Annotated in this window: 54 protein-coding genes; 32 read left to right on the top strand and 22 right to left on the bottom strand. The window is 37.1% G+C overall.

All coding sequences use genetic code 11. The features are described from left to right. Positions 1-8 precede the first annotated feature (8 nt). The 8 genes from ACR1PO_RS00270 to ACR1PO_RS00235 all read left to right on the top strand — a co-directional run bounded on the left by ACR1PO_RS00270 (position 9) and on the right by ACR1PO_RS00235 (position 7,990). A complete protein-coding gene (locus ACR1PO_RS00270) occupies positions 9-1,724 on the top strand; it encodes a phospho-sugar mutase (RefSeq protein WP_433985420.1) in 1,716 nt (571 codons plus the stop codon). A 16-nt stretch (positions 1,725-1,740) separates the two neighbouring features. Further along, entirely contained in the window at positions 1,741-2,652 is a 912-nt protein-coding gene (locus ACR1PO_RS00265) for a hypothetical protein (RefSeq protein ID WP_433985419.1), read from the top strand. Between the two features lie 22 nt (positions 2,653-2,674). Beyond that, positions 2,675-3,928 carry a pyridoxal phosphate-dependent aminotransferase gene (locus ACR1PO_RS00260; RefSeq protein ID WP_332386648.1) on the top strand — a complete coding sequence of 418 codons (1,254 nt, stop codon included), beginning with the start codon at positions 2,675-2,677 and terminating at the stop codon, positions 3,926-3,928. Between the two features lie 111 nt (positions 3,929-4,039). Then, positions 4,040-4,630 carry a hypothetical protein gene (locus ACR1PO_RS00255; RefSeq protein ID WP_332386649.1) on the top strand — a complete coding sequence of 197 codons (591 nt, stop codon included), beginning with the start codon at positions 4,040-4,042 and terminating at the stop codon, positions 4,628-4,630. Between the two features lie 358 nt (positions 4,631-4,988). Next, the gene (gene kdsB / locus ACR1PO_RS00250; RefSeq protein ID WP_332386650.1) at positions 4,989-5,711 is read left to right on the top strand and encodes a 3-deoxy-manno-octulosonate cytidylyltransferase; all 723 of its coding nucleotides are present in this window, start codon (positions 4,989-4,991) and stop codon (positions 5,709-5,711) included. A 95-nt stretch (positions 5,712-5,806) separates the two neighbouring features. Continuing rightward, positions 5,807-6,469 (top strand): histidine kinase, encoded by a 663-nt coding sequence (locus tag ACR1PO_RS00245; RefSeq protein WP_332386651.1) that lies wholly within the window; start codon positions 5,807-5,809, stop codon positions 6,467-6,469. 33 nt (positions 6,470-6,502) lie between these two features. Beyond that, positions 6,503-7,078 (top strand): glutathione peroxidase, encoded by a 576-nt coding sequence (locus ACR1PO_RS00240; protein WP_131434190.1) that lies wholly within the window; start codon positions 6,503-6,505, stop codon positions 7,076-7,078. 9 nt (positions 7,079-7,087) lie between these two features. Beyond that, positions 7,088-7,990 carry an ADP-ribosylglycohydrolase family protein gene (locus ACR1PO_RS00235; protein ID WP_433985418.1) on the top strand — a complete coding sequence of 301 codons (903 nt, stop codon included), beginning with the start codon at positions 7,088-7,090 and terminating at the stop codon, positions 7,988-7,990. Between the two features lie 4 nt (positions 7,991-7,994). Here the strand turns inward: ACR1PO_RS00235 and ACR1PO_RS00230 are convergent, their stop codons facing one another. Further along, positions 7,995-8,651 carry an NAD(P)H-binding protein gene (locus tag ACR1PO_RS00230; RefSeq protein WP_332386654.1) on the bottom strand — a complete coding sequence of 219 codons (657 nt, stop codon included), beginning with the start codon at positions 8,649-8,651 and terminating at the stop codon, positions 7,995-7,997. Positions 8,652-8,765: 114 nt separating this feature from the next. Between ACR1PO_RS00230 and ACR1PO_RS00225 the strand changes: the two genes are divergently transcribed. Together ACR1PO_RS00225 and ACR1PO_RS00220 are read left to right on the top strand one after the other, a co-directional pair. Continuing rightward, positions 8,766-9,119, top strand: coding sequence for an MmcQ/YjbR family DNA-binding protein (locus ACR1PO_RS00225; protein ID WP_433985417.1), 354 nt, complete (start codon positions 8,766-8,768; stop codon positions 9,117-9,119). Between the two features lie 84 nt (positions 9,120-9,203). Next, positions 9,204-9,695 carry a hypothetical protein gene (locus ACR1PO_RS00220; protein ID WP_433985416.1) on the top strand — a complete coding sequence of 164 codons (492 nt, stop codon included), beginning with the start codon at positions 9,204-9,206 and terminating at the stop codon, positions 9,693-9,695. A gap of 9 nt (positions 9,696-9,704) precedes the next feature. Here the strand turns inward: ACR1PO_RS00220 and ACR1PO_RS00215 are convergent, their stop codons facing one another. Continuing rightward, positions 9,705-10,754 carry an acyltransferase family protein gene (locus tag ACR1PO_RS00215; RefSeq protein ID WP_433985415.1) on the bottom strand — a complete coding sequence of 350 codons (1,050 nt, stop codon included), beginning with the start codon at positions 10,752-10,754 and terminating at the stop codon, positions 9,705-9,707. Next, positions 10,735-11,664: a bifunctional riboflavin kinase/FAD synthetase gene (locus tag ACR1PO_RS00210; RefSeq protein WP_433985414.1), complete on the bottom strand. Its 930-nt coding sequence runs from the start codon at positions 11,662-11,664 to the stop codon at positions 10,735-10,737. The genes ACR1PO_RS00215 and ACR1PO_RS00210 overlap by 20 nt, the downstream gene beginning before the upstream one ends. 207 nt (positions 11,665-11,871) lie before the next feature. Between ACR1PO_RS00210 and atpD the strand changes: the two genes are divergently transcribed. From atpD to ACR1PO_RS00195, 3 genes are all read left to right on the top strand, one after another. Further along, positions 11,872-13,380, top strand: coding sequence for a F0F1 ATP synthase subunit beta (gene atpD / locus ACR1PO_RS00205; protein WP_002979246.1), 1,509 nt, complete (start codon positions 11,872-11,874; stop codon positions 13,378-13,380). An 88-nt stretch (positions 13,381-13,468) separates the two neighbouring features. Next, complete coding sequence (locus tag ACR1PO_RS00200; protein WP_041461756.1) at positions 13,469-13,750, top strand: FoF1 ATP synthase subunit delta/epsilon; 282 nt, start codon at positions 13,469-13,471, stop codon at positions 13,748-13,750. Positions 13,751-13,830: 80 nt separating this feature from the next. Further along, a complete protein-coding gene (locus ACR1PO_RS00195) occupies positions 13,831-14,649 on the top strand; it encodes a hypothetical protein (RefSeq protein WP_433985413.1) in 819 nt (272 codons plus the stop codon). Positions 14,650-15,048: 399 nt separating this feature from the next. Here ACR1PO_RS00195 and ACR1PO_RS00190 read toward each other — a convergent pair whose 3' ends face one another. The 5 genes from ACR1PO_RS00190 to ACR1PO_RS00170 all read right to left on the bottom strand — a co-directional run bounded on the left by ACR1PO_RS00190 (position 15,049) and on the right by ACR1PO_RS00170 (position 21,656). After that, the gene (locus ACR1PO_RS00190; RefSeq protein ID WP_433985412.1) at positions 15,049-17,238 is read right to left on the bottom strand and encodes a B12-binding domain-containing radical SAM protein; all 2,190 of its coding nucleotides are present in this window, start codon (positions 17,236-17,238) and stop codon (positions 15,049-15,051) included. 111 nt (positions 17,239-17,349) lie between these two features. Then, a complete protein-coding gene (locus ACR1PO_RS00185) occupies positions 17,350-18,111 on the bottom strand; it encodes a polymer-forming cytoskeletal protein (RefSeq protein WP_433985411.1) in 762 nt (253 codons plus the stop codon). Positions 18,112-18,317: 206 nt separating this feature from the next. Continuing rightward, positions 18,318-19,196 (bottom strand): DMT family transporter, encoded by an 879-nt coding sequence (locus ACR1PO_RS00180; protein WP_433985410.1) that lies wholly within the window; start codon positions 19,194-19,196, stop codon positions 18,318-18,320. Positions 19,197-19,263: 67 nt separating this feature from the next. Beyond that, positions 19,264-20,535, bottom strand: coding sequence for an aminotransferase class I/II-fold pyridoxal phosphate-dependent enzyme (locus tag ACR1PO_RS00175; RefSeq protein ID WP_172617008.1), 1,272 nt, complete (start codon positions 20,533-20,535; stop codon positions 19,264-19,266). An 83-nt stretch (positions 20,536-20,618) separates the two neighbouring features. Next, complete coding sequence (locus tag ACR1PO_RS00170) at positions 20,619-21,656, bottom strand: PLP-dependent cysteine synthase family protein (protein ID WP_002979259.1); 1,038 nt, start codon at positions 21,654-21,656, stop codon at positions 20,619-20,621. Between the two features lie 222 nt (positions 21,657-21,878). Here ACR1PO_RS00170 and ACR1PO_RS00165 point away from each other — a divergent pair, with 222 nt between their 5' ends. From ACR1PO_RS00165 to ACR1PO_RS00120, 10 genes are all read left to right on the top strand, one after another. After that, positions 21,879-25,364 carry a glycosyltransferase family 117 protein gene (locus ACR1PO_RS00165; RefSeq protein WP_433985409.1) on the top strand — a complete coding sequence of 1,162 codons (3,486 nt, stop codon included), beginning with the start codon at positions 21,879-21,881 and terminating at the stop codon, positions 25,362-25,364. 89 nt (positions 25,365-25,453) lie between these two features. Next, positions 25,454-26,947 carry a DUF8728 domain-containing protein gene (locus ACR1PO_RS00160; RefSeq protein WP_433985408.1) on the top strand — a complete coding sequence of 498 codons (1,494 nt, stop codon included), beginning with the start codon at positions 25,454-25,456 and terminating at the stop codon, positions 26,945-26,947. Between the two features lie 135 nt (positions 26,948-27,082). Next, the gene (locus ACR1PO_RS00155; protein WP_332386666.1) at positions 27,083-27,610 is read left to right on the top strand and encodes a DUF1697 domain-containing protein; all 528 of its coding nucleotides are present in this window, start codon (positions 27,083-27,085) and stop codon (positions 27,608-27,610) included. A 386-nt stretch (positions 27,611-27,996) separates the two neighbouring features. Continuing rightward, positions 27,997-28,806 carry a 3-deoxy-8-phosphooctulonate synthase gene (gene kdsA / locus ACR1PO_RS00150; RefSeq protein ID WP_047429997.1) on the top strand — a complete coding sequence of 270 codons (810 nt, stop codon included), beginning with the start codon at positions 27,997-27,999 and terminating at the stop codon, positions 28,804-28,806. Positions 28,807-28,849: 43 nt separating this feature from the next. After that, complete coding sequence (locus tag ACR1PO_RS00145) at positions 28,850-31,087, top strand: TonB-dependent receptor plug domain-containing protein (RefSeq protein ID WP_433985407.1); 2,238 nt, start codon at positions 28,850-28,852, stop codon at positions 31,085-31,087. A 152-nt stretch (positions 31,088-31,239) separates the two neighbouring features. Continuing rightward, positions 31,240-31,620, top strand: a complete 381-nt coding sequence (locus ACR1PO_RS00140) for an HYC_CC_PP family protein (RefSeq protein ID WP_332386668.1) — start codon at positions 31,240-31,242, stop codon at positions 31,618-31,620. A gap of 118 nt (positions 31,621-31,738) precedes the next feature. Then, positions 31,739-32,212, top strand: coding sequence for a DUF3347 domain-containing protein (locus ACR1PO_RS00135; protein ID WP_433985406.1), 474 nt, complete (start codon positions 31,739-31,741; stop codon positions 32,210-32,212). A gap of 88 nt (positions 32,213-32,300) precedes the next feature. Continuing rightward, positions 32,301-35,045 (top strand): multicopper oxidase domain-containing protein, encoded by a 2,745-nt coding sequence (locus tag ACR1PO_RS00130; protein ID WP_433985405.1) that lies wholly within the window; start codon positions 32,301-32,303, stop codon positions 35,043-35,045. Between the two features lie 30 nt (positions 35,046-35,075). Continuing rightward, the gene (locus ACR1PO_RS00125; protein ID WP_433985404.1) at positions 35,076-35,702 is read left to right on the top strand and encodes a DUF3347 domain-containing protein; all 627 of its coding nucleotides are present in this window, start codon (positions 35,076-35,078) and stop codon (positions 35,700-35,702) included. A 13-nt stretch (positions 35,703-35,715) separates the two neighbouring features. After that, a complete protein-coding gene (locus ACR1PO_RS00120; protein ID WP_433985403.1) occupies positions 35,716-36,192 on the top strand; it encodes a heme-binding domain-containing protein in 477 nt (158 codons plus the stop codon). Positions 36,193-36,268: 76 nt separating this feature from the next. Here ACR1PO_RS00120 and ACR1PO_RS00115 read toward each other — a convergent pair whose 3' ends face one another. From ACR1PO_RS00115 to ACR1PO_RS00100, 4 genes are all read right to left on the bottom strand, one after another. Further along, a complete protein-coding gene (locus ACR1PO_RS00115) occupies positions 36,269-36,769 on the bottom strand; it encodes a GNAT family N-acetyltransferase (protein ID WP_332386672.1) in 501 nt (166 codons plus the stop codon). Between the two features lie 15 nt (positions 36,770-36,784). Then, positions 36,785-37,375, bottom strand: coding sequence for a hypothetical protein (locus ACR1PO_RS00110; protein WP_433985402.1), 591 nt, complete (start codon positions 37,373-37,375; stop codon positions 36,785-36,787). 176 nt (positions 37,376-37,551) lie between these two features. Then, positions 37,552-38,418, bottom strand: coding sequence for a sigma-70 family RNA polymerase sigma factor (locus ACR1PO_RS00105; RefSeq protein WP_002979276.1), 867 nt, complete (start codon positions 38,416-38,418; stop codon positions 37,552-37,554). Positions 38,419-38,823: 405 nt separating this feature from the next. Continuing rightward, on the bottom strand, positions 38,824-39,615 hold the full coding sequence (locus tag ACR1PO_RS00100; protein ID WP_047374592.1) for a S1/P1 nuclease: 792 nt from the start codon (positions 39,613-39,615) through the stop codon (positions 38,824-38,826). A gap of 448 nt (positions 39,616-40,063) precedes the next feature. On the opposite strand from ACR1PO_RS00100, the gene ACR1PO_RS00095 reads away from it, so the two are divergent. The 4 genes from ACR1PO_RS00095 to ACR1PO_RS00080 all read left to right on the top strand — a co-directional run bounded on the left by ACR1PO_RS00095 (position 40,064) and on the right by ACR1PO_RS00080 (position 44,403). Further along, complete coding sequence (locus ACR1PO_RS00095; RefSeq protein ID WP_433985401.1) at positions 40,064-41,005, top strand: type VI secretion system baseplate subunit TssG; 942 nt, start codon at positions 40,064-40,066, stop codon at positions 41,003-41,005. A 54-nt stretch (positions 41,006-41,059) separates the two neighbouring features. Next, complete coding sequence (locus tag ACR1PO_RS00090) at positions 41,060-41,962, top strand: TssN family type VI secretion system protein (protein WP_332386676.1); 903 nt, start codon at positions 41,060-41,062, stop codon at positions 41,960-41,962. Positions 41,963-41,989: 27 nt separating this feature from the next. Continuing rightward, positions 41,990-43,129: a hypothetical protein gene (locus ACR1PO_RS00085; protein ID WP_002979280.1), complete on the top strand. Its 1,140-nt coding sequence runs from the start codon at positions 41,990-41,992 to the stop codon at positions 43,127-43,129. 98 nt (positions 43,130-43,227) lie between these two features. Next, entirely contained in the window at positions 43,228-44,403 is a 1,176-nt protein-coding gene (locus ACR1PO_RS00080; RefSeq protein WP_433985400.1) for an aminotransferase class V-fold PLP-dependent enzyme, read from the top strand. Between the two features lie 51 nt (positions 44,404-44,454). Here the strand turns inward: ACR1PO_RS00080 and blaIND are convergent, their stop codons facing one another. Continuing rightward, a complete protein-coding gene (gene blaIND, locus ACR1PO_RS00075) occupies positions 44,455-45,183 on the bottom strand; it encodes an IND family subclass B1 metallo-beta-lactamase (RefSeq protein WP_433985399.1) in 729 nt (242 codons plus the stop codon). Positions 45,184-45,399: 216 nt separating this feature from the next. Beyond that, positions 45,400-46,053 carry a metal-dependent transcriptional regulator gene (locus ACR1PO_RS00070; RefSeq protein WP_433985398.1) on the bottom strand — a complete coding sequence of 218 codons (654 nt, stop codon included), beginning with the start codon at positions 46,051-46,053 and terminating at the stop codon, positions 45,400-45,402. A gap of 343 nt (positions 46,054-46,396) precedes the next feature. On the opposite strand from ACR1PO_RS00070, the gene ACR1PO_RS00065 reads away from it, so the two are divergent. The 3 genes from ACR1PO_RS00065 to ACR1PO_RS00055 all read left to right on the top strand — a co-directional run bounded on the left by ACR1PO_RS00065 (position 46,397) and on the right by ACR1PO_RS00055 (position 51,039). After that, entirely contained in the window at positions 46,397-49,408 is a 3,012-nt protein-coding gene (locus ACR1PO_RS00065; protein WP_433985397.1) for a zinc-dependent metalloprotease, read from the top strand. 90 nt (positions 49,409-49,498) lie between these two features. After that, a complete protein-coding gene (locus tag ACR1PO_RS00060) occupies positions 49,499-49,927 on the top strand; it encodes a hypothetical protein (RefSeq protein ID WP_433985396.1) in 429 nt (142 codons plus the stop codon). Between the two features lie 77 nt (positions 49,928-50,004). Beyond that, entirely contained in the window at positions 50,005-51,039 is a 1,035-nt protein-coding gene (locus ACR1PO_RS00055) for a threonine aldolase family protein (RefSeq protein WP_433985395.1), read from the top strand. Positions 51,040-51,083: 44 nt separating this feature from the next. On the opposite strand, the gene ACR1PO_RS00050 is transcribed toward ACR1PO_RS00055, so the two are convergent. Then, the gene (locus tag ACR1PO_RS00050; protein WP_332386682.1) at positions 51,084-51,584 is read right to left on the bottom strand and encodes a hypothetical protein; all 501 of its coding nucleotides are present in this window, start codon (positions 51,582-51,584) and stop codon (positions 51,084-51,086) included. Between the two features lie 159 nt (positions 51,585-51,743). On the opposite strand from ACR1PO_RS00050, the gene ACR1PO_RS00045 reads away from it, so the two are divergent. Then, positions 51,744-52,703, top strand: coding sequence for a hypothetical protein (locus tag ACR1PO_RS00045; RefSeq protein WP_433985394.1), 960 nt, complete (start codon positions 51,744-51,746; stop codon positions 52,701-52,703). Positions 52,704-52,736: 33 nt separating this feature from the next. Here the strand turns inward: ACR1PO_RS00045 and ACR1PO_RS00040 are convergent, their stop codons facing one another. From ACR1PO_RS00040 to ACR1PO_RS00015, 6 genes are all read right to left on the bottom strand, one after another. Beyond that, positions 52,737-53,291, bottom strand: coding sequence for a DUF4256 domain-containing protein (locus ACR1PO_RS00040; protein WP_433985393.1), 555 nt, complete (start codon positions 53,289-53,291; stop codon positions 52,737-52,739). 123 nt (positions 53,292-53,414) lie between these two features. After that, complete coding sequence (locus ACR1PO_RS00035) at positions 53,415-53,813, bottom strand: DoxX family protein (protein WP_433985392.1); 399 nt, start codon at positions 53,811-53,813, stop codon at positions 53,415-53,417. Between the two features lie 17 nt (positions 53,814-53,830). Next, positions 53,831-54,409: a YdeI/OmpD-associated family protein gene (locus ACR1PO_RS00030; protein ID WP_433985391.1), complete on the bottom strand. Its 579-nt coding sequence runs from the start codon at positions 54,407-54,409 to the stop codon at positions 53,831-53,833. 136 nt (positions 54,410-54,545) lie between these two features. Further along, positions 54,546-55,010 (bottom strand): SRPBCC domain-containing protein, encoded by a 465-nt coding sequence (locus tag ACR1PO_RS00025; protein WP_332386686.1) that lies wholly within the window; start codon positions 55,008-55,010, stop codon positions 54,546-54,548. Between the two features lie 168 nt (positions 55,011-55,178). Further along, on the bottom strand, positions 55,179-55,505 hold the full coding sequence (locus tag ACR1PO_RS00020; protein WP_330746485.1) for an ArsR/SmtB family transcription factor: 327 nt from the start codon (positions 55,503-55,505) through the stop codon (positions 55,179-55,181). A 175-nt stretch (positions 55,506-55,680) separates the two neighbouring features. Beyond that, the gene (locus ACR1PO_RS00015; RefSeq protein ID WP_433985390.1) at positions 55,681-56,085 is read right to left on the bottom strand and encodes a helix-turn-helix transcriptional regulator; all 405 of its coding nucleotides are present in this window, start codon (positions 56,083-56,085) and stop codon (positions 55,681-55,683) included. 150 nt (positions 56,086-56,235) lie between these two features. On the opposite strand from ACR1PO_RS00015, the gene ACR1PO_RS00010 reads away from it, so the two are divergent. After that, positions 56,236-56,466: a SymE family type I addiction module toxin gene (locus tag ACR1PO_RS00010; RefSeq protein WP_332386689.1), complete on the top strand. Its 231-nt coding sequence runs from the start codon at positions 56,236-56,238 to the stop codon at positions 56,464-56,466. A 186-nt stretch (positions 56,467-56,652) separates the two neighbouring features. Here the strand turns inward: ACR1PO_RS00010 and ACR1PO_RS00005 are convergent, their stop codons facing one another. Beyond that, positions 56,653-57,417 carry an O-methyltransferase gene (locus ACR1PO_RS00005; protein WP_433985389.1) on the bottom strand — a complete coding sequence of 255 codons (765 nt, stop codon included), beginning with the start codon at positions 57,415-57,417 and terminating at the stop codon, positions 56,653-56,655. Positions 57,418-57,671: the final 254 nt, after the last annotated feature.

Below are 57,671 nucleotides of genomic sequence, written 5' to 3'. Positions count from 1 at the left end.
AATTAAATATGAATACACTAGAAAAAGCGAAACTTTGGTTAAGTGATACCTTCGATAAAGAAACGAGAGATGCTGTACAATTACTGATTGACAGCAATTCCCCTGATCTGGAAGATTCTTTCTACAGAGAACTGGAATTCGGGACAGGAGGAATGCGCGGGATAATGGGAGTAGGGACCAACCGCTTGAATAAATATACGTTAGGCCAGGCTACACAAGGATTGGCGAACTATATGCTGCAGCAGTTCAAGGGAGAGGAAATTAAAGTGGCCATCGCTTATGATGTTCGTAATAACTCAAAAGAATTCGGGAAGCTGGTGGCAGATGTTTTGACAGCAAACGGAATTAAAGTATTGCTTTTCAAAGACCACAGACCGACACCTGAATTATCTTTCACTGTTCGTGATAAAAAATGTAACGGAGGAATTGTACTGACAGCCTCTCATAATCCGCCGGAATACAATGGCTACAAAGTATACTGGAATGACGGAGCACAGATTGTTCCACCTAATGATGAAGCGATTATCAAGGAAGTATATTCTGTAAAATTTGAAGAAATTAAATTCAACGGAAATGATGATCTGATTGAGTGGATCGGAGAAGAGCAGGATGATGTATATATCGATGCTTGTATTGAAAACTCTACTTATCAGGATGTTGGAAAAGAAAATTTAAATATTGTTTTCACATCTATCCACGGAACAACCTATACAACCGTTCCTAAAGCCCTTTCAAAAGCAGGATTTAAAAAAGTAGATCTTGTTAAAGAGCAGATGATCCCAAGCGGAAATTTCCCGACAGTAGATTCTCCAAATCCGGAAGAACCTGCAGCGCTTGAAATGGCAATGGATCTGGCAAGAATCACCAATGCAGACATTGTGATCGGAACAGACCCGGACGGAGACCGATTAGGGATTGCAGTAAGAAACCTTGATGGCGAAATGCAGCTTTTGAACGGTAATCAAACCAATACCATCCTTACTTACTATATCCTGAATGAATGGAGAAAGCAGGAAAGAATTACAGGAAAAGAATTTATAGGTTCTACGATTGTAACCTCGGATATTTTCTTTGACATAGCACAAAAATTCGGAGTTGAATGTAAAGTAGGCCTTACCGGATTCAAATGGATCGGAAAAATGATCCGTGAAGCAGAAGGAAAACAGAAATTTGTGTGTGGCGGTGAAGAAAGTTTCGGATTTATGACCGGAGATTTCGTTCGTGACAAAGATTCCTGCGGTAGTATTCTTTTAGCATGTGAAATTGCAGCCTGGTGTAAAGCCAATGGAAGAACTATGTACCAGTACATGATCGAGATTTATGAAGATCTTGGTATGTATTACGAAGGATTGATCAATATTGTTAGAAAAGGAAAAGAAGGTGCCGAAGAAATTCAGAATATGATGAAAAACTTCCGTGAAAATCCTCCTAAAGAGTTAGCAGGATCACCGGTAGAGGAAGTTAAGGATTTCAAGGAGCAGACAAGCCTTACCGTTTCTACAAACGAGAAAAAAATAATGAATGATATTCCTGCATCCAATGTATTGATCTATTACACACAGGATGGAACAAAAGTATGCGTGAGACCATCAGGAACAGAACCCAAAATCAAGTTTTATGTTTCTGTAAAAGATTCTATCACTTCAGAAGCAGATTTCAGAGATAAATTAAAATCATTGGAAGCTAAAATCGGAGCCGTTAAAACAGATTTGAAACTGGATTAATTTCCCGAAGCAGCAGATGGTCAAAAAAATAATAGCAGTTTGCTTACTCTCTGCAGCCGTAGTTTCCTGTAAAAAGGAAACTGCAGCTGCAGGAATAAAGCAGAATAACGATTCAATTGCCCGAGCTGAACCCCAAGAAGATCAGTACAAACCGATAGATACAGCCTGTTCACCTGCCAGCAAAACGGAGGATTATATCACCTCACTTCAATGGTACCGGGCAAAAATCGAAAAAGAAATGGCCGGAAATAATCCGGAACAGAATGACAGAGTATATGAAGATTATTTAAAAATAAGAGATAAGTATACAGAATGTCTGATGAACTTGCATGCTGATATTTTGGATAAATATGTAAATTATTATGATCCTGATAAGGATCGGTACAACTTTCCGGACAATATTAAAAATATAGCTTCAGAACTGAAAAAAGCAGGTCTTGAATTCAGGGAAGTAGGAGAAGGAATGACTGAAATATGGACTGTTCCGGGATATTATTCTTCTTTGTTTAAGAATAAGGTAACTCCGGATTATGAAGCCTATATTTTACAGAATGACAAAGAAAGTGAATCCAATTATGCCGCGGACGCAGGACTGATGATTTCCTGGGAACAGCTGGGAGACAGATTGATATTCTGGGAGAATTTTATGAATAAATACCCTGGAAGTAAGCTTGTAAAGGATGTAAAACAGGGGTATAAAATGTATTTGTCTGATTATCTTTTAGGAATGGATAATACACCTGCCTTCGAAAGAGATTTGGATAAAGGAACCGGAAAACTGTACGATGAAAACAGAGCGGAATTTAACAGGATTATCACAAAATATCCGAATTCCAATACGGCAAAAAGAGCAAAAGAAGCAATAGCCCTTTTTGATGCACAAACACCGGTAGATCAAATATATGAGAAGATCAACAGCGAACGATAATATAAATTTTAAATAAAAAAAAGTGAAAGTTTCAAAATTAGCAGCGAACCTGATCGGTTCTGAAATTGTAAAAATTGGTAACGAAGTAAATGACTTAAAAGCAAAGGGAGCGGAAATTGCCAATCTTACTATTGGTGATCTGAATTCTAATATCTATCCTATTCCGGCATTGCTGAAGGAAGAGATTCAGAAAGCTTATCAGAATAATCTGACGAACTATCCTCCTGCAAACGGACTTTTATCTTTAAGAAAAGAAGTTTCCAAAGACCTTAAAAAAAGATGGAATCTGGATTATTCTCCTGAGGATATTTTAATTACTGCAGGATCAAGACCTTTGATCTATGCTGTATACAAAACCATTGTAGATGAAGGAGATAAAGTAGTATATCCTACACCATCATGGAACAACAATCACTATGCTTACCTTACTTCAGCCAATGCTGTAGAAGTAAAAACAAAACCTGAAACCAATTTCCTTCCGACTGCTGATGACCTGAGACCTCACCTGGACGGAGCTGTTTTATTAGCACTTTGTTCACCATTGAACCCTACCGGAACAATGTTTACAAAAGAACAGCTTTCAGAAATCTGTGAACTGGTAATCGCTGAAAACAACAAAAGAGGAGCTGATGAAAAACCGTTGTACCTAATGTATGACCAGATCTATTCTTGCCTTACTTTTGGAGCAGAGCATGTAGATCCTGTTTCTCTTTTCCCTGAAATGAAAGACTACACCATCTACATAGACGGTATTTCAAAATGCCTTGCAGCAACCGGAGTCCGTGTAGGATGGGGATTTGGCCCTTCTCATATTCTTGATAAAATGAAGGCGCTTCTGACGCACGTTGGAGCATGGGCGCCAAAACCTGAACAGGAAGCAACCGCTAAATTCTATGAAAATCCGGAGAACGTGAATACTTTTGTTAACGATTTTAAAGCTAAGCTTGAAGAAAGTTTAAAAGTTCTTCATAACGGAGTTCAGGATTTGAAAGCAAAAGGTCTTTCTGTGGACAGTATCGAGCCGATGGGAGCACTTTATCTTACCATTAAGCTTGATTATATCGGAAAAACAAAACCTGATGGAGCTGTTATCGGAAACTCTTCAGATCTGGTATTCTACCTGATTAATGAAGCAGGTGTTGCTTTAGTACCATTCTCAGCCTTTGGGGAAGAAAAATCAGAACCTTGGTTCCGTGCTTCTGTAGGAGGATTGGCAGTGGATGAGATCAAAGTAATGCTTCCGAAACTGGAAAATGCTTTGAACAATTTAAAGTAACCTTCAGATAAATAAATGCTTCGACTCTGTCCGGCATGACATCGTTAAAACATGAATCAGTATTAGCATTGTCACGTTGAACAGAGTCGGAGCATTTTTATATAGAAAACCATGAAACTTCCACGAAAATCTTTTATTGAGACAAAATATTTGTTTTTTTCAACACTGGCAATTATAGCAATAGTTATAGTAAGCGTATGGCTTGCAGGAAAAGCAGACCATCGTTCATTATTTCAAAATTCTATTTTATCAACCTCCATTTTGGCTGGAGGATTCTTTCTGTTCATCACCCTGGGATTATATTCTGGCTTGAAATTAAAAGATAACGTCGGAAATATTTTAAATAAAGAAAGATTACAACGATATGCTGATAAAACACCTAAATTTGAAGGTTTTGATATTGATCTTCCAGATGCAGGTGATGGGATAGGAGGAGCTATTCTTGCCATTCTTTTGTGGATTATATTTTCTATTCTACTCATCTTCCTTTCCTATTTCCTGGGCCTTTTCTTTTGGTCAGCCGTATTATTGTTAATTGCTATTTTGTATTGGGTATTTTTCAGAGCACTGCGGTTAGTTTTCAGAAATTCAGGGAAATGCAAAGGAAATTTATTAAAAAGCCTGGGATTCGGGCTGTTCTATTCTTTTCTCTATATTGCCTGGATGTATGGAATTATTTTTCTGATTGAATATTTAAACTGATAACATAAAAATTAAATAAATATTAAAAGTTAAATAACTGCTTTGTAAGACACTCAGCCAGGAGCTATCTTTGGGATTACACACCTAAATATAAAAAGTTGAAAATTACAACGATAAGAAAACTGAGATTTCTATAGGAAAAACAAAATATAATCTCAACTTTGTGGCATCCCGCCAATGGGAATACAATATGATAGGGGTAAAACTCTCTTTTTAGGCTGCTGAAATCTCTGTTTTGTATAGTAAATAAGATACTTTTCACTACATTTGATCTCAATAAAAAGGAAACATTGCAGCTTGGTATATGCTGAAATGGAAACCTGTTGAATTAAAGAGAATTACTTAATATTTTTACTGAATGAAAATAATCGCTGTTATTCCTGCCCGCTACGAAGCCAGCCGTTTTCCAGGAAAACTGATGCAGATTTTAGGAGAAAAAACCGTTATTACCACAACGTATCAGAATGTAGTGGAAACCGGGCTGTTTGATGAAGTATTTGTCGCTACAGACTCTGAAATTATTTTTGACGAAATTCAAAAAAATGGAGGAAAAGCCGTAATGACAGGCCGGCATGAGACCGGAAGCGACCGTATTGCCGAAGCAGTACAGCATATAGATTGTGATATCGTGATCAATGTTCAGGGAGACGAGCCTTTCCTAAAATTAGAACCTTTACAGCAGCTGATAGAAGTTTTCAGACATGATGATCAACAGGAAATCTCTTTAGCTTCTTTAAAAATACAGCTGCATGAAAAAGAAGAAATAGAAAACCCGAATAACGTAAAAGTGATTACGGATAACAATGGTTTTGCTTTGTATTTCAGCCGTTCCGTAATTCCTTTTCACAGGGAAGTTTCTTATGATGTAAGCTATTTTAAGCATATTGGAGTTTATGCTTTCAGAAAAGAAGCCTTGCTTCAGTTTTCAAAACTGGCTATGAAACCTTTGGAAATATCCGAAAAAATAGAATGCATCCGCTATCTTGAATATGGAATGAAAATCAAAATGATTGAAACCAATTTCATAGGAGTGGGCATAGATACCCCGGAAGATCTGGAAAAAGCCAGAAAACTGATTTAAAAATATTGAAGGCAAAAAAGCAAATGATCAAACGCTCTTTTGCCTTTTGTAATTTTACAGAAATCCCCCTATATTTGAATTTATAAATAAAATTAATGAAGAAGTTATTATTAGTATTCGGACTGATATTTTCGCATGTCGCATTTGCACAGACCGCAAAGGAAATTATTGACAAAAACATTGAATTCTCCGGAGGGTTAACCAATTGGAAATTATTGAATTCGGTATTGCTTCAGGGAAAAGTAATTTTAGGAATCAAAGATGAATATCCGATAAAAATCTATCAGCAGCGTCCGAATCTTACTAAAACATTGATTACTACCGGTGGAAAAGAAACCGCAATTGAAGGCTATGACGGAACTAAAGGCTATGCCATGAATTATGCAGCCAATAAGCTTCAGGAATATCCAGAATATGTTCCGGAAAGTTTTGACAATGACTTCATTGATTGGGAAAACAAAGGTTTTGAGGCCAGATATCTTGGAAAAGAAAAAGTAGGAGAGATCTACTGCCATAAGGTTGAACTGACCAAGAATGTCAATAAGAACATGTATTATTTTGATGCAAAGACATATATGCTGATCAAAGAAGTGAAAAAAGATGAAACACTTGTATATTCTGATTTTAAAAAAGTTGGAAACCTTATCATGCCTTTCAGAATAGAATCATCAAGTGCTAAGAAAGACGGAGATTATGTGATGCTGCTCAACAGAATTGATATCAACAAAGTGTTTCCTGCAAATATTTTCAAGTTTTAATCAACTGCGGTTCGCTGCAAAAAATTATAAAAAATGAAAAAAATTTTTTTACTGCTGCTTTCATTCATCGCATTTCTGCAAAGCTGCACCAACCAAAAAAGTGAAGTTTCTAAAGCTAAAACCAATGAACTTATGGGAAAAACAATATACGACTTCAAAGTAGAAAGTCTTGATGGTAAAGAAATCAATTTTGCTGATTTCAAAGGAAAGAAAATCCTGATTGTCAATACCGCTTCAGAATGTGGATTTACCCCGCAGTATGCAGATCTTGAAAAAGTATACGAACAGTATAAAGATAAGCTGGTAGTGGTAGGTTTCCCTGCCAATAATTTCGGAGGCCAGGAGCCTGGAACGAACACTGAAATCGGGGCTTTCTGCCAGAAAAACTATGGTGTAACATTTCCTATGGCTGCAAAAGTATCTGTAAAAGGTGATGATACAGCTCCTATCTTTAAGTATTTAACAGAAAAAGAGCTAAACGGAGTAAAAAATACAAGCATCCTTTGGAACTTTACCAAATTCCTGGTTGATGAAAACGGAAAACTGATCGATTCTTTTGTAAGCACTACAAAGCCAACAGATGAGGCAATTACAAAGTATCTGAAATAAGAAATATATATGGATTTTTTGGATCGGTTTGAAGCCTGTATTATTAGCGGAGCAATTGGAGATGCGTGGGGAAGCAGCTATGAAAATGAAATAGAAACCGATGATTCACATATTTATTATTTAGGAAAAAAGAGCATAAAGCGAAGAGTCTGGAATATTACAGATGATACACAAATGACACTGGCAACCTGTGAGGTTCTGTCTGATAGCTTTACTCCTGAAAATCTTATCAATAGATTTATAGAATATTACAGAAGCCGCAAATTAACAGGTATTGGCGCTTCTACACTTAAGGCAATTTTAGATACTGAAGCAGGTCTTCATTGGAGTCAGGCTGGACGAATCGGAGAGTTTGCTGCAGGAAACGGAGGAGCGATGAGAATTGCTCCTTTTGCTTTTTTCTCAGATATTACAAGACAGAATGTTTACGAAGCATGTAAATTAACACATAGAAATGATGAAGCCTTTGCTGGAGCTTTGGCTGTTTTTCTTTCTATAAAAGCTATCCTCAATTCTGACTGGAATGGAAAAAATAATCTTTTTGATATTATTATTCCAGAAATTCCTGATACAAATGTAAGAGACAGGTTAATCGAAATCAATTCAATTGGAAATAACGCTTCAATTTCAGAAATATCAAAATTGGGCAATAATGGCTATGTTGTTAATTCAGTTCCTTTTGCAATTTATTGCTCAACCAAAATTATTGATTTAGGTCTGGAAGAAATGTTGAAACAAATTATCTTTTCGGGAGGAGATACAGATACCAACGCTTCAATTGCCGGACAAATTGCCGGAACATTGATCGGAACTGAAAATATTCCTTATGAATTAATTTTAAAACTTAGGAAATTACCCGATTACAAATGGATCAAGCAGGTTATTGATACAACAAAACACAAGATAAGGTAAAATATTATTGGTTGCTTTTTTCCGCAAAACAGAAAATATTCCCCAGTTTTATACTGGAATAGCCGTTGCTTTTTATTTTCGAAGAGTTAATCATTGCCTTTGCCAGGATATCAGTCGGCAGAGGTTTTTGACTTTCCAGCAGTCCAAGTTTATTGGCAAATTTTATAATGCGGCTGCCTAACACCTCTCCCGTTCTCTCAGAATTTTTTCGCTCAAGCATTCCCGGTTTGAAAATAGTGATCTTATTAAAATGTAACTGTTTTACAGCTTCTTCAAGTTCACCTTTCATTTTGGAATAGAAAATTTTAGACTGCGGGTTAGCTCCGTAAGCTGATACCAGAATATAATCTTCCACATTGTTCTCTTTCGCTGCTTTTGCAAACTCATATTGATAATCAAAGTCTACTTTCTTTTGGGCTTCCTTGCTTCCGGCATCCTTTAAAGTAGTTCCCAGACACGAAAAAGCAACATCCCCTTTTACCATATCTTTCCATTCTTCAGGTTTTTCAAAATTCACAACATGAACCTTAAGCTTATCATTTTGAATATCAACAGGCTTTCTGACGAAAATATCCACTTCATCAAATTCTTTATCATTGAGTAACTGATTCACCAGATCTTTTCCTGTGGCACCTGTAGCACCTATTACCAGAGCTTTCATAATAATTGTGATTTTGTGAGATTATTCTTTCTTAAATTTACTAAATTTGAATTAAAGAGTAAAGAACTAATTTAATCATTACTCATTATTGATCACTCATTACTCATATTGAATATGGATGCCAACGAAATTTTAGATTACTGCCTTGCTAAAAAAGGAGTTACGGAAAGTTTTCCGTTTGATAACGAAACACTTGTAATGAAGGTAGACACCAAAATGTTTTTATTGATGGGGCTTGAAAGGCAGCCGCTGGCGATCAATGTAAAAACAGATCCCGAATGGAGTGCAGAGCTTCGTGAGCAGTATCCACAGATTACAGGTGCATACCATATGAACAAAACTCACTGGAATTCTGTAACAGTAGATGGATTGAAAAGAGAGCTGATCTTTAAACTTATTGACCAATCCTATGATCTGGTTTTTAAATCCCTGACTAAAAAAGCTCAGAATGAAGTCAATTCTTTATAAAGAATAAGAAATAACACAGGGGTATGGTATTTGTTATCTTTCAGCAGTGAAATATGTATTTAATAATAAATAAATAAATAACAAATGAGAAATCACCTTTTATTATTCGTAACGGCCGGAACATTGATGCTGGCAAGCTGTACCAAGCCGGTAAATAAAAACACTGACACAAAAACAGAATCTGCTGTACCAGCTTCTGAAAAAACTCCCGGAACTCTTAAAATAGAATTTTCAGGGACAGATCAATTCACCATAAAAAGTGCCCTGCTCAAAGTAAGCTTATATGGGATAGATGAAAAGCTGGCTGATGCCCCTGCCACATTAATTACAGAACAGGAATATGAACAGAAGTCGGTACCTTTTACCATCAATCTGCCTATACCTGAAGATGCAGAAAGCAAGATTAATCCAAAGCCAGCAGGTCCTGCCAAATATTATGTGGCGATAAGCTGGGATTCTGACGGTAACGGGAAAGCCGGCGAAAAAGGCGATATTGTTATAGACTATGACAAGCAGTTTCCGAATGTGAAACTGAATAATGAAACTCAGAAAATCTACTTAAAAGTATTGAAATAAATCAAAAGGCTATTCCGTGAGAATAGCCTTTTCTGTAAATAAATCTTTATATCCTAATGCTTTCTTTTCGATCAGATGCCAGGAAATATACCCCAGGAGAATTGAAAGCGGTAATGAAAATATAAACAGCATAGCTGTATCCAGTTTAAAAAAGTACATCAGGGCCTGCTGGATCGGGAAGGAATAAATATAAATCCCGTAAGATGTATCACCAATCACTTCTCCTACCTTATTGAGATACCGGGTAGAACTCTTACCAATAAGTATGACAAGCAGAGGCATGGTAATATAACAGGTATACCTGAAGATGTTTAAGTATAGACTCACTACAAGAACGATAAAGGAAAGTATAATGAGAATGTTTTCTGTTCTTTTATTGGTGTTCAGATAAGTCAGTACCATTCCTCCGGCGAAAAAGCACATCAGATTGTAAAAATGATTGCTTCCCAATGCCAACTTGTGAAACAATCCGTAAAGAAAATAAGGATGAAAGATGCTTAAAATATAGCTTGATATAAATAGCAGAATGACAACAATTTTCACAAAAGTCTTTTCCCGGATAAAGAAAAGGAACGATACCATAACATACATACTGAATTCATAGCAGATCGTCCATAAGCTCCCGTTGATACTATGCTTATAGGGGTTGGTTTCAAAAACGCCATCAATGCCTTTCTGACGGAAGAATAAAGTAAGATTCTGAGGAATATAAGTATATACGGAAGTATTCTTTAAATACGGAACCGTACTTTCATACACAGCCGGGGCCAGTAATACGGTAAGGAAAAGTACTACCAGGAGTGCGGGGAAAAGTCTTAACAGTCTTTTCCAGTAGAAATCCGGAAGACCTTTGCAGCGAAGCAGGCTTTTAAAAATCAAATATCCGGAAATAATGAAAAAACCATGAACCCCCAGATAAGAAAATTCCATTTGTCCGTGGGTGAGTTGTGACAGAGGATCGCCTTGGGCAGCTCCTGAAAGAGCATAGGAATGGGTAATGACAACAAGACTTGCAAAAACCAGCCTTAAAAAGTCAAAATTATTGCTCCTTGAAATCATATTCCTGTGTTAATCTTTTATCCTCATCCAGTCTTTCGATCAATTTGTCAAGACCTTCAAATTTGATTTCATCATGAAGAAAATCCCTGAAACTTACCGTAATCTTTTCGTCATAAATATCATCATCAAAATCAAGGATATAAACCTCCACAGTTAGTTTTTCTCCGTTTACCGTCGGATTGGTTCCAATGCTCAGCATTCCTTTGTATTGGTTGCCTTTTACAAACACCTCTACAATATAAGCTCCTTTTTTAGGTAAAAGCTTGATAGATTCCGTATCAATATTGGCTGTTGGATATCCTATAGTCCTTCCGATTTTCTTGCCATGCACCACAGTTCCGGAAACAGAATAAAAATAGCCCAGCATTTCGTTGGCTTCTCTAATATTGCCTGCTAAAAGCGCATTACGCACTTTTGTGGAACTGATGTTGTTTTCATGGATATTGATAGCCTCCATTTGTTCAACCTCAAAATCAAGTTCTTTTGACAATTTTTGAAGAAGCTCAAAATTTCCGCTTTTGTTTTTTCCGAAAGAATGGTCATATCCTATAATAAGGTATTTTACATTGAGCTTATCAATTAAAATCTGACGTACAAACTCTTCTCCGGTCAGGTTTCTGAATTCTTCATCAAATTCTTTCAGGAACAGATTATCAATGCCATATTTTTCAACCAGCTGTTTCTTTTCTTCCAGGGTATTCAGAAGCTTTAAATCTTCGTTAGGATTAAAAACAAACCTTGGGTGCGGCCAGAAAGTAAGGATAGCAGTTTCCAGATTGTTTTCTGTACCTATTTTAGCCAGCTCATCGATAATACTTTTGTGTCCGAGATGTACCCCGTCAAACATTCCTAAAGATAATGCTAAAGGCTTTTGTGAGGAATAATCTGTAAAATTCTTGAAAACTTTCAAAACGGAAAAATTTTGATTGCAAATATAGATATAATGTAACAATCTATCAATATAACGATGTATCAATATTTCCTGAAGGCAAAATATGAGTGTGGGAGAGGTAAATTGCTGGATTGGTAAATTTGCAAAAGCATGATAAAAATCTTTTTTTTACCAATTGCGGGTTTATGAAGAATCACTATATTTGCACCAAGAAAAAATTTAGCAATGGCAAACCAAATTAAAGGTAAAATTTCTCAAATTATTGGTCCGGTAATCGACGTTGTCTTCACAGATGTGGAAGCTGTTCCAGCAATCTATGACGCGTTAGAAATTACAAAAGAAAACGGTGAAAAAGTAGTTTTAGAGGTAGAACAACATATTGGCGAAGATACAGTAAGATGTATTGCAATGGACGCTACTGACGGTCTTAAGAGAGGACAAGATGTAATCGGATTCGGAAATCCTATTATGATGCCAATCGGAGAGGCTGTAAACGGAAGACTATTCAACGTTGTTGGTGATGCTATCGACGGACTTCAAGATATTTCTAAGGATGGTGGTCTTCCAATTCACAGACCAGCTCCAAAATTTGATCAATTATCAACTTCAGCAGAAGTTTTATTTACAGGTATTAAAGTAATCGACTTAGTTGAGCCTTATGCAAAAGGAGGTAAAATTGGATTGTTCGGTGGTGCCGGTGTAGGTAAAACAGTATTGATCCAGGAGTTGATTAACAATATTGCAAAAGGACACGGAGGTCTTTCTGTTTTCGCCGGAGTAGGTGAAAGAACGAGAGAAGGAAATGACCTTTTGAGAGAGATGTTGGAATCAGGTATCATCAAGTATGGTGATGATTTCATGCACTCTATGGAAAACGGAGGTTGGGATCTTTCTAAAGTAGATTTAGAAGCGATGAAAGATTCAAAAGCTGCATTCGTTTTCGGACAGATGAACGAGCCGCCAGGTGCAAGAGCTAGAGTAGCCCTTTCCGGTCTTACATTAGCTGAGTACTACAGAGACGGTGGAGAAAGCGGACAAGGTAGAGACGTACTTTTCTTCGTAGACAACATCTTCCGTTTTACACAGGCTGGTTCTGAGGTATCTGCACTTCTTGGTCGTATGCCATCAGCGGTAGGTTACCAACCGACACTTGCTTCTGAGATGGGTGCGATGCAGGAAAGAATTACTTCAACTAAAAACGGTTCAATTACTTCAGTACAGGCGGTATACGTACCTGCGGATGACTTAACTGACCCGGCTCCTGCAACTACGTTTGCTCACCTTGATGCAACTACGGTACTTGACAGAAAGATTGCTTCATTAGGTATCTATCCAGCGGTAGATCCACTGGCTTCTACTTCAAGAATCCTTGCTCCGGAAGTTATTGGTCACGATCACTATAACTGTGCTCAAAGAGTAAAAGAAATCCTTCAAAGATATAAAGCACTTCAGGATATCATCGCGATCCTTGGTATGGAAGAACTTTCTGAAGAAGATAAAGCGGTTGTATACCGTGCAAGAAAAGTTCAGAGATTCTTATCTCAGCCTTTCCACGTAGCAGAGCAGTTTACAGGTATCCCGGGATCATTGGTAGACATCAAAGATACCATCAAAGGATTTAACATGATTATGGATGGTGAATTAGATCACTTACCAGAAGCAGCTTTCAACCTGAAAGGAACTATCGAAGAAGCTATCGAAGCAGGACAAAAAATGTTGGCTGAAAACGCTTAATAATTAGACATAAAGATAACAGATACAAGACATGAGACTTTAAGGTTGTCTGAAATCTGAAATCTGAAATCTTCCAATCTAAATTAAAATGAATATAAAAATTTTAACACCAGAATACGTAGTTTTTGAAGGTGAAGTAGACTCAGTGTTATTGCCTGGAAAAAATGGTGAATTCCACATCATGAAAAACCACGCAGGAATTGTTTCTTCTTTGGTAGGAGGTGATGTAAAGCTTTTTGCTAATTCTATTGATGAGGCTTTTGCTAAAAACTTCACTAAAGAATCTGGAAAAGACTCTGTTTTTGCTTATGCTATCAAAAGCGGTGTTGTAGAATTTAATCATAATAAAGGCATTATCCTTTGTGAATAATTAAATGAAAAGCTAAATATATTTTCAAGAAAGTGTAACTTTGTGTTACACTTTTTTTATTGATGTAAAAGTCTGATTCTATGAAGAAAAGTATAATCATATTCTTTACAGTTCTGAGTGTTTTCCTTCATGCTCAGAATATCAAAACCAAGAGGGGGATTATTAATATAGACGGCATTCCGGTGGCTAAGCTATCCAACAAATCCAGCGAATATACTTTTATGGATCTGAAGGAGACCCCGATATACACGATAAAGTTTATTGATAAAAGTATTGTTGACTCTGTACGTGACAGTTATATCAGTATCAACAGGGTATACAACAGGGATAAAACTATTGAAGTAGACTATTCATCCCCTTCTGCATTTTCCGGAGAAGAAAAATCTGCAGTTTTTACTTCAGTTAAAGATCTTAAAATCATTGATAACAAAGGCATTAATGTCAAAAATCTTGATGAGCTTTTTTCCAATGTTCCGAAAAGGAAACTGGACGCTAAAACAAAAGACGCTTATGCGATCAGAAAGAAAATAGACAAGATGAATATTGAGGTCAATAAAGTGGGGGAGATTCTCAGCAATGGTGTTCCTGTAGGCTATTTTACCAATTTACCTGTAAGCTTCGGTTCAGAAGATACAATCATGGATAAAACCCCTATAGATATTGAGATCTATGATGCCAAAAGCAAGCTTATCGGAAGATATATCACCACTACAAAACAGCTGAAAACAGCTGGAGGGAAGTCTTTTACAATCTATAGAGAAATGTCCGGCAGAGCTTCAATCCTGAAATTCCCAACCTATAAAGCATTGGCAGAGCGCATGGCTATTATGGATCCTAATTTTATTAAAGTTCAGGAGAAAGTATCTGTGGGTACCGTATCAAAAGAAACTCCCAATTAATTAAGCATTAAAAGAAAAATATTCATATCAATAGGAACGGGCTTTAGCCCGTTTTTTTATTATGGATTAAATTCATCCGGCTTCAGCCAAAACCTATAGTATAGAAATCTTATTGATCATTTGCTGAATAACCACCCCGTCAAAAATTCTTTGAATTTCGACACCCCTCCGGAGGAGGGGAATATTTTGCCGTTTTATTTATGATATTTAGAAGTTGGATTTGATTGTTTAGGTTTGAAAAAGTAGAAGATTTTATTCTCTCAAACCAAAATCAAGATCTGTGTAAATCCATGAAATCTGTAGGAGATCATAATTCAATAGAAGCAGATGTTATTCGTTCAGAAAAAATTCACAAAATTCTGCAATCTCAAAAATCCCTGAGAAAAAAGCGGTAAATTTTTATAAACTCAAAATCACTCCGTTTTCCTTCAATTGCTGTATCGGTTTTGAGAACCAAAACAGTTCAAAATCATCAAAATTTTCTTCAAACTGATTCTTAAGTTGTTGAACTGTAGGTTTTTTAGAATTTTCAATAGCATTTTCTTCCAATACATTCATCAGCCATTCAGCTTTTTCCTGTTCCAGCTCAATCTTTACAATATTGGTTTTTAAATGGAATGTAAGCAGCGTATACGTACCAGAATATTTCTTTTTATTTTTTATGCGATTCTCAGCGATTACATTTTTCGTAAGAAAGACAACTTTGGAATTGGCCTTCAATTGAAACTGTCCATCTTCCAAAAGACAGTCGTGAATATAATCCGGATGAATGGTTGTTCTTGGAATTTTAAAATCAAACCATTCCTGAAGCGGCAGTTCAAAATTGACTCCATGCATATAATTGAACAGAGATTTTTTTAATCCGAAGCTAAACTTGTTATGATCGATTCCTGTTTTATCTTTAAAATCCACATCATTATTGGCAAACAGAATTTCCTGCTTTACGGGAACCACTCCAAAATCTTCCGGGCTCATTCCAACAGGCGAATGTGCCGTCATAGCAAACTGATGCCAGAAACCACTTTGTAGAATACCCATCTCAAACATCTGTCGAACCATTTCTAATGAATCAACAGTTTCCTGAACGGTTTGGGTAGGATAGCCATACATCAGATAAGCATGAACCATAATTCCGGCCTCCGTAAAATTTCTGGTTACTTTGGCAACCTGTTCCACAGAAACTCCTTTATCAATTAATTTCAGCAGCCGGTCACTGGCCACTTCAAGCCCACCGGAAACAGCAACACATCCTGAAAGTTTCAGAAGATAGCATAAATCGCGGGTAAAGCTTTTTTCAAAACGGATATTCGTCCACCAGGTAACCACCAGGTTTCTTCGGAGGATTTCCAGGGCCACTTCTCTCATTAAGGCAGGTGGGGCCGCTTCATCCACAAAATGGAATCCTGTTTCGCCGGTTGTCCTGATCAGTTCTTCAATCCGGTCTACCAGAATTTTAGCAGAGATGGGCTCATAGATCTTGATATAGTCTAAAGAAATATCGCAGAAGGTACATTTTCCCCAGTAACATCCATGTGCCATCGTCAGTTTATTCCACCTTCCATCGCTCCATAAACTGTGCATGGGGTTGGCGATTTCGATAACGGAAATATACTGATCCAGTTTTAGATCTGTATAGTCGGGAGTTCCTATTTCGGACTGTTTAAAATCATGTCTTTTAGAATTGTTCTTATAGACAACTACATTATTTTCGAGCAGAAAAGTTCTTTTAAATTCACCTTCTTCCGTAGTGGCTTCTAAATTCTGATGAAGTAATTCCAAGGGAAGTTCCCCGTCATCTAATGTAATAAAATCAAAAAACTCGAAGACTCTCTGGTCTTTAACTTCTCTTAATTCTGTATTGGGAAAGCCTCCTCCCATTGCAATTTTAATATGAGGATAATGCTTTTTGATCCATTGTGCACATTTGAAACCTGAATACAGATTACCCGGAAACGGTATTGAAAAACAAACCAGCTTCGGCTGTATGGTTTCGATTTTTTCCTGAAGAATTTTTAAAGTAAACTCATCAATAAAGGTGGGTTCACCTGATAACTTAGAATGTAATTCATCAAATAAGTTGGCACTTTTTCCAAGACGTTCGGCATATCTGCTGAAACCGAAATCAGCATCGATATTTTCTACAATATAATCGGAAATATCTTCTAAATAGAGCGTTGCCAAATGTTTGGCTTTATCCTGAAGTCCCATATTTCCAAAAGCAAATTCCATATCATCCAGCTGGTTGAAGCGGGACGCTTCGGGAAGAAAATTCATGCTGCAGATCTGCCTTGCCAATGTTGGTGTTTTGCCCTGTAAAAAAGGAATAACCTGGTCTATCGTTTTTAAATATTCTTCTCTTAAAGCATAAATTCTCTGGGAGTTTTCAGAGGTATTCTGAAGATCAATCTCTTTATTGAAAACCTTCTGAATTCCGTCTTTTGAAAATAAATCCAAAATAACATCGATCCCCAGATCTACCTGATAACTGGAAATATTTTTGGTATTTAAAAACCCTTTAATATAAGCCGTTGCAGGATAAGGAGTATTAAGTTGGGTAAAAGGCGGAGTAATAAGAAGCAGGTCTTTCAACAGAAATTTTTTGCAAAGTTATTCCAAAGTTTTTTTAGAAAAAAATTTTTTCCCCTGATTATAAACAATGAGGAAAAGACTTTAGAGCTCCGGCTTATTGCAATTTCTGTCTCAAAACAAATCAGCAGGCTTAATAAATAAATTATCCGGAGGATTATTTTCAATAAAGCTTAAAAAAGCATCTTCATCGAAATATCCGTCCTGATCAAGAATTGCAGGATTCAACAATGCCATTTCACTGGATTTTTCGAGACTGATATTCTCAATGAATTTTCCGGTTTTCCCGGTTATTTCATTATGAAAACTGATTAAATATCTGGAGTAAATATTTCCTTCAGCTACGGTGTAATGCCCGTTTTCTGCAATAAGCGCGGTCATAATACTGCCTCCGGTATAGGTTTCATTATCATTCCCCGATGCTCCGAACAATACTCTGGCAGTAATGGTTCCTGAACAGTATAAAGAACCGTTGATGATTATATTTTCTGCCTGTATATTACCGGTTACAATAAGAACAATATAGTCTTCCACATATAGTTTTCCGGATAAATGAAGATCACCTTCTATAAGAACAATTTTATATCCTTCGCCTTCTTTGGTAATCAGTTCGAGAGAAGTATTGTTTTCACTTTCTGTGAGGACAATTTCAGGGGCATCATTTTCATGATTGGTTTCCAGAGAGGCTTCTCTTATTTTCTCTGCAATTTCATCATCCAGCATTTCAAGAAATTCAGCAAGACTTTCTTCATCTAAGGGGCTTTCATTGAAAAAGTTGTTTTCAAGAGCTTCATGGGTGATATTGTATAATTTTTCTGAGTTTGCTTTAATTCTATTATATAATTGATCTTTAGTAAGTTTCTGCAATTCTTTCATAGGCTTTTATAATCAATGCATTTATCTGTTATAGAAGGGGAACACCTATCAATAGACACCTGCAATATAGTCAGATAAATTTTGTTATGCCAGAGGCCATAATGGATTGTTGAATTTTTTTTCAATCAGATCAACAGATATAGATGGTTACTTTTTAATTAAATGGTGTGATCTTATTGATATCAATCATTTCAGGATAATAAAGTCTAGGTATGATTCAGTTTTTTACGATCTGTAATTACATTTAAGGTAACTCCTAACAGGATCAGTGTAATCCCGATCAATAAGTTATTGGTGAATTTCTCATGAAACATCAGGACACTTACCAATACGGCTACTACCGGTTCCAGCGCCCCCAGAATAGCAACAGGAGTAGATCCGATATATTTGATAGCATATACCAGACAAAGACTGGAGATTACCGTTGTGAGAAATGCAAAAATAAGAAAGTTAATGAAAATCTCAGCCGAAGGGATAGCGAAGGATGCATGAGCCATTGCAGCTTTGCTCATAAAGAACATGGATGTAAAAAGCATAGAATAGAAGGTGAGTTTAAACCCTGAAACCCTGATGTTTGATTTGTTGACAATCACCATATACAGAGCATAAAAAAGCGAACTGAGCATTACAATTCCCAATCCTGTAAAATTGATTTCCAGCCCGTTTCCTTTCGTACATAAAACAATAACCCCGGCAAAAGCAAGAAGTAAAGAAACTATGGATAATCCTGTAAGTTTCTCTTTATAGAAGAAAAACATCAGCAATGCGACAATAACAGGATAAATAAATAAAACGGTAGAGGCAATTCCCGGAGTAAGGAAATCATATCCTAAAAACAGAAACTCTGAAGAAAGCGCATAGCAGATACCAAGGATGGCCAGAATTAAAGTTTCTTTTTTATTAATTTTAAAGCTTTCTCTGGAATACAGCAGATATCCTCCCACCATTAAAGCCGAAAAGAAAAATCTGTAAAACAGCGTAATATCCATTGAAAAGTGCGCCTGCTTGACAGGCAGGATAAAAATCGGAATCAGGCCATACGAAACAGCCGACAGAATTCCCAGTGTGTAACCTCTAAGTTTCATGTGCTTTTATAGTTATTAAACAAAAAAGCCACTGAATCAATCAGTGGCTTTCTTTTATTTTGATGAATTAAATCGGTTTAAAACTTAATCCTTGTTCCTGCAGTAATTTTTGCTCCTGCTCTTTGTAGTAGCCACCTACCAGTTTATCATGAATAGCTTCAAATGCAGCCAGAGTTTCATTGATTTCTGCATCTGTATGAGAAGCGGTAGGAATAAGTCTTAAAAGAATCATTCCCTTCGGAATGACCGGATATACTACCACAGATGTGAAGATACCATAATTCTCTCTCAAATCCTTTACCAATAGAGTAGCTTCTACCGGAGTACCCTGCATCATTACAGGAGTTACACAGGTATTGGTATCTCCAATATTGAATCCTCTTTCTTTAAGTCCGTTCTGTAGTTTGTAAACATTCTCCCAAAGTTTAGCTTTGATCTCTGGTCTTGATCTTAATAGTTCCAGTCTTTTCAGACCTCCGATAACCATTGGCATTGTAAGAGATTTTGCGAAGATTTGTGATCTCAGGTTGAACTTCAGATATCTGATGATTTCTTTGTCACCCGCAAGGAATGCTCCGAAACCAGCCATAGATTTGGCGAAAGTAGAGAAATATACATCAATCTGATCGTTGCAATCCTGCTCTTCACCCACACCGGCACCTGTTTTACCAAGTGTTCCGAAACCATGGGCATCATCTACCAATAATCTGAACTGGTATTTTGATTTAAGATCGCAGATCTCTTTGATTTTTCCCTGCTGGCCTCTCATCCCGAAAACCCCTTCTGTGATCACAAGGATACCACCTCCTGTTTCCTCAGCTACCTTGGTTGCTCTCTGAAGGTTTTTCTCAAGACTTGCCATATCGTTGTGCTTGTAGGTAAATCTTTTACCGGAATGAAGTCTTACTCCATCCACGATGCAGGCATGAGAATCCATATCATAAACAATTACATCATTTCTGCTTACCAGGGCATCAATAGTAGAAACCATTCCCTGATAACCGAAATTCAATAAATATGCTGATTCTTTTTTTACGAAGTCTGCCAATTCCCTTTCCAGCTGAAGGTGCTGGTCTGTTTCTCCGGACATTGCTCTTGCTCCCATCGGGTAGAACATCCCATACTCAGCAGCAGCTTTTGCATCCGCTTCAATTACTTCAGGATGATTACACAGCCCTAAGTAGTCATTGGCACTCCAGAAAATTACTTCTCTACCCTGAAACTGCATTCTAGGGCCGATAGGTCCCTCTAATCTTGGGAAAATAAAATAGCCTTCACCATAATCTGCAAATTGTCCAAGTGGTCCTGGATTTTCTTTTATTCTTTCAAAAATATCCAACATTGTATCGTAATTTTTAAGTAAAAAAGCCTTTTTTGTCAGAACACGCAAAAGGCTTTATTGTATCGTGATTTTATTCGTTCTTATTTGATAAACTCAGTTTTGAAAACTTCGTCATAGTTGTGAACACAGTTGTTGACAAATCCCTGTTCAGCCATCCATTTATCACTGTAAACTTTAGTGATATATCTTGAGCCATGGTCAGGATATATTAAAACAACCAGGTCGTTTTCTGTAAGTTCATGAGATTGGGCATACTGCATCAGTCCCTGTGTTACGGCTCCGGTAGTGTAGCCACCCATGATCGCTTCTTTCAAAGCAATTTCGCGGGTTCTGTACGCGGACATTTCATCATTTACCCTTACAAATTCATCCACCTTGTCGAAAAGCAGGGCAGAAGGGATCAGGTTTTTACCCATTCCCTCGATCTGATAAGGATGTACATCTTCTTTGTGAATTTCTCCTGTTTCGTGATAGCTCTTCAGAATAGAACCATCCGCATCTACTCCGATGATCTTGATGTCCGGATTTTTTTCCTTCAGAAACTTCGCTGAACCTGATAATGTTCCACCAGTTCCAGTGCAGGCAAAAAGGTGAGTGATCTTACCTTGTGTCTGTTCCCAGATCTCAGGACCTGTCGTCTGGTAATGTGCATCAATATTAAGTTCGTTAAAATATTGATTGATGTAAATAGAATTAGGAGTTTCCTTAGCGATTCTTTTAGCTACTTCATAATATGATCTCGGATCATCTGCCGGTACATTGGCCGGACATATATACACCGTGGCTCCCAATGCTTTCAGGTAAGCAATTTTTTCGGGTTTTGTTTTATCACTTACTGCAAGAATACATTTATATCCCTTAATGATACATACCATCGCAATAGAAAACCCGGTATTACCGGAAGTAGTTTCTACAACTACAGAATCTTCTTTTAAAAGGCCTTTTTTCTCTGCGTTCTCTATAATATGAAGTGCGATTCGGTCTTTGGTGGAATGTCCAGGATTATATGATTCTAACTTGGCATATACGGTTGCTGGAATATCTTTTGTAACAGTATTTAGCTTCACCATAGGAGTATGTCCTATCAGGCCAAGGATATTATCGTAAACATTACTCATTATTTGTTATTTTCAATAAAAATCTGACTGCAAAAATACAAAAAAATAAATAATTACTAAACTTTTGTTTGATTTCTAGGGCATAGTTTGTAAAAAATTATTTTCGTATTTTCAGTTTTGACACGAGTATAATCGCAAATACTACGCCAAAATTTTTAAATTTTGTTAAAACCCGCATAAAATAAGATAAAAGCCTTATTTTCGCATAATTGATTTAATACTATGAAAAATTGGACTTTTAGGCAATGGAACACCGTCTCAGGATGGGTGATTTTCGTCATTGCGTTTTTCACGTACTTGTCCACCATAGAACCCAATTTCAGTTTCTGGGATTGTGGCGAGTACATTTCTTCTGCAGTAAAACTTGAAGTAACGCATGCTCCCGGAGCTGCTTTATTCCAGATAGTGGGTGCCGTGGCAGCCATTTTTGCATTAGGGAAAGGCGAAAATTACTCCATCGTGATCAACGCGATGTCTGCATTGTTCAGTGCGCTGACTATTTTATTTTTGTTCTGGACGATCACACATTTTGTGCGAAGACTTTTGAACAAAGATTTTGAAGAAATTACGAAACATCAGGAAATCTCTATTTTATTTGCCGGAGCAGTAGGAGCCCTGTGCTTTACGTTCTCAGATACATTCTGGTTCTCAGCAGTAGAGGGAGAGGTTTATTCTATGGCTTCTATGTTTATCGCGCTTTTGGTCTGGTTGATCACCAAATGGGAAAATGAGTATAAAGCGGGAGACAGTGAAAGATGGATTATTCTTATTTTCTTCGTTTTAGGACTTTCTGTGGGAGTGCATATGATGTGTATGCTGGCGATCCCTGCAGTATGTCTGGTATATTATGCAAGAAATTATAAGTTTACCTGGAAAAACTTTATCTGGGCAAACCTTATCACACTGGGAATTTTGATTATTGTTTTCAAAATTATTTTCCCTCTGATTATGACGATGTTTGGAAGACTTGAGATTTTCTTCGTGAATGGTCTTGGACTTCCTTTCCACTCCGGAACAATTGCGGCTTTTGTTTTGATGGTAGCAATCTGCTATTTCTTAATCAAGTATGCAAGAAAAGCAAAAAGAAAGATTTATCAGACGGCTGCACTATCTGTAGTTTTTATGATGATCGGGTTCTCTTGCTGGATGGTTATTCCAATCAGAGCAAATGCTAACCCGCCGATGAACCTTAATGATCCTGACACTGCAATTGGTATGCTGGATTATTATAACAGAGAGCAGTACGGTGACTGGCCAACAATCTACGGGCAGAATTATACTGCATTCCTTGATGCTAACGGAATTGAGAAAAATGAAGATGGAAGCTTCAAGACACAAAAAACCGGTGAAATCTACGAAAAAGATGAAAAAACCGGAACGTACAGAAAAACCGGAGACCGTTTCAATTATGTATTCAGCAAATCTCAGGTAAGCTTAATGCCGAGAATGTTCAACGAAGATAAGGATGTAATGGCAAACTATATTTCTATGTATGGTGCTCCTGATTTTACATTCAATTATGCTAACGAAGATGTGGCAGACAATCCGCAGGCTAAGCAGATCTTTGACGAGCTGAGAGCAAAATATGAAGATAAATCGATTACTGCTTCAGATTATCTGAAAGTAAAACCTTATAACCTGATCAATGTTCAGAAGCCTTCGTTCCTTCAGAATATGGATTATTTCATCACTTTCCAGAACGGATATTACTTTGTAAGATATCTGATGTGGAACTTTGTAGGAAGACAGAACGACCTTGAAGGAAACATGGAAAGTACAAAAGGAAACTGGATTTCCGGAATTCCTTTTATCGATAATGCAGTGGTAGGAAATCAGGATAAAATGCCTGCCAAATTCAAGAATGAAAGTACAGTGAAATTCTTCTTCCTTCCATTAATTTTAGGTTTGATCGGATTCTTCTTCCAATTAAACAGAGACTTCGGAAGATTCTATGCGCTATTATCTTTATTCATTTTAACAAGTGTAGGAATTATCTTCTATACAGGAGTAAAGCCTTTCGAGCCGAGAGAAAGAGACTATGCAATGGTAGGTTCATTCTACGCATTTGCCATCTGGATCGGTATGGGTGCCGGAGCAATTTTATGGTTCCTGCAGTCTAAAGTAAAATCAAACGGAGCTAATATTACTCTGGGAGTGGTTTTATTAGGAGTACCTTTCATGATGGGCTTCCAGAACTACAACGTTCATGACAGAAGCAACCGATACACAGCATATGATTATGCGTATTCCGTTTTAAAATCATTACCGAAAAACGATATCCTTTTCGTGTACGGTGATAACGATACTTACCCGGTTTGGGCAATCCAGGAAACAGAAAGATTCAGAGATGATGTGAAGGTGGTTAACTTTACCCTTGCTTCAACTCCATGGAACCTTGACCAGATCAAAAGGAGAACTTACAATGCTATGGGAATTCCCAGCCAACTGACACACGAAGATTACAGAGATGGGGTAAACGACCAGATCTATATGATGAAGAAAGAAGATTGGGAAGGTGTATTCTCTATGCTGAAAGAACAGGGAGCTCCGGAAACAGAATTCCAGTCTTTCAGAAAATACCTTACCCAGGATTCTTTAACACTGAAACAGGCGATTGAATTCATTAAATTTAAATCTCCTGAAAAAGATGAATTGTTGAAAATGTATTTCGGGGAAGAGAAATTTGAAAAATACAATATCCTTCCGGTAAACAAATTCATCCTTCCGGTCAATAAAGAAAATGCTTTAAAAGCAGGAATCATTAACAAAGAAGATCTTCCGAATGTTGCCAATCAGATTATGATTACTTACAAAGGAAACACGCTTTATAAGAATAACCTGATCCTGATGGATCTTTTAGCAAACTTCGACTGGAAGCGTCCTATCAACTTCTCATCAGGAGGTATCTATGACAGTGAGAATATTTTCTATCTGAACGATTATCTTCAGTTTGACGGATTCAGTTACAGATTGATTCCTATCCAAACGCCTCCGACGGCTGATGGAGATATGGGAAGAGTAGATGCCAATTCTCTTTATAATGTAGTGAAAAATTTCAGATGGGGTAACTTCAAAAATTTAAATGCTCACTTTGATGAAACGGCTACTTCCAATATCATCAGCTACAGAATGTCAGCGAGCAGAGCAGCAGCAGCCCTTGCATTAAGCGGACAGAAAGCTAAGGCATTGGAAATTCTGGATCTTGCAGCAAAAGAAATTCCGGCAGAGAAATATAATGATCCACGTTCATTAAGTTCAATTGTATCAGGATACATCATTGCAGGGCAGGAGCAGAAAGGTCTTCAGATTGCTGAAGTGCTTAAAAAAGGAATCTTTGAAGAGTATGATTACTATTTAAGCCTTTCCAAAGCAGACCAAAGCTACCTGAGAAGACAGATGAGAACAAAACCTATGGAATATTCTCTTGTTGTTTCTGCAGTAACAGATGCTTATACGAAGATAGGACAGAAAGAAAAAGCATATGCTTATCTTGTAAAATCCATAGAGCCGATTGACAAGAAATTCAATGTGTTTATCAAAGATCTTCAGGAGATGGGCAGAGATAAGGCGATGAAAGAATCTGAAAATGTACAGCAGATCACGCCATTCTATCAATATTTATTTGATGTGATGGAGCCTTATGATTCTACGTATTCAAAAGAAAAAGAAAGTCAGATTACGAACGCGATTATCAAAGCAACAAAATAAAATACTTTAAAACGGAACTTCGGTTCCGTTTTTTTTATTATTGGGAATCCTGAATTTAAAGGTTATATTTGTGAAAGTAAAAATACATAATGTCCGAAACACAAAATAGCAAATTCCCAATGTATGCCGTCATTGCTACGGTTCTTTTTAAACTTCTTTTTTTATTAACGCACTATATCCAGGAAGATGCGTTTATCACCTGGAGAGTTGCCCAGAATCTATTGGATTATGGAGTAATCGGCTTCAATGGAGATACTAAAATCTCTGCATCTACAACACATCTGTATGTTTTTGTATCTTATCTTTTCAATCTTGTTCTCGGGAAAGAGAATTTTATTGAACCCCTTTTGATTTTTAACTCCATATTGTTTACCATAGGAACTTTATTGCTTTCTCATCTGGTTCTTAAAAATCCATGGCATAAAGCGATTTTCATATTTCTGATCGGTATTTTACCCCCGGCTATTAAAATTTCAATTCTCGGAATGGAGTACGGAATCCTGTTTTTCCTGGAAATGTCATTGTTATATTATGGCTTCCACAAAGGAAAAAAATGGGTGTTGACACTCCTTCCGGTTTTAATTATGTTTACAAGAATCGATACGGTAATATTCCTGGGAATTGTATTTCTGGTAGATGTATTCTGGAACAGAAAGGTCAGATGGAATTATATTTTTGGTGGAATTCTGGGCGTTTTATCAACAGTAGCTTTTAACTGGTTTTACTTTGGTGAGCTGGTGAACAATACCATTACTGCAAAAAAGCTTCTTTACAGTGAAGACCTTACGATCCAACAGCATATCGGTTACTTTTTTAAGAGTTTCGGAAACTTCTGGGGAATGCTGAAAGTTCCCGGAGATTTTAATCCTATCACCATCGTTGTATTGATCTTTGAACTGCTTTGCTTTATTTATCTGATCAGACAGAGAGAGAAAAGAAACTACTTTTTGTGGATGATCTTTATTTTCGGATGGGTAAAACAAATCATCTTTATTTCTCAAAAAAGTTTATTTGACTGGTATTACTGGGTTCCGCAGATTTTACTTTTCGTTCCCGTTCTTATTTTTGTACTGGAACAGAAAGAGAGAAGAAATCTTTGGCTGTCATTATTGATTATATTCTACATTTTCCCGATGCTTGCCTTTCAAACCGTTCATTCTATTGCAACAGGAAACGGGGAATGGAATTACCGAAGAACCATTGGTACTTTTCTAAATCAATATGAAAAAGATAAAAACCAGTGGATCCTGCTTGAGCCGGCGGGGTATGTTCCTTATTTTTCAGGATTAAAAACGATAGATGAGGTTGGATTGGTTGATAAACAGATTCAGGAGGAAATTAAAAAAGATAAAGTAAATTACTGGATCAATACAGTCAGAACAAGAAAACCGAAATACCTTCTTTCCTATAAAAACCTGTATGAAGGGAATGATGCCAATTCAGTCTATTATCAGACCCATTATAAACTTTTAAAAGAATTCAGGGTGAAAGATCACCTGAAAAGCGATAATAAGATTTTAGAAAAAATTTACCATCTGAAACCTTCCGGTACAGACTATAATTTGTACATTAGAGTTGATTAAAATATTTAAATATTTAAGCATTTAAAAAGTAAAAATAGCAAAGAAAAACTAAAAGAAGTCCGAGAACTCTTTACTTTCAAACTCTCAAACTTAAAACCTGCAACCTATTATTTAATCCCTAATCCCTAAAGAAAAATGAAATACTGTGCTTTTCTCCGCGGCGTCAACGTAAAAGGAACTAATATGAAAATGGCGGATGTCTGCCAGGTTTTTAAAGATGCCGGCATGAATGAGGTAAGCTCAGTACTGGCGTCCGGAAATATTGTGTTTTCTTCCGATAAAAAGAGTGAGGAATTAAAGGCAATTCTGGAAAAAGCAATGTCAGGGCATTTCTCTTATGAAGCATTTTTGTTTGTGAAATCTCAGGAGGAAACAGAAGTTTTATGGAACAGTGTTCCTTTTGAAAAGAATGATACATTTCACATGTATGGCTTTGTAGGAATTCCGGGTGTGGAAAAGGTTCTGATGGATGAGTTTCAGAAAGCAGCTCAGGCGGAAAATGAAAAAGCAGCGATTGTTAATGATATATTTTACTGGCAGGTTCCGAAAGGAAATACCCTGGATTCTACCTTTGGGAAAGTACTGGGTAAAAAGAGCCTTAAAGATCAGCTTACCAGCAGAAATGTAAATACGTTTGAGAAGGTTTTGAAGAAGATGGGGTAAAATATTTCACAGGCGGATTTTATATTTTCTGATTATTTTTAGGTTTTGGCTGATGCCGATGGCTGTTTGTTTTATTTGTAAACGGGCTAAAGCCCGTTCCTATTGTTTTTTTTAATCTGCAAACAGTAGGGTTGTCCTCAAAAATTACATTATTCCTTGTTATAGAAATGTTAGAATAAAAACATAGAGTTTGTCATTCCCGGAGGAATCCCGACATAGTATAAAAAATTCCTTCGGAATGACAAGATACTGCCGGGGTAAGAGTTTCTAGACAAAAATAGACATTCGTTTTCCGGTTTTTGGTTAAAGCCTAAACCCATCCGTAAATAATTTCCAAATCTGAAACTTTCTCAGTATTTTTACTGAACTTTTTAATGACAACAAAAATGATTCAGTATTTAGATAATATTTCGCACAAAGATTCAAAAAACTTTTTCCTTATTGCCGGACCTTGTATTATTGAAGGGGAAGATATGGCACTAAGAATCGCTGAAAAAGTGATCAGCATTACGGATAAATATAATATTCCATACATTTTCAAGGGAAGTTTTAAAAAAGCAAACAGAAGCCGTGTAGATTCTTTCACAACCATTGGGGAAGAGAAATCTCTTGAAATCCTTAAAAAAGTAGGTGAGACCTTTAATATTCCTACTACAACAGATATCCATGAGAATGAACACGCGGCATTGGCAGCACAATATGTAGATGTTCTGCAGATTCCTGCATTCCTTGTTCGTCAGACCGATTTATTGATCGCTGCGGCAAAAACAGGAAAATGTGTTACCCTGAAAAAAGGACAGTTTCTTTCACCGGAAGCGATGAAGTTTGCCGTTCAGAAGGTGACAGATTCCGATAACCAGAAAGTAGCCATTATTGAAAGAGGGAATTCTTTCGGGTATACAGACCTTATCGTGGATTACAGAGGAATTCCTACCATGAGAGAATATGCTCCTGTTATTTTGGATGTTACCCATTCTTTACAGCAGCCTAATCAGAACTCAGGGGTTACAGGTGGAAGACCGGATCTTATTGAAACGGTTGCCAAAGCGGGAATTGCAGTAGGAGCAGATGGAATTTTCATCGAAACACATCCTACACCGGAAACCGCATTATCTGATGGCGCCAACATGTTAAGATTAGATTTATTAGAAGATTTGTTACAAAAATTAACAAGAATTAGAGAATCGATTTTGTAATTGTTAAAAAAACATTAATTTTAGAAATTCTAAAACATTTCTTTTGAAAAAACTAGTTTTACCGCTAAGCCTTATGGTCCCGTTTCTGATTTTCTCCCAGCAAAGAAAAAAAGATACAGCGACCACTAAAGTGACCGATATAGAGGAAGTTGTCTTCCAGAAAAAAGCAACAGGAAGAACCAATGACCTTACCAATGTAAGAATTTCAGCGAAAGAAGCAAAATCCGTAGCTTCTATTAATGGTGGAATTGAAGGACTGCTTAAAACCTTACCTTCTGTAAACTCCAATACCGAGCTGTCTTCCCAATATATGGTTCGTGGCGGAAACTATGATGAAAACCTTATCTACATTAATGACATTGAGATTTACAGACCTTTCCTGATCAGAAACTCTCAACAGGAAGGGATGAGTATCATCAATCCCGATATGGTTTCTACAGTGAATTTCTCTGCAGGAGGATTTGAAGCTAAATATGGGGATAAAATGTCTTCGGCTTTAAATATCTATTACCGGGAACCTGAAAAATTTGAAGTTTCAGGGGAGGCCAGTTTAATTGGAGGAAGACTGACAACAGGTTTGGCTTCCAAGAATAAAAAATTTACAGCCTTATTTTCAGGAAGGTACAGAAATACCAATCTTGTTCTTAACACTCTGAAGGAAGATACAGACTTTAACCCGACCTATTGGGATTTCCAGTCTTATCTGAACTATCATGTCAGTGATAAGTTTTCCATGTCATTCATCGGATATTATTCCAAGAATGATTATGAGATGATTCCCAGAGCAAAAAGTGTTACATTCGGAAGCCTTCAGCAGCCTATAACCGTGAATATAGGATATGCGGGTAAAGAAAATGACCAGTACAAAAATATGATGGGTACATTTTCCATGAACTATAAGCCTGCCGATAAATGGAAACTTACATTGGATGCTTTTGCTTATCAGAACAGAGAAAGAGAATATTATACGATCAATTCAGGATATGAATTGCAGACCTTTGATCCTGTGACGCAGCAGCCTGTAACATCATTTGATGTGGGCGGACAGATAGAACACGCAAGAAATGATTTGTTTGTAAGAACCTACGGAACCCAGTTCAGAGCCAAATTTTCTCCCAATGTAAATACCGACTTTGAGGTTGGATTTAAATATGAGAAAGAAAATCTCAAAGATCTTACCAATGAATGGAAGGTTGTAGATTCTGCAGGTTACAGCCTGCCAAGACCTGAAATTATTGATCCGAGAACAGGAATGACAGGAGATCTTAAGCTTGCTTATTATATTGCCGGGCAAAACAATATTGAGCCTACAAGACTTTCAGCATACGCACAGTATTCACAGAAGTTCTACTGGGGAGCCAGTAAGGTATTTGTGAATGCCGGAGTACGTGTTGCCAACTGGAGTTTCAATAAAGAAACAATATTCTCTCCAAGAGCCCAGTTTGCGATAAAGCCTGATTGGGACAGTGATATGCTGTTTAAAATTTCGGGAGGAATTTACTATCAGGCTCCTTTCTACAAAGAGATCAAGGATTTAGATGGTAATTTTAACGCTAATATAAAATCGCAGCGTTCTATCCAGGTTATTCTTGCCAATGATTATGAGTTCCAGATGTATGACAGACCATTTAAACTGACTACGGAACTTTATTACAAGAAAATGGATAACCTGATCCCGTATTATATGGATAATGTAAGAATCCGGTATTCCGGGCAGAATAATTCCAAAGGATATGCGTATGGTATTGATACGAGATTATTCGGGGAATTTGTGCCGGGTGTAGATTCGTGGTTATCCGCGAGTTATGCGAGGGTGTATGAAAATATAGATGGAAGAGGAGATATTCCGAGACCTACAGACCAGAGGTTGAGGTTTGCCATGTTCTATCAGGATTATATGCCGAGCTTCCCGTCAATGCGTGTCAATCTTACCTTGGTATATGCTATGGGATTACCTACAGGAGCTCCCGTAATGTTCAACAGCAACGGACAGCCGGACTTTGGTTCAGCGTATAATTATCAGCAGACCCTTCCTTCCTATAAAAGGGTAGACTTAGGATTGACAAAGGTATTTATTGATCCGAAAGAGAAAAATAAGAGATCAGGATTCTGGGGTAATTTCGAGGAGCTGACATTAGGAGTTCAGGTTTTCAATGCATTCAACATCAATAACACGGTAGCGAACCAATGGATCACTGATTATAACAGCAATTATATGTATCCAGTTCCGGTACGTCTTACAGGACGTTTCTTCAATGTGAAGTTAGAATTTAAACTGTAAAAAATTAAAGATGAGGTTGATGTTAATCTCTCAAAAAATAAATAAAAGCTTTCGGAGAAATTCGGAAGCTTTTTATTTTACCCGAATTTTGTAACAACATTACCAAATTTTATAACAACGGTCTCAGAGATATTTTTATCTTTGTCCTACCAATGAAAAAGATTCTTGCCATATTGTTTTCTATTTTCTACTTCGGGTTTTCTTCCGGAGCAGCTTTTAGTATTCATTATTGCATGAAGGAATTTGTTTCTGTAAGCCAGAAAACAGATGGTATCTGTGCAAAATGCGGTGTTAAAGACAAAAAAGGATGCTGCAAAACAGAAATCAAAGTAGTAAAAGTAGATGATTCCCAGAAATCAGATCTGCTTAAAATTGACTTTTTAGGCCAGATTTCAGAAATTCCGGTGAAACATCAGTTTGCTGTTATTGATAAGTCTTTTTCAGCCACCAAATTTACTCAGATCCGGATTAATGCACCGCCTGAATACCGGCCGGTACCTATCTACATCAATCATTGTAATTTTAGAATTTAGAATCCGTCCGTCGTTTCCGGTATCATGAATTGCATACCGTTACGGGCGACATGTTCTGACGCACTTACTGATGCGTTACCATTATTCTTTATTAAAATTAATTCTAAAATGTAAAACAATGAAAAAATATATCATCACAGCAGCCTTATCTATATTCTCAATCATTTCACTATCAGCACAATCTAAAAAGGATGCTCAGGTTTCTAAGCTGTATCAGAACTATATCGCTATCAAATCAGCTTTGGCTTCAGATGACGCTGATAAAACATCAAAAGCAGCAACAGAATTTATTAAGACAGCTTCTGCCATTGACTATAAAGTAGTATCTGAAGGAAATCTTAATATTCTCAGAAAAGATGCCTCTGCTATATCTGAAGCAAGAACCGTTGCAGCACAAAGAGAAACTTTTTTCAACCTTTCGGACAATATGATTGCTTTGACCAAAGAGTTTAAGCTTTCTGAAAAGCCGGTATATGTACAGTATTGCCCAATGGCAGATGGCAGCTGGCTGAGCGATGAAAAACAGATCGCTAATCCTTACTATGGGAAATCTATGCTTTCCTGCGGAAGTGTAAAGTCAGAAATTAATTAATTATTGTATTTTTCTTAAAAACAATAAGTTGTATAGCTTAAGTTATAATTAAATTTAAGCTGTGCAGCTTCTAAAAGTTCGAAATATTATGAAAAAATTAATAATGTTTCTGATGCTTTTATTCTCTGTTTTTACTTTCGCACAAACTACAAAAACGTACTATACCTGCCTGATGCACCCGGAAGTGGTGTTATCAAAACCCGGAGACTGCCCTAAATGCGGAATGACTCTGGTGAAAAAAACAGCAGTTATAAAATCCAAAGTAACAGCAAAAGCAGAAACAAAAGCTATCCCTGCAACAGAGATTAAAAGAAAATCTTTAGAAACAAAAATAAATAAAGTAAAGGAAGCAACTAAGGTTGAGAAAGCAAAAGTAATAAAGCCTTCTGTTCAGCCAGAGAAAAAAGTCTTAACTCAAGCTCAAACTTTTTACACCTGTCCGATGCACCCCGAGGTGACTTCAGACAAGCCTGGGAAATGTCCCAAATGTGAAATGGACCTGGTAGAAAAAGAAGATCATTCCCATCATGCAGACGCTGAAAGTCCAAAAGAAGAAAAGTCTGTTTTAAAACGTAATTCAGAAAACGGGAGAATTACTTTTGGAGGAAAAACAGTTCGTTATGACCTGTATGTAAAAGATACTATTGTCAATTTTACAGGAAAAAACAGAAGGGCCATCGCAATCAACGGGAAACTTCAGGCTCCGACCCTGTATTTTACAGAAGGAGATACTGCTGAAATTTACCTGCACAATATGCTTAAGGAAAATACCGGATTGCACTGGCATGGAGTAATTCTTCCCAATGAACATGACGGAGTTCCATATCTTACCACTAAACCTGTGAAACCGGGAGAAACCCATCTGTATAAATTCAGAATCTCACAAAACGGAACCTATTGGTACCATTCCCATGAAGCCCTTCAGGAGCAGATAGGAATGAACGGCATTCTGGTCTTCAAAAAAAGAGAAGGCGAACCGAAAACGGAGTACAATGCTGAAATTCCTGTACTATTGGGAGATTGGAGTGATGATGATCCGATGCAGATTGCAAGAAGGCTTCATATGGCGAATACAGACTGGTATGCTGTAAAGAAAAATGCAGTACAGAGTTACTGGGAAGCCATTAAGTCCGGAAATTTAGGAACAAAAGCACTGAATGAATGGAAAAGGATGGAAGCGATGGACGTAAGTGATGTTTATTACGATAAATTTCTGATTAACGGTACTCCAAGTTCAGATTATTCCCAATTAAAAGCTGGTGACAAAGTAAGGCTCAGAGTGGCCAACGGAGGCTCTTCCACCTATTTCTGGCTGAATTATGGAGGGGGAAAGATAAAAGTAGTGGGAAATGACGGGAATGACGTAGTACCTGTAGAGGTTGACCGTCTGATTGTAGGAGTTTCCGAAACCTATGATATTGAAGTTACCATCCCTGAAAATAAAAGCTTTGAGTTCCGGGCAACCTCAGAAGATAGGATAGGACACGCTTCTCTTTGGCTGGGTTCCGGTGAAAAGATAGAGGCTCCCAATCTTCCAAGACTCATGCTTTTTGAGGGAATGAAAATGATGAACGGAATGATGGAGATGAGCGGCAACATGAAACCGATGAATATGACGATGGGGAATCAGATGATGGATATTAACGAAGTAATGTATCCGGAATTATCTGAAAACCAAAGAAAAACTACAGCAAAACACATTAATGAGATGATGGGAGTGAAAACAAAAGAAGATAAGAAAGAGGATCATTCCCAACATTCAGGCATGGATATGAAGGAAGAAAAAACCATCAGGAGATTGTCTTACAATATTTTAAAATCCCCTGAAAAAACCATCCTTCCTGCAGACAGCATCCGTGAAATGAAATTTACGCTGGAAGGAAATATGAACCATTACCTGTGGACTCTGGATAATAAAACCGTAACAGAGACGGATAAAATTCAGATCAAAAAGGGAGAGGTTCTCAGAATCAAGATGTATAATAATTCAATGATGCGTCACCCGATGCACCTTCACGGTCATGATTTCAGGCTGATCAACTCAAAAGGGGAATACTCTCCACTGAAGAATGTAGTGGATATCATGCCGATGGAAACCGTAACGATAGAATTTGCAGCGAATCAGGATGGAGACTGGTTTTTCCACTGTCATATTTTATACCACATGATGGCAGGAATGGGAAGAATCTTCAGCTATGAAAATTCAAAACCCAATCCGCAGCTTCCGAACAGAAAGCTGGCCTGGAAAAACTTTTTACAGGATAATAAAATGACGAGTTCTATGGCAATGCTGGATGTGGCAAGCAATAAGGTCCATGCAGAAACCATGACGATGTTCGGACCAAGATGGGCTAACCTTAACGAGTTTCACTCCAACTGGAATTTTGATCATTTCGAAGGAAGTGCGAAAGTAGGACGGTTTTTAGGAAAATTCCAATGGGCACTTCCTTATGCAGGGATCAGGGTCCAGAAGAATCATGAGATTATGGAAAGACAGATGGCAGAAGATATAGGGATGGATTTTCATGGCAAAAAGACCTGGTTCGGACAGCAGAAAGCTTCCAAAAACAAGTTTGCATTTATAGTGGGTATGCAGTATGTGCTGCCAATGCTGATTACTGCTGACGCAAGTGTGGACCAGAACGGAAAAGTATTACTGGAGTTGAGCCGTGAAGATATACCGCTTTCCAGAAGGCTGAGAGGAAATTTCAGTGTCAATTCAGACGGAGAGTTTACAACCGGAGTGAGATATATTCTTCAAAAGTGGTTATCCGTTTCCGGAAATTATGATAATGAAATGGGCTGGGGAGCAGGTGTCACTTTAACGTATTAATTTTTTTAAAACCATATTATTGAAGAAACAATGAAAAATATAATAACCGTACTGCTTGTGGGAGCCACATTATACTCTTGTAATAAACCCGACAGTACAATATCTGAAAAGAAAGCAGAACCGGAAATTAAAAGGACGGATAAAACTGAACCTGCTGAAAGTTCAGATCGGGAGGTAAAAGAAAGCCCGGAAGGAAGTAAAAAAGAAACAGGCCAGCTCTCAGCTTTTCCAATCCGGCAAATTATCAAAAGCTACCTTCCTCTAAAAAATGCCTTGGCTCAGGATGATTCTGAAAAAGCTTCCCATGCGGCTAAAAGTCTGTTTTCTGTATTAAAGAAAATAGATATCAGTAAAACCGATGCAAAAAGCAATTCTGAGTTGCGTGATATTGTAGAAAGTGCATCGGAAAATGCAGCGCATATCGGAGAAAACGCTGATGATATAGCACACCAGAGAGAGCATCTGCTTTCCCTCAGTAATGACATTACCGATTTAATAAAAGAGCAGGGAACAGGAGGGCTAAAGTTATACCAGGATTTCTGTCCTATGTATAATAACGGAAAAGGAGGAACCTGGATCAGTGAATCAGAAGAGATTATCAATCCGTATGAAGGTCAGAAAATGATTAACTGTGGTTCTGTAAAAAAAGTATTTTAAAACATAAATAGGGATGAGCCGGAACATTAGAAATATATTTTTGGGGTTTGTTCTCATTTTTTTGCTTATTCAGTTCATTCAGCCTGTCCGTAATACTGATTACGGGCAGGTACCTTCAACAGATATTTCAAAGGTTTACAAGCTTCCTCAGAATGTGCAGTCTGTTTTGAGAAATTCCTGTTATGACTGTCACAGTAATTCTACTCATTATCCCTTCTATTCTTATATACAGCCTTTAGGATATTTTATTGAAAAGCATATAAAAAAGGGAAAAGAAGAATTGAATTTTAATGAATGGAGTAGTTACAGCCGTCGTAAACAGGCTCATAAATTAGAATCTGTTGCGAATCAGGTACAGCAGAAAAAAATGCCGCTTACCTCTTATACTTATCTTCATCCGGAAGCTGCCCTTTCTGAAAGTCAGATAAAAGAAATGGTTCGCTGGATAGAGTTGGTGCAGACTGAAAATAATAAAGCAAATAAGAACTAAAAAAATAAAAAGCCATCCGTTGACCGGGTGGCTTTGTTTATAGAGATAAAAATTTAAGGTTGAAGCTGGGTTTAATTTAAAATGATAAAATATAACTCTCCGACACCTTTTTGAAACCGTATCTACTGAAAAAGTTGTGGGCCCCATGATTGTTGACTCCACTTTCTAATAAGATAAAACTGATATTCCAGCTTTTAGATTCATGAATGGCTTTCTCCAGCAGTTTGCTTCCAAGGGATTGTCCTCTCACAGACTGATCTAGGAGCATATCTTCCAGAATGGCATATTTTTTAAAAGGACTGTTGATCACGTTAAAAACCATCATGCCGACAATTTCCCGGTTTTCATTTTCCGCAATCAGAATATTCAGTTTGGAACTGCCATCGGAATTAAAATCGGTGATCAGCTGCTCTGTCAGAATCAGCTCAAGATCAGGATTCCAATGGTGTGGATCTATCGCTCTGCCGGACATCATTTCGCCATGAGAAATATAAGCATCTGTTTTGTGGGTAATAAAAAAGTCGACGAGTTCTTTCACGCGGCTTTTATCGGTAAGCCATTGGGTAGTATATTTCATGAGGTAATAATGTGTTTATTTTAATTTTTTCAATTCTTCCAGCAGTTTATTCTGCTTGTTGATAAATTGATTGAGACTGTCTGTTTTCAGAGGATGCGCCTTTTGGTATTTTTCAATTTCAGGAAGCGTTTTTCTTATTTTGAATGCGGAGTAAATACTGTAAATGCTTTGCTTATTCCTGTTGATCTGATGTTTAAGTTCTTTTATTTTTTGAACCTTCAGATCATAGTTTTCTGAACTCTCTTTGATAAGTTCAGTCATTTCCTTTTTTAAAACCGAATCGTTAATGGCTTTTGCCTCATTTTTCGCAATCAAATAATAATCTTCTGAATTAGAAATAATACTGTTATATATACTTTGCATTTTATGAGCATCTTCTTGCATTAAAGATATTTTCTCATCTATTTTCCTGAGTGCCTGATCATTTTTGATTTTTTCATAGTAGATGCCATCAAATATATTCTGGGTTTTACTTAGCCGTTTTATAGGAATACCGGATTCTGTGTTCTCAGCTGCTTTTTCTACAATATTATTGTTTTGCGATTTATTTTCTCTGCAGGAAAGAGTAGATAAGGCTAGAGCAGAAGCGAAAAGTATTTTTTTCATAGTCTGTTTTATTTTGGTGTATAATCAACGTCATATCCCTTCTACTAAATAAATCATTTAGATTTATCATCAGTGATGAAAGGATTCTAATTAGTTGAACAAACTTTGAAAAATGTTACACCAATAAAAAACGGAGCCTGAAACCAGACTCCGCCTATAAAATTTTTACGCTAAAATTATTTACCCAGGTAAGATTTAAGGATCTTGCTTCTGGTATTGTGTTTTAGTCTCTTAATTGCTTTTTCTTTGATCTGACGAACTCTCTCTCTTGTAAGATCGAAAGTCTCACCAATTTCCTCTAAAGTCATTGGGTGTTTTCCGTTCAGTCCGAAGTACAATCTTACCAAATCAGCCTCTCTTGGCGTCAAAGTATTCAATGCTCTTTCAATCTCAATTTGCAGAGATTCAAGCATCAGATCTTTATCAGGACTTGGAGATTCTCCTGAACGTAATACATCATAAAGATTAGAATCTTCACCTTCTACCAAAGGCGCATCCATAGACAGGTGTCTTCCGGAGTTTTTCATAGATTCTTTAATATCTTCCTCGCTCATGTCAAGAACTTCAGCCAATTCTTCCGGAGAAGGTGGTCTTTCATTTTCCTGTTCAAGGTGAGCGTATGCTTTATTGATTTTGTTGATAGATCCAATCTTGTTCAATGGTAATCTTACAATTCTTGACTGCTCAGCCAATGCCTGTAAAATTGATTGACGGATCCACCATACTGCATAAGAGATAAATTTGAAACCTCTAGTTTCATCGTACCTTTTTGCCGCTTTCATTAATCCTAAGTTACCTTCATTGATCAAATCAGGTAAAGAAAGACCCTGGTTTTGGTATTGCTTAGATACGGATACTACGAAACGAAGGTTGGCTTTGATTAATTTCTCAAGTGCGGCTCTGTCGCCGGCACGTATTCTTTGTGCCAATTCTACTTCCTCGTCCGCAGTAATCAGTTCCACTTTACCAATTTCCTGCAAATACTTGTCTAATGAAGCAGTTTCCCTGTTGGTAACCTGCTTAGTGATTTTTAATTGTCTCATTTATTTTATCCTCAAAAAAGAGTTACTATAATATATACGTATGAAAAAGTAAAAAGGTTACACAGGATTTAGTTTTTTTTGTACAATGTACAATGTAAAAAAGTATTAATGATTTTTAATAACAGGCTATATTATTGATAATTAATTTATTATGTGTTTTTACTTATGATTAAAAATATATATCAATTATAAAAGAGGTAAATTCGTTTACAAACTTTATAATTTCCCTAAACCCTAAACCCTAAACCCTAAACCCTAAACCCTAAACCCTAAACCTTGAACTCTAAACTTTAAACTTTAAACAAAAAAAAACGAAACCGAAGTCCCGTTTTTATATCTAAAAGTACTATTTCAGGTTATATTAGGTTACCCGCAAACCCAAAACTCGCAATTCGTAACCCGCAACTAGAAAAGCTCGTTCAGCACTTTCGCCAGTCTCAATCCTCCGTACAGTAACTGTCTTTCCATCGTTTCATTAAACTTGTACTGGTAGTCGTAAGATAACTTAGAATCGTTAGGAGTCTGTGCATAGATCTTATTGGCAATTTTATGAGAATCGTACAACCAGTCCTCCAGGGTTCCGGACTGAATCTGTGCTACTTCTTCTTTGGATTTGATATCTAGAAGCTTGGAATATTCAGTATAGCTGTATTTTTGAGAATCTACTAATTTTCCGTCCCATACGGAGTGTAAATTTGTTTTTTCCCCGAAATAAGTAACATTGATTTTGTTTCCGCCTAAATCCTCTGCTCTTCCTACGTGGAGCGGCTGTGCAAGGTCTCCCATGATATGAATAAGGAAAATCAAAGCAATTTTTCTGTCTTTTTCAGAAGTGTTTTTATCTTTGATCTGGCTGGACAGGGTGTTTACCTGAGTATAAAGGCTTGGTCCGGCCTGTGCTTTTAAGTTTTGTTCAAAAGCCTTAAAATCAGTCATTGGATCAATGTTTACATAGTGCCATGATGAAGCCTGCTTCCATGCGCCTGTTGTATCAGATTTGATAAAATCCGGCCAGTTCGCCCAGTAAGCCAGGCGCTCTTTCCCCATGATTTTTTTAATCTCTCTTCTTGCTTTACGGGAAAGGTGGTTTTGTGCAATGTCTGCAATCACTCTGTGTCCCGTTAATCCCCACGCATAAGAATAAAGTGAAGAGGCCATGAATGCTAAAATCAGAATTTTAGAATAAATACTTTTCATTTTAAATAACAATTTTCAGTCTGCAAAGATACGGCCCGCTTTCGGAATGAGCATGCATTATCCTGAATTTATTCCATAAAGATGATGTTAATAAAATTTAATGTAAATAAAAGTGGTAATTATGGTAGGTTTGAAGGCTTAAAAATCCAGAAAAAGTATAAATGACAGGACTGATAGAGATAGACTGTAAAGTTTTTTTAGAGATTAAAATAAAACTCCTCCCAGCTTTAAATTTAAACATTGAACCTTAATCGTCTGATCCTGAAAGGATAATTTTAAATTTAAAAAGCAAATAAACTCTTTAATTACCGTATTTTTACGGAATTTGCCGGAAATTATTCCTTTTAATGTCAATAAATTAGTATTTTTAAAATAAAATTATTGCCAAAATATTTTTTCAAACTTATGAGATATATTATCTTTACAAGTCATAATCAGAGGAAACACTATGTATGAGAATAATATTGTAGATATGCATTACAATAAGCTGCAGACAGACTTTAAGGCTGAAGCTGTGGCGGTTAATCTCTTGAAATACCACCGTGCGGTAAGCAATATATTCATAGAGCGTGTCGGCGTAAATGACCGTGCGTACCTGAAGGATATCAAAAGTATTTCAAGCAGTTATTTAGGATTTGATGAAGAAGTATTTACCATAGAGACTTACAGGGAGGGCATTTATGACTACCTTCCGGAAGGTTTGTTCCATCCGCCGTCTCTTGGAGCTTCCAGAAAAAATGTAGATTCTGTGGTAAGGGAAATCCGCAGGCAGAAAAGAGTGGAAGATGATGCGCGCAAATTTTTCCGTCCTTTTGAACTGGAGGTTTTCTTTACGGAAATCAGTGCCCTGCTAAAGGAATCTGAGTTTGATATTACAAGCAATACAGATTCTTTACTGGAAACGATAAGTGAGCTTTGGCCTCTGATAAAGATGCTGGATAAACAGAATGCATATATCTTTATGCATATTTTACCTTTTTTTCATCAGATCAGAGGGGACAAAAGATGGTTTGAAAGATGTATGACCGCTTTTCTGCAGGTACCGGTAAAAGTAACTTTTTCTCCCAATATTATTGATGAAATCGAGAAAAATGACGACTCCATGCTATTAGGAAATTCACGATTGGGAGTTACCTATATTCCCAGCGGTCCTCACATGGACGGACAGCGGAACTGGGTAGTGAACATTGGTCCTATTCCTTATAGAGATATGAAAAGGTATATCCCGGGAAGTCCTTTCAGAAATGTACTTCAGGCTCTTTATGATTATTTTCTTCCGGTAACTGTGGATGTGGAAGAGAATTTTGTCACAGAAAAGGAAGAATATTCCTTCAGTCTTGAAGACGATGAAAGAAATGCCAGCCGCCTAGGATACTCTACATTCCTCTAAATTATTTTACTATATTTACAACTACCAACAAAGTATAAATTCGAAAAGAAAAAAATGGAAATTTCTTCAGTAAAAGGTATTTTTTTAAGGTATATCTTAATGCCTTTAATCGCTATTATTATGATGGTTATACTCGGTGTAATCAGGAGAAATAAACCTGCGATAAAAATTAAAGTAATTATTGTATACGTATTGCTGTGCAGCTTATGTCTGGCTGTTCCTGGCTTTTTCGGATTTGCCGGAAACCTTTTTAATCCGTACTGGTATCTTATTGCACAGGTTATCTACCTTATTTTGGGGATTATTCACGTGAACCTTTTACATAAATATTTCAAAAAACATATTGATTCCCTTGCGATGAGCATTTTGTTTGAGTCTATACTGTCTCTGACATGTATTGCTTTGGGAGGGTATCTTTTTACCCTGATCTTTAAGTGGATGAGTAACGGATTGGGAAATGGAGTAATGGCAGCAACAAGTATGCTGATTTTTGTCGTTCCGATGGTATTTTACTACTGTTATATCCAGTTTATCAGCATTCCTTTTGATATTTACAAGACATGGAGGTATTCTCCGGAGCAGAAACTGCCTGATTTTGAAGGAGCAGATTTTGACAGATTAATGGTATTGAATGTGGAGCTGAGCAAAAAATTAGAGGATACCAACCGCTTCAGAATTAAAGCTAAAACACTTCCGACAGGAGTAACTTTCGGAGATTGGTTCTACAGGGTGGTAGATGATTACAACCATAAGAATCCTGGGTCTGTCATTCATCTTTCAGACGAAGGAAATGAGCCGTATTACTGGATCTTTTACACCAAAAAATCGTTTTTCAGCTTTAGAAAGTATATAGATTTCGACCACGATATTACCACAAACAACATTTCTGAAAATGAAGTGGTGATTTGTAAGCGGGTTATTCAGCATGAAGAGGAAGGAATTGCAAGAAAATCATAAACACAAAAAAATTAAAAAGTATTAAACATGATACAGCCTATTAAACATTTTGCTATCAATTGGGTGGACGGGATGAAAGTTTCCCAGAGACACCTTAATGATCAGGATAACTTCTTAATTGATACCATCAGAGATTCCAATTCCCTTGGAATTACTACATATAATTACGGGCTTTTGCCTATTTCCAACGAATTTACAGACCGTACCATTTTTGATGTCCATAATACGGCAACCAATGATGTACAACTGGTAATCAAGCGATGCAGTGCAGTTACCATGGCCGGCTACCGTATTGAGCTGACAGACAGGAGAATCAGTGTGAAGTCTCTGGCAAAATCAATGAATGAAGAGCAGGCAGATGGTGAGTATTATATTCTGATCTCTGTAAATCCTTTTGATAAAGTACCTTTCGGGGATATTGACCCTGAGGAAATTCCGCCGCGCCATCCAAGTGCACAGCCGAATCATCATATTGAGCTGCTTCCCGTAACATCTTTGAACAGCAGTTATTCAGGAGGAAATTACCTTATTATCGGAAAGGTAGATTTAAAGGGGAATATTGCCCAGGTGGATTCCAACTTTATTCCGCCATGTACTTCTGTACAAAGTCATCCGGCTTTGGTAGATTATTACAGCAGCTATGCAAAGTCTATCGGAAACCTTCAGCAGTATGCCTTTAAAATCATTCAGAAAGCGTCCCATAAGAATCAGAATACAGCTTTGGCACAAAACGTCAAGTTCCTGTGTACAACCATGATCAATACTTTTGGAGATATGTATTTCCAGTTCAGAAATATTACCCCTTGGCAGCCGCCTGTATTTTTGATTGAGTCTTTTGCAAGACTGGCGCTTCATTTATACAACTCAACCCAGCTTCTTGTTCCTGCTGAACTTGAAGAAATGCTGAACTACAGTTTAGAATGGAGCGAAATTGCCCCTCATACTTTACTGAACCAGCTTTCTATTGTAGCGGAGACCAATTATGACCACCATAACTGTGGTGAGCCGTTGCTTTACATTCAACAGATGCTGAGAAGCCTTGAAACCATTTTCTCTAAGCTGAGCGAGCTTGATTACATCGGTCAGAGAAAAGAAAATATCATTGTTAATGAACAGGAAGTTTCTACCAACACCAATCCTAAGAGAGGCTGGAGTGTTTTAGATTAAATCACTTATCAAAAATAGAGTCCCGGGTGAAAATCCGGGATTTTTTATGTCCTGTATAGAAAAAATTAAAAGTAAATTTGTTATAAGGATTGATAGAAATGAATTTAGAGATTATCAGACAGGAGACTCCGGGGTGTTCGGATAAAATATTTTTAAACAGTGCAGGGGCGTCATTAATGCCTAAGACCGTTACAGATACTACCGTTAAGTTTTTATATGAAGAGCAGGAGTTTGGAGGATACGCTGCTTTCACGCGGAACTCAGATCAGATCAGCAGGTTTTATGAAGAGGCTGCAAAGCTGATCAATACAAAACCTTCCAATATTGCATTTGTAAGCAGTTCTACCGATGGCTATGCCAAAGCGTTGTCCAGTATTGATTTTAAAGAAGGAGATTGTATCATGACGACCAATGATGATTATATATCCAATCAGATTGCTTTTATTTCTCTGCAGAAAAGATACCATATCGAAATCATCAGGGCCGCCAATCTTTCTGACCATGAGCTTGATCTGGAGGATTTTGAAAACTTAATCAGAAAGCATAATCCTAAATTAATTGCAGTCACGCATATTCCTACCAATTCCGGATTAATCCAGAATATAGAAGGAGTAGGGAAGTTGTGTAAGCAATATGATATTCTTTATCTTGTAGATGCCTGCCAGTCTGTAGGGCAGATCGTGGTAGATGTTGAAAAAATCCATTGTGATTTTCTGACAGCAACCGGAAGGAAATTTATGCGCGGACCAAGAGGAACAGGCTTTCTGTATGTTTCCGATAAAGCTTTAGATAAAAATATGTACCCTTTATTTTTAGATAGTATCGGAGCCAGATGGTCTTCCTTTGATGATTTTCAGCTTAATGATACCGCCAGAAGGTTTGAACTTTTTGAAAGACCGTATTCAGCGTTGCTGGGATTTGCAGAAGCTTTGCGTTATGCGAATACGATTGGTATGGATAAGATTGAGCGTTACAATCGTACATTGTCAGGTACTTTAAGGGCTCATCTTCAGAATAGTGGTTTCAGAGTTTTGGATAAAGGGAATAGATTAAGCAGTATTATTGCCTTCTGCCAGCCGGACGGAAAGGTGGAAAAAATTCACAAAATTCTGAGTGATAACAATGTATTTTTTAAGGAAAACCGGAGAGGAGATGCATTAATCGATTTTACTTCTAAAAAGGTGGACCATGCGATCCGTTTATCACCTCATTATTTCAATACGATGGAAGAAATTGAAATCGTATCAGAGCTTTTAAAGAGTATCACTCAGTAGCATTCTGTTTTAAATATTGCGGGCCCCGGCAAATGCCGGGGCCCGCAATATTTATTTTTTATTTAAAAGGTCAAGCGTGTGCTCTACATGGCCGCCGCCTTTCCATTCATCATGGCCCGGAATAATCAGGGTTGCCTGTGAATATTTGTTTTTCAGTTTTGTTATGGTTTTCGGCCATTCTGCAACATTGGCTTCTCCGGTGTAGCCAAGATCAGCTGCTGCTTTACTTTTTACAAGACAGCCTCCGTCCAGAATTTTATATTTCGGGAACCATACCACTACATTGTCGGCTGTATGTCCTTCACCAAGAAAGTCTACTATAAATTCTTCACCACCGATACGGTAAGGTTTTCCTGTTTTGATAAGTTCGGTAGAGGTAGCTTTTCCCTCTTTTTTTAACAGTTCATTGGTTTTTGCCGTAGCGTAGGTTTTGATTCCTTTGTTATTATAAAAGCTTAAATCTCCGGCTCTGTCTTCATGCGAATGGGTAGCAAATACCGCAATCACAGGAAGGTTATGGCGTTTCTGAATAGTATCCATCAGGCTTTGGTATTGTGTTTTCTGCCATGGAACATCAAACAGGACAACTCCTTTTTTAGTCACCAGATAAACGGCATTGGTAGAATATTCTTTTCCACCGAATACCCCGAAAGTCTTGTAAATATAAAAGTTGGGTTTAATCTGTGGTTCAATCACAAAATCCCGTACCTGAGTGTCCTGAGCGTTTGCCAATGGACTCAGCAACATCGAAATAATAAACAACGGAATGCTTTTTTTCATAATTTTTTGGGTAATAATTAATGTTTGTATTTGTCAGAAAAGACAAAGTCTGTAGATTGTTTTGCAAACCTAACTAAAAATAAAGCTTTCGACTTTAAAGAGAAGGAGTTTAACCGTTTTTTAACAGTTTAAGGAATACGGTAAATGCAGATTTACATAAACATCAAACCTAACAGGTTTTAAAATCTGTTAGGTTTATTTTTTCAGTTTTAACGATTATTTTTTAACGAGTATCTTCTCAGTTGCTTTTTTACTTAAAATTTCAGTCTTACCATCAATTTCTATTGTCATTGACATATCAAAACTTTCGATTTTAATAATTTTTACCTTACTGTTGAGGAGAAGTTTCCTGTCATTCAGGTACGTCAGGAAAGCATCATCGGAAAGAGTAACAGATGCAAAAGTTACATTTTCTCCCGGTTCACAGCTGCTTAATTTCTGCAGATCCTGAGCAATGATATTACCATCTTTGTCAGGAATAGGTTCTCCATGAGGGTCGAATTTAGGATGATCCAGAATTTCATCCATTTTATCAAAGAAAATCTGGGAATGCACGTGCTCAAGCTGTTCCGCAATCTCATGAACATTTTCCCATCCGAAATTCATTTTTTTAACCAGGAACATTTCAGTAAGCCTGTGCTTACGCACAACAAGGGCAGCTTCCCGTCTTCCTTTTTCTGTAACGATTAATGGTTTGTATGTTTCGTAAATCACCCATTTTTTCTCGGCAAATTTCTTCATCATGTTATTGACACTCGGCATTTTTACATTCAAAAATTTGCTGAGCTCATTAATTGTAACCTTTCCTTCATTGTCAACTAAATGAAACAAAGCTTTCAGGTAATTCTCTTCTGTTAGGGTTGTTCTCAAAATGTTAGATGATTTTCATTACAAATCTAACAAAATAATATTAATCCATTGTGCTTATAAACCAAAAGTTTATTTGAACTGATCAATACATTTTTTTAAGAAAAATATATTATTGTGACAATTTAATAAGAATAATATTTAAAAGTAGTTATAAATGAGATTTCTACACAAACAATGGAAGGTTTTGATATTTTTACTTTTTGTGTTTTTTGTGAATATTATTTTGATAATTGTGATTATGCATATTTGTTTTTAATGAATATATAATATATGTATGTTTTTTTTTTCATTTTTATGTGATTTATTGGATAATTACCTATCTTAACTCACAAAAATTATAGCAATGAAATTAAAAATTACTTTTCTTTCAATCTGTGCCTCTTTTTTTATAAATGCACAGATATTGAGCCCCAATGGTTTAAGCAGTGATGATCTTCCGGGGGCCACCTTTAAACTCGATATTGATAATTTTAAAAGAAAAGTAAATATTAACAGAAAAAACTCTGAAAAGATTAGCGGTCAATCTATTGTTTTACCACTTATTGATGGTAAGAAAAAGGAGTTTATTCTATCTGAGAATAATCTTTTAAACAGAAAACTTGATAATATAGTCACTTTTGACGGATATTCAAAGGACAGACAGGATAAGATAAAGCTTACCCTTGTTGGAAATGAAATATCTGCAATGATAAAATCAGGAACAGGATATTATATTATTGAACCTTATAAAACTAAAAAGGGAGAATATCGTATTTACAACTCTTTTGAAATGTTTGGTGAAAAATTTACGTGCGGAACTGATGAAAATGATTTTAAAGAAAGTCTGGAGGCTGTAGCCAAAGGTTTGAATGTTCAGAAGTCAGTAACAGGATTTCCTTATGGCAGCTCATTGAAAACTTTCAGGATGGCAGTGGCAACAACCGGTGAATTTACAACTGCTTTAGGGAATCAGGATGCAGCTCTTGGAGAACTGGTTGCAATGATGAACCTTATCAACCAGATATATGAGTCGGAATTATCTATTTCTTTTACATTAATTGATAAAACAACCAATAAAACCCTGATTTTTACTGATGGAGCCACAGATCCTTTTACAATAGACCCATCTTTTGCTTCGGCGGCAAATTCACAATCAGGATTTGACTTGATGAACACGAACGGAACGCTGCCTTATGCAGATTACGATATCGGCCATACCTTTAATATTATGCCGGGAGCCGGAGGAAGTGCTCAGGGGCAAGCCGGGCCACGTCCTTGTACAGCCTCACTTAAAGCAAGAGCCTGGAGCCAGTGGACACTTTCTATGCCGAAATCTTTATCTGCCAACCTGATCGTTCACGAAATGGGACATCAGTTTGGGGCAGGGCATACGTATAATGCTGTTGGAGGGACACCTTCAAGCCCTACATTCTGTACTTTCGGATGGAATTCAGCGGCAGCTACAGAACCTGGCTCAGGATCTACTATAATGGCTTATAAAAATAACTGTACAACTCCTAATGATCAAACCAATACAGGGAATAACGGGTTGAATTATTTTCATGCCAAAAGTATTGATCAGATCTTGAATACCCTTACAGTGTCCTCTACCTGTTATACTTCTGTAGTGGTTAATAATACACCGCCTTCTGCCAATGCAGGGAATACTGCTGTCAGCATTCCAAAAAATACCCCTTTTAAACTGAAGGGGATAGGCAGTGATGCTGAAGATATAAACCTTTCATATACCTGGGATCAGGTAGACGTTGCCACTGCTAATGATAAAGGTGCTTTTGGCAGTACTATTAACGGTAGCGGCGGATATACAGCCGTAAACAGTACTACAGCTCCGCTATTCAGATCTGAACAGAGTACAATTACCACAGAACGTTATTTTCCAAAAATGAAATTTGTTCTGAACAATCAGAATAACCCCCCCGTTAATGAAGCGGAAGCGCTTCCTTTGGTAGCAAGAACAATGAAAATGAGATTTACTGTAAGGGATAACAGTGTGGTTTCAGGCGGAGCAGATTCCGATCAGGTGGTGGTAACCGTAACCGATCAGGGACCTTTAGCGGTGACCTATCCTAATTCAAGTATAACAGTGAATGCTGAAACAAGCATAAATGTAACATGGGATGTCAACCAGACCAATGTTCTGAAAAATACTGTAAATATCCTTCTTTCTACTGACGGCGGAGATACTTTCCCATATGTACTTGCATCAAATGTTCCTAATAATGGGACCGCTGCTGTAACTTTACCGTTTGTTCCCTATACAAATAAAGCCAGAATCAAGGTGGTTGCAGTGATCAATGATTATGCTGAATTTTTTGATGTTTCTGATACTAATTTTATTATCAGTTCAAACTGTAATGCTTTCCAAACCATTATGGTGGAAAATCCGAAGGTGATAACAGCAATACAGGGTAGTCCGGAATCAAATCTCAATCTGGTACCTCAGACACCGTCTAATGACATCTATACCGCTAAAACACTGACTTTCGACGCTGCAAATATGAGCCCAAACAGCTGGTATATATTTAATCAGACCCAGACAGCTCCCTATCTGCTTAATTCAAGCTCAAGTATGCTTCCTTTAAAATTCAAGGCAACAGAAACCGGAAGTTATACATTAAGCTATCCTTCTCCAAATGGAGTGGCTGTCACTCTATACAAAGGAAATCAGACAGGAACGGCTAATTTCATGACTTCCAATGCAGTGCATTCCGGAACCGGTACCAGCTTTACCTACTACAGAACATTCACTGTAAACCTTGAAAAAGGAGTGGAGTATTTTATGACTGCAAGAAACCTGAGCAATACTCCTATAGGATCAAGTGTTGTACTTAGCATTAATGGGCCAGGACAGTTTTATGATACTGTAAATGCACCTGTCGGCGTTAGCTTTACCTATGTAGCTATCAATACGGCTACCAATACAATCGCTGCCACAAGTCCAACAGCCAATTTTACGACTTTACCGATAGGCACCTATATTGTACAGGGGATTTCATTTACCGGAGCAGAAAGTGCCTTACTAAACAAGTCTATTGCTGATCTTAATCAAACCAAGGTTTGTTACCAGTTAAGCAGAAACAATATTACTTTAAATATTACATCTGCATTAAGTACCAAAGAGTTTTCCAGAAAGGCTGTTGGCCTGGTTCCGAATCCGGTAAAAGACTTTCTTAAGGTATATAGTGATGAGAAAATAACACATTATGAAATTTATGATATTTCAGGAAGGTTAATGGAAAAAAATACGATGGATAATTCAGTCATCAGCTTTACTAAATTCAAGAGCGGTGTTTATATGTTAAAATTATTAAATAATAAAACATTGATCCATCAGTCAAAAGTTATCAAAGAATAACAGATCATTATATATTTAAGGGGGGCTATAGCAATATAGCTCTCTTTTTGTATAGTATTTGTATAAGTACAATAATATAGTATCAGGAAGATGAAAAACATTTTAATATTTCTGCTTTTTACACTGTTCTGCAATACATCCGGCCAATCCCGAAGCTTTACATTTAACTTTAATCCTAAGAAATTTATAAAGGAAAATAAGCTCACTGAAGGCGGGAAAAAAGAAATTTTTTTTAATTTATATGATATAAACGGAAAGGAAACAAAATTTATAACAGCAGACAGAACAACAGAAGCATTAAGGAAAGAGCAGGTATACAGTTTTAAAGGGAAATCTGAGGATGGTAAAAAGCTTATTACCTTAACCATTGCCTCAGGAAAACTGACAGGAGCTTATATGGAGAACGGATTATCTTATTTTATTGAACCGCTGGAAAAAGACTGCAAAAAGAAATACAGAATATATGCAAGTCCTGAAAAGGGATTTCAGGTAGGGCAGCCTGATGATGTTATCAGGTAAATGTGATATTTGCAGATAGTGTGTTTTTTTAATAGCCAGTTGTTTCATAGGAAGGATTTTCTATTTAATTTTACTCTATGAAATTTTCATTTAAAAACGACTATTCTGAGGGATGCCATCCCGCTATTTTACAAGCCCTTTTACAGTATAATCTTGACCAGCAGGCCGGATATGGCGAAGATGAATATTCAATGAGGGCCAAAGCTTTAATCAGGGAGATAATCAATAATCAGCATTCGGATATTTATTTTGTTTCCGGAGGTACGCAGGCTAATTTAATTGTTATTTCTTCAATTTTAAAACCTTATCAGTGCGTGATTTCAGCTTCTTCCGGGCATATATTGAATAATGAAACCGGAGCTATTGAAGCCACGGGGCACAAAGTGCTGAGCATTGAAACAGCAGATGGGAAGCTGAGACCGTCGGATATTATTCCTGTGCTGGAAAATCATAGGAATGTGCCGCATCAGGTGATGCCTAAACTGGTTTATATTTCCAATTCTACAGAGCTGGGAACAATTTACCTTGCGAAAGAACTGGAAGAACTTTCTGCTTTCTGCAGGCAGAATAATTTATTCCTGTTTATGGATGGAGCAAGATTGGGTCACGGCCTGACATCTGAAATCAGTGATCTTACATTGGAAAAAGTAGCAGCCTTTACTGATGTTTTTTATCTTGGAGGGACTAAAAACGGAGCTTTGATTGGTGAAGCGATTGTGATTAATAATCCCGTTCTGCAGGAAGATTTTGCTTTTAATATCAAGCAAAAGGGCGCATTGCTGGCAAAAGGAAGACTTTTGGGAATCCAGTTCCTGGAACTGATGAAAGATAACCTGTATTTTGATCTGGCTCAGCACGCCAATCAGCAGGCTATGAAAATCAAGAAAGCATTACAGAAAAAGGGAGCTGCTTTTCTTGCGGATACCTATACCAACCAGATTTTTCCCATCTTACACCATCATCTTATTGAGGTATTGTCTGAGAATTTTGAATTCTATGTCTGGAAAAAAATAGATGAAAATTTTTCTGCGGTTCGTCTTATTACTTCCTGGAGTACAGGGGATGAAGCGGTAAATCGTTTTATTGAAGTTATAGAAACAGAATTAAAATAAAAAAACAGCCTTGAAAGAAGGCTGTTTTTATTTATAATCACTTGTTATTTTAAAGCTTTGCTGACTGTTTTGCAGTCTGCCGTAGTGAGTTTCTGTCCGTCTTTATAGCTGATTTTCTTTTCGTCAGCATATTTGGATTGCCCGTCTTCTTCTTTATGGTCACCAATTCCTTCCGTTAAAGTATTGTCTTTCTGGATGAAGTAAATATCTCTTTTGCTTTTCTTGCCTTCAGAATCGAATTCATAAGTAAGCTTCAGGGTATCTCCTGATTTAAAGCCGGTAACATCTCCTTTTGAACTGTCTTTTTCACTGTTTTTATAAGATAATTTCCCGGTGATCGTTCCTAAATTATCATCAATAGAAGCAAAAACACTGTCTTTTCCCGTAACCCCGATATAACAGAATGATTTTGGACCAAGCGTATCTATTACAGGTTCTTCTGCAGCAATTGTATCTGCTGCTGCTTTGGGAGCCGGTGCTTCAGTTTTTTTATTACAGTTGATTAAAAAAGCTGACACAGCGCCCAATAAGATTAATTTTTTCATATCCTCAATTGTTAAAATCCAATTTTTGTCTTCCAAAAATAGCAATAGTATTTATATATTAAAGAATATTGTTGATAAATAAGAATAATTTTCAATGGGCTTGAACATGATGCATTTTTTTAGGCACGGAAAATGATTTACTTTTTTTAAATTGATTTAATGAAAAAACTGACTAAAGTGTTGGGTCTGGGACTGTTTATTTTAAACTTATATTTTGTGACAGGACAGACCCCTCAGAATTATATTTACACTTCTTCGGGAGACCTGCATGGAATTGAAAAGATGATTACCCGTAAAGATATTGGCGGAGTCCAGATTGTTTATAACTGGAAAGCACTGGAAACCTCGAAAGATGTATATGATTTTTCTGTTATTGAAAAAGATCTCAATTATCTGACGAGCCTCAATAAAAAATTATTTATCCAGCTTCAGGACCGGTTTTTTGAGCCACAGGCACGATATGTTCCTGATTATATATTGAAGGATAAAGAATATAACGGGGGATTGGTACCTCAATATGACAATCCCGGGGAAAATAAACCTGCAGGAAGTGGCTGGGTAACCCAGCAATGGAATCCAGCTGTGCGGGAAAGGTTTCAGAAGCTGATCACAGAACTGGCGAAGAAGTTTGACGGAAAGATCCAGGGAATTAATCTTCCGGAGACCTCCATCGATATAGAAATGAAAAAGGATAAAACAGGTTTCAGCTGTGACCGTTATTTTCAGGCTGAACTGGAAAATCTGAAATTGGCGAGAAGCGCTTTCCGTCAATCCCATGTTTTGCAGTATGTTAATTTCTTTCCCTGTGAATGGGAAAATGACCATCAATATATGTCCAGGCTGTTCGATTTTGCTTACCAAAATAATATAGGATTGGGCGGACCTGATATTGTTCCGGATAAAAAAGCACAGATGAAAAATTCTTATCCTTTTTTCAATCAATACAAAGGAAAGCTTTCTTTGGTAGCTATGGCAGTTCAGGAGCCGACCTTAACGTATACAAACCCGAAAACCCAAAAACCTTTTACCAAAGAAGAATTTACAGAATATGCTGAAAACTATTTGGGCGTAAAAATTATATTCTGGAGTGTGGAATCTCCCTGGCTGAGAGATTCCTGATTGTTCTGATGAAAAGCTGGGCCAATTCTCTGCCTATACTTTTAATATGCCTCTGAATCCTCTCGCAGCATAATAAGAATCTGCACCATTGTGATACATAAACACGGTATTGTACCGTCTGTCGCAGAAAACAGCCCCTCCAAGTTCACGGATTTGTGGCGGTGTTTTGATCCAGCTTGAAGTCTTTTGGTCAAATTTTCCCAATTCCTGAAGATGACGGTATTGTTCCTCTGTCAAAATCTCAATACCCATTTCTTTAGCGGTGTCTACGGCATTGCTTTCCGGTTTATTGGCTTTTCTGGCGTTCCAGGCCTGATAATCATAGCACAGGCTTCTGCGTTTTGGGCTTTCCGGGGAACAGTCTACGAAAGAATATTCATCTGTTTTTTTATTGTAATCTACAACGTCCGGTTCGCCTTCAGTAATTTCCATTTCGTATAAAGACCTGATTTTTTCGGGACTGGCTTCCAATTTTTGCTGGATGTTATCCCATTTCAGGTCTTTATGACGGTTCATATTTTTTTCAAAACGGGTTTTTAATGTTTTTAACAGCTCGTTGATGTGTTCCGGGGTTAGTTTCTTTTTCATGTCAAATTTTGTTTTGTAGTGTTGTTGGAAATCGCAAAGACACAAGTTTTGTTAATGAGGACTGTTGAAGGCGCAAAGATTTTATCTTCGATAAAATTTCTTTCTTTTTCATCTTAAGTATGATTACTCAATGATAGTGATTTTCCTTTCTGCAGGTCTGAAGTACCAGGAAATAATGACCAGTGCTAATAATAACACTGCCGGAAAAGTTCTGCCGGCTGTATCACCAACGATAAGATGGGAAATGACAGCGCCGGACATCACGAAGAAAAATCCTGCATAAGCCCATTCTTTTAAGAGCAGGCGTTTAGGAATTAAAATCGCAATAACACCAAGTATTTTCCATACCCCAATGATGGTCATCAGATAAGAAGGATAGCCGAGATTGGTAAAATTGGCCAGTTCATCTTTGTTTTTTATTAGCTGGACAATGGCCGTTGAAACCATTCCCAGAGCCATCCAGAGGGTGAATATCCAATAGATGATTTTTGTTCTTTTTGTTGAGGGTTGTGGTGTGTTCATGATCTGTTTTTTTATAGTTAGTCATTTAATCCTATTCCGTCCATGATTTGTGGGATGCATTTTTCAATGCGGGCTTCACGGGTTTTGGACTGTTTGGCAGAGGAGAAGTAGAGCAGGTAAGCTCTTTGCCTTCCGGGAGTTAATGCTTTGAAAGCTTCCTGTAATGCAGGATCTTGATCCAGCTTCTCCTGAAACTCTTCAGCCATTTCAAACTCTTTTGTTTTCTTCATTTCCACTTTAGCGCCTGATTCTTCTATTTCAACAGCTTCAAACATATACTGGCGAAGAATGTCTTCCAGATCATTAATTTGTTCCACATCGGTAAAGCGGATCTGTCTTGCAGCCTGCACATTTTCAGTCTGCTGAATCAGGATATGGTCCGGATCTTTCATCAAGGCACCTTTAAAGAAGAGCAGCGCACAATATTCCTTAAAACCGTGGATCAGGAAAATGTTTTTCCCTTCATAGGTATAGCAGGGGCAGCCCCATTTTAAATCTTCTACCAGTTCGGTGCTTAGGGCGATTGTTCTTAACTTTTCAAATTCTTCTTTCCACTGTGTGGCTTTTTCGAAGAAAAAATTCACTTTTGGATTCATTGTGTGGTATGTTTGAGGGTTTGAGGGTATTAGAGTGGGAGATTTTTGAGTTATTCAGGGTAGTAATATAAACCTCGGACCCCGTATCTCGTATCGTCTTTCATCTCTTCGTACATTATCTGCCTCGTGTAATCTGCTACCTGCTGCCTAATATCTCCTGCAAACGGTTATGCGCCATATTAATTCCCTGGGCAAACGGCATTTTCAGGTGCTGGTCTCTGAAATCTACAGATTTATAAATGGTTTGGATGGTAATTGTACTGGTGGTATCTGTTAATTTTTCAAATGTTAAAAACTCGATCTGAACGGGAAAAGGAGTGTTTTCCATCTGAAAAGTTCTTATAATTTTCTCATTCTGAACAAGGTCATGAATGGTTCCGTTCGCACTGAAAACCACATCGCCCTGAGGATTTAAGGTTTCAAAACGGTAACCTCCGTGCTGCTTGTTTTCGAATTTGGTTACTTTCGTTCCCATCCATTGCTCGAAAAGTTCAGCTTCTGTATATGCTTTGAAAAGCAGTTCTACAGGAAGGTCAAATTCTCTGGTGATGAAGATTTCCTGTTTTCCGTCTTCTGCGTGAATTTTTGTTTTAAGTTCCATATTTTAAGTTTGGTGTTTAAGTTTGAGGGTTTGAGGGTTCGGGTGCTGGATCCGGGTTTTTGTGTTTACGAGGTTCAGGGTAAAAAATTCGGGTATTTTAGATTTTAAATTGCAATTCATTTATCCAATCTATCTCGGAACTTTGCACCCCGTATCTCGCACCTCTCATTACACCTCTCTATTCTGATACGCTTTCATTACACTTTCCAGCTTGTTGAATTTCTCATCCCACATTTTGCGGAAAGGTTCTATAAAATCGGCTATTTCTTTCATTTTATTGGGATTAAGGTGATAGATAATTTCTCTGCCGTTTTGTTCAGATCTCAGCAGTTCGCATTCTGTAAGGATCTGGAGATGCTTTGAAACGGTAGGTCTTGCCGTATCAAAATTGGAAGCAATGGCTCCCGCCGTCATCGACTGTGCCGCCACCAACATCAATATAGACCGTCTCGTAGGATCTGCTATCGCCTGAAATACATCTCTTCTTAAATTCATCGTGTAGTTATTTGACTACAAATATATGTGTAGTTATTTAGCTACACAAGTTTTTTATTGAAAAATTTTGATTAAATAATTAAAACCTGCCTATTAAAAGAAAAATGGAGAACTTAAAATTCTCCATTCTATTTAAATAATGCTTGATTATATAGTTTCTGTAAAATAGTTTTATTTAATTTTTCTCAATCAACCTCTCCAATTTCTCAATCATTTCTTTCTGCTGCTGAAGCATACGCTCATAAAGCTCCACCATTTTATCAAGAGGATTGAAATTGAAATTAGGATAATAGTTATAACCATTCGATTGATCGTTGAAAGTATTAGAAATAATATTTACCGCTTGTTCTTCATCAAAATTTTCAATCGCTTCCGCAGGCACTTTCAAAATCTTCGCTACCTGTGCCAGAATATCAGAATCTACGGTTTCTTTTTGTTCCAGAAGGGAGATTTTCTTCTGGTTCCAGTCGTCACCCAGTTCAAAAGCTAAGGCTTCCTGTTTGATGCCCAGCATTTCGCGGAAACGCTTTATATTTCTACCCTGATGTATTTTTTTATTTTGCATATCTGTGTAACTCATAATAACAAATATAAAGCTTTAGAACAAAAAAATAATGCTCTGTTTTAAAATAAATACTATTCTAAAATATCCTTCTTTATGAATAAAATATCCTTTATCCGGATGGTTTATCTTTCTTATTATACCTTGATTTGTAAAAAAATAACAAAGATGAAAAGAAAAAGAAGAATGAACAGCAGCAAATATAATGAGCTGCACAGCCGTAACCTTACGGTTTTCCTCAAATCGTTTTCAAGGGCGTATGGTAAAATAGTATACTTCCCGGAAATAAGAATAGCAGGGAAGTGGGTAGAGCAATGTGGTTTTCAGGCGGGAGATAAAATATTGGTTACCGTAAGCAGAAACCAGATTATTTTAGAAAGGGAGATGAATTATGAGTGAGTGTATTTTTTCAAACCATTAAGGAGGCTTAAGCTTTTAAGAACTATTAGGGTTCAAGTAAATCTAAATGCAGATACGCTGAATGAATGTCTTTAGATATTCTCTTACTATTCTTAATTTCTAAATAACTTCTTAATGGTTTAAAAAATATTTTGCTTTTTGATGTAAGTTTTAGATCTGTGATGACTATTGTTTTATAAAGACGCCGATGTATTTTCCGCTGTATTCCACAACAGTAGTGGAGATATTCATTTTATTACAAAAATCCTGATACGCGGAATTGTCTCCGATATCGTCACTAATAAACACTCCGCCAGGTCTCAGTTTTTTATAGATCTGATGATAAGCCCACATTCTTCCGTAGTAGCTTTTATCAGAATCATAGTGGAAGACATCAAAAAAGGAAACCTCTTTGAAAATTTTAGGTAAAGATTCTCTGTCTGCAAAACGGAACAGCTTCCAATATTTTTTAAGGTTTTCCGGGACAACATATCCTACATACTGGTCGCCATCCTGGGCAAGATAAGGCATATCTGAACTGTACAATGTGCCGTTTCTTTTTTGAAGCGAAAGCAGTATTGCTAAAGAAGACCATCCATAGGCTACACCTGTTTCAAGAACGTTTTGTGCTTTGGTAAATTCACATGCATAATATATAAGCTCTAATGCACCGGGACCCCCCATTTTAATAGGGCATTCTTTTTCTTTTGAATCGGCTTTTTCCAGAATATCAGCATATATTTGTCTGAAACCGTCAGTATCCATAGAAAACAATCTGGACACGGCCTCTTTTTGAGAAACTGCTATTGATGCGGCCCAGGCATTGGTTTTTAATTTTCCTCTAAACGGACTTCTCCGGTTGAATGTATTCTTAATAATCTTTCTGCCCAGTTCAGGATAAAGAGCAGGTCTTTTAAGATAAGCTACAAATGTTTTAAGAACTGTTGACATTTCGTTATTATGTTAAATTGTTTAAGACAAATATAATTTTTTTTAATTCATATTGTATTGAGATAATATGAATTTTGAAATTAAATCTGTTTAAATTTTTTTAATAATACGATTTACGGTTATTATTTTTTCAACGCAAAGTTTTTATAGTTGAGATGCTTTATTTTAGGGAGCTAAGAATAGGCAAGCTTGCTTGCCTGATGGAACGGGAAGAATAGTTTCGGGCGCCCTTTGCGGCCGAAACACACCAAAAT

Source organism: Chryseobacterium amylolyticum, from assembly GCF_051011775.1.
GTDB lineage: Bacteria > Bacteroidota > Bacteroidia > Flavobacteriales > Weeksellaceae > Chryseobacterium.
Note: the sequence above shows the minus strand (reverse complement) of the source record. Positions and strands in the feature narration are given on the sequence as shown.

Bases quoted from the DNA above. Each gene is read 5' to 3' on its own strand.
- ACR1PO_RS00115 (WP_332386672.1), bottom strand. From the start codon at position 36,769: ATGAAATATACTACCCAATGGCTTACCGATAAAAGCCGCGTGAAAGAA.
- ACR1PO_RS00220 (WP_433985416.1), top strand. From the start codon at position 9,204: ATGAGAAATCACCTTTTATTATTCGTAACGGCCGGAACATTGATGCTG.
- ACR1PO_RS00235 (WP_433985418.1), top strand. From the start codon at position 7,088: ATGGATTTTTTGGATCGGTTTGAAGCCTGTATTATTAGCGGAGCAATT.
- ACR1PO_RS00270 (WP_433985420.1), top strand. From the start codon at position 9: ATGAATACACTAGAAAAAGCGAAACTTTGGTTAAGTGATACCTTCGAT.
- ACR1PO_RS00100 (WP_047374592.1), bottom strand. From the start codon at position 39,615: ATGAAAAGTATTTATTCTAAAATTCTGATTTTAGCATTCATGGCCTCT.
- ACR1PO_RS00005 (WP_433985389.1), bottom strand. From the start codon at position 57,417: ATGTCAACAGTTCTTAAAACATTTGTAGCTTATCTTAAAAGACCTGCT.
- ACR1PO_RS00050 (WP_332386682.1), bottom strand. From the start codon at position 51,584: ATGAAAAAATTAATCTTATTGGGCGCTGTGTCAGCTTTTTTAATCAAC.
- ACR1PO_RS00060 (WP_433985396.1), top strand. From the start codon at position 49,499: ATGAAAAACATTTTAATATTTCTGCTTTTTACACTGTTCTGCAATACA.
- ACR1PO_RS00170 (WP_002979259.1), bottom strand. From the start codon at position 21,656: ATGAGTAATGTTTACGATAATATCCTTGGCCTGATAGGACATACTCCT.
- ACR1PO_RS00265 (WP_433985419.1), top strand. From the start codon at position 1,741: ATGGTCAAAAAAATAATAGCAGTTTGCTTACTCTCTGCAGCCGTAGTT.
- ACR1PO_RS00140 (WP_332386668.1), top strand. From the start codon at position 31,240: ATGAAAAAGATTCTTGCCATATTGTTTTCTATTTTCTACTTCGGGTTT.
- ACR1PO_RS00245 (WP_332386651.1), top strand. From the start codon at position 5,807: ATGAAGAAGTTATTATTAGTATTCGGACTGATATTTTCGCATGTCGCA.
- ACR1PO_RS00180 (WP_433985410.1), bottom strand. From the start codon at position 19,196: ATGAAACTTAGAGGTTACACACTGGGAATTCTGTCGGCTGTTTCGTAT.
- ACR1PO_RS00185 (WP_433985411.1), bottom strand. From the start codon at position 18,111: ATGAAAGAATTGCAGAAACTTACTAAAGATCAATTATATAATAGAATT.
- ACR1PO_RS00215 (WP_433985415.1), bottom strand. From the start codon at position 10,754: ATGATTTCAAGGAGCAATAATTTTGACTTTTTAAGGCTGGTTTTTGCA.
- ACR1PO_RS00090 (WP_332386676.1), top strand. From the start codon at position 41,060: ATGGAAATTTCTTCAGTAAAAGGTATTTTTTTAAGGTATATCTTAATG.
- ACR1PO_RS00110 (WP_433985402.1), bottom strand. From the start codon at position 37,375: ATGAAAAAAATACTTTTCGCTTCTGCTCTAGCCTTATCTACTCTTTCC.
- ACR1PO_RS00130 (WP_433985405.1), top strand. From the start codon at position 32,301: ATGAAAAAATTAATAATGTTTCTGATGCTTTTATTCTCTGTTTTTACT.
- ACR1PO_RS00255 (WP_332386649.1), top strand. From the start codon at position 4,040: ATGAAACTTCCACGAAAATCTTTTATTGAGACAAAATATTTGTTTTTT.
- ACR1PO_RS00025 (WP_332386686.1), bottom strand. From the start codon at position 55,010: ATGGAACTTAAAACAAAAATTCACGCAGAAGACGGAAAACAGGAAATC.
- ACR1PO_RS00040 (WP_433985393.1), bottom strand. From the start codon at position 53,291: ATGAAAAAGAAACTAACCCCGGAACACATCAACGAGCTGTTAAAAACA.
- ACR1PO_RS00160 (WP_433985408.1), top strand. From the start codon at position 25,454: ATGTCCGAAACACAAAATAGCAAATTCCCAATGTATGCCGTCATTGCT.
- ACR1PO_RS00200 (WP_041461756.1), top strand. From the start codon at position 13,469: ATGAATATAAAAATTTTAACACCAGAATACGTAGTTTTTGAAGGTGAA.
- ACR1PO_RS00195 (WP_433985413.1), top strand. From the start codon at position 13,831: ATGAAGAAAAGTATAATCATATTCTTTACAGTTCTGAGTGTTTTCCTT.
- ACR1PO_RS00095 (WP_433985401.1), top strand. From the start codon at position 40,064: ATGTATGAGAATAATATTGTAGATATGCATTACAATAAGCTGCAGACA.
- ACR1PO_RS00225 (WP_433985417.1), top strand. From the start codon at position 8,766: ATGGATGCCAACGAAATTTTAGATTACTGCCTTGCTAAAAAAGGAGTT.
- ACR1PO_RS00065 (WP_433985397.1), top strand. From the start codon at position 46,397: ATGAAATTAAAAATTACTTTTCTTTCAATCTGTGCCTCTTTTTTTATA.
- ACR1PO_RS00105 (WP_002979276.1), bottom strand. From the start codon at position 38,418: ATGAGACAATTAAAAATCACTAAGCAGGTTACCAACAGGGAAACTGCT.
- ACR1PO_RS00230 (WP_332386654.1), bottom strand. From the start codon at position 8,651: ATGAAAGCTCTGGTAATAGGTGCTACAGGTGCCACAGGAAAAGATCTG.
- atpD (WP_002979246.1), top strand. From the start codon at position 11,872: ATGGCAAACCAAATTAAAGGTAAAATTTCTCAAATTATTGGTCCGGTA.
- kdsB (WP_332386650.1), top strand. From the start codon at position 4,989: ATGAAAATAATCGCTGTTATTCCTGCCCGCTACGAAGCCAGCCGTTTT.
- ACR1PO_RS00120 (WP_433985403.1), top strand. From the start codon at position 35,716: ATGAGCCGGAACATTAGAAATATATTTTTGGGGTTTGTTCTCATTTTT.
- ACR1PO_RS00015 (WP_433985390.1), bottom strand. From the start codon at position 56,085: ATGAGTTACACAGATATGCAAAATAAAAAAATACATCAGGGTAGAAAT.
- ACR1PO_RS00080 (WP_433985400.1), top strand. From the start codon at position 43,228: ATGAATTTAGAGATTATCAGACAGGAGACTCCGGGGTGTTCGGATAAA.
- ACR1PO_RS00030 (WP_433985391.1), bottom strand. From the start codon at position 54,409: ATGAATCCAAAAGTGAATTTTTTCTTCGAAAAAGCCACACAGTGGAAA.
- ACR1PO_RS00125 (WP_433985404.1), top strand. From the start codon at position 35,076: ATGAAAAATATAATAACCGTACTGCTTGTGGGAGCCACATTATACTCT.
- ACR1PO_RS00135 (WP_433985406.1), top strand. From the start codon at position 31,739: ATGAAAAAATATATCATCACAGCAGCCTTATCTATATTCTCAATCATT.
- ACR1PO_RS00165 (WP_433985409.1), top strand. From the start codon at position 21,879: ATGAAAAATTGGACTTTTAGGCAATGGAACACCGTCTCAGGATGGGTG.
- ACR1PO_RS00155 (WP_332386666.1), top strand. From the start codon at position 27,083: ATGAAATACTGTGCTTTTCTCCGCGGCGTCAACGTAAAAGGAACTAAT.
- ACR1PO_RS00045 (WP_433985394.1), top strand. From the start codon at position 51,744: ATGAAAAAACTGACTAAAGTGTTGGGTCTGGGACTGTTTATTTTAAAC.
- ACR1PO_RS00055 (WP_433985395.1), top strand. From the start codon at position 50,005: ATGAAATTTTCATTTAAAAACGACTATTCTGAGGGATGCCATCCCGCT.
- kdsA (WP_047429997.1), top strand. From the start codon at position 27,997: ATGATTCAGTATTTAGATAATATTTCGCACAAAGATTCAAAAAACTTT.
- ACR1PO_RS00085 (WP_002979280.1), top strand. From the start codon at position 41,990: ATGATACAGCCTATTAAACATTTTGCTATCAATTGGGTGGACGGGATG.
- ACR1PO_RS00020 (WP_330746485.1), bottom strand. From the start codon at position 55,505: ATGAATTTAAGAAGAGATGTATTTCAGGCGATAGCAGATCCTACGAGA.
- ACR1PO_RS00035 (WP_433985392.1), bottom strand. From the start codon at position 53,813: ATGAACACACCACAACCCTCAACAAAAAGAACAAAAATCATCTATTGG.
- ACR1PO_RS00240 (WP_131434190.1), top strand. From the start codon at position 6,503: ATGAAAAAAATTTTTTTACTGCTGCTTTCATTCATCGCATTTCTGCAA.
- ACR1PO_RS00010 (WP_332386689.1), top strand. From the start codon at position 56,236: ATGAAAAGAAAAAGAAGAATGAACAGCAGCAAATATAATGAGCTGCAC.
- blaIND (WP_433985399.1), bottom strand. From the start codon at position 45,183: ATGAAAAAAAGCATTCCGTTGTTTATTATTTCGATGTTGCTGAGTCCA.